Annotated in this window: 43 protein-coding genes, 1 pseudogene, 2 CRISPR repeat arrays and 1 riboswitch (2 of these 47 only partly in view); of the genes and pseudogenes, 8 read left to right on the forward strand and 36 right to left on the reverse strand. The window is 72.4% G+C overall.

The window, feature by feature from the left end; genetic code table 11:
- Window positions 1-141, reverse strand: the beginning of a protein-coding gene (locus tag SCWH03_RS08540) for a GNAT family N-acetyltransferase (RefSeq protein ID WP_173263556.1). The gene continues 423 nt to the left of window position 1, outside the view; the window shows 141 of its 564 coding nt (coding positions 1-141); it begins with the start codon at window positions 139-141; the stop codon falls past the left edge of the window.
- Between the two features lie 148 nt (window positions 142-289).
- On the reverse strand, window positions 290-2611 hold the full coding sequence (locus SCWH03_RS08545; protein ID WP_173263557.1) for an MMPL family transporter: 2322 nt from the start codon (window positions 2609-2611) through the stop codon (window positions 290-292).
- 407 nt (window positions 2612-3018) lie between these two features.
- Here SCWH03_RS08545 and SCWH03_RS08550 point away from each other — a divergent pair, with 407 nt between their 5' ends.
- Complete coding sequence (locus tag SCWH03_RS08550; protein ID WP_173263558.1) at window positions 3019-3930, forward strand: hypothetical protein; 912 nt, start codon at window positions 3019-3021, stop codon at window positions 3928-3930.
- A 128-nt stretch (window positions 3931-4058) separates the two neighbouring features.
- Here SCWH03_RS08550 and gatB read toward each other — a convergent pair whose 3' ends face one another.
- The 9 genes from gatB to mnmA all read right to left on the reverse strand — a co-directional run bounded on the left by gatB (window position 4059) and on the right by mnmA (window position 15722).
- Window positions 4059-5573 carry an Asp-tRNA(Asn)/Glu-tRNA(Gln) amidotransferase subunit GatB gene (gene gatB, locus SCWH03_RS08555; protein WP_371872629.1) on the reverse strand — a complete coding sequence of 505 codons (1515 nt, stop codon included), beginning with the start codon at window positions 5571-5573 and terminating at the stop codon, window positions 4059-4061.
- Window positions 5574-5589: 16 nt separating this feature from the next.
- Window positions 5590-5829 (reverse strand): hypothetical protein, encoded by a 240-nt coding sequence (locus tag SCWH03_RS08560; protein ID WP_167450267.1) that lies wholly within the window; start codon window positions 5827-5829, stop codon window positions 5590-5592.
- The gene (gene gatA, locus SCWH03_RS08565) at window positions 5826-7325 is read right to left on the reverse strand and encodes an Asp-tRNA(Asn)/Glu-tRNA(Gln) amidotransferase subunit GatA (RefSeq protein ID WP_173263559.1); all 1500 of its coding nucleotides are present in this window, start codon (window positions 7323-7325) and stop codon (window positions 5826-5828) included. The genes SCWH03_RS08560 and gatA overlap by 4 nt, the downstream gene beginning before the upstream one ends.
- Before the next feature lie 6 nt (window positions 7326-7331).
- Entirely contained in the window at window positions 7332-7628 is a 297-nt protein-coding gene (gatC, locus tag SCWH03_RS08570; protein WP_017946771.1) for an Asp-tRNA(Asn)/Glu-tRNA(Gln) amidotransferase subunit GatC, read from the reverse strand.
- 383 nt (window positions 7629-8011) lie between these two features.
- Window positions 8012-10138 carry a putative bifunctional diguanylate cyclase/phosphodiesterase gene (locus SCWH03_RS08575; RefSeq protein ID WP_173263560.1) on the reverse strand — a complete coding sequence of 709 codons (2127 nt, stop codon included), beginning with the start codon at window positions 10136-10138 and terminating at the stop codon, window positions 8012-8014.
- Between the two features lie 239 nt (window positions 10139-10377).
- Entirely contained in the window at window positions 10378-12561 is a 2184-nt protein-coding gene (gene ligA, locus SCWH03_RS08580; protein ID WP_173263561.1) for an NAD-dependent DNA ligase LigA, read from the reverse strand.
- Between the two features lie 35 nt (window positions 12562-12596).
- The gene (locus tag SCWH03_RS08585) at window positions 12597-13592 is read right to left on the reverse strand and encodes a methionine synthase (protein WP_173263562.1); all 996 of its coding nucleotides are present in this window, start codon (window positions 13590-13592) and stop codon (window positions 12597-12599) included.
- Window positions 13589-14287, reverse strand: a complete 699-nt coding sequence (locus tag SCWH03_RS08590) for an SDR family oxidoreductase (protein ID WP_173263563.1) — start codon at window positions 14285-14287, stop codon at window positions 13589-13591. The genes SCWH03_RS08585 and SCWH03_RS08590 overlap by 4 nt, the downstream gene beginning before the upstream one ends.
- Before the next feature lie 307 nt (window positions 14288-14594).
- On the reverse strand, window positions 14595-15722 hold the full coding sequence (gene mnmA, locus SCWH03_RS08595) for a tRNA 2-thiouridine(34) synthase MnmA (RefSeq protein WP_173263564.1): 1128 nt from the start codon (window positions 15720-15722) through the stop codon (window positions 14595-14597).
- 83 nt (window positions 15723-15805) lie between these two features.
- On the opposite strand from mnmA, the gene SCWH03_RS08600 reads away from it, so the two are divergent.
- Complete coding sequence (locus SCWH03_RS08600) at window positions 15806-16477, forward strand: N-acetylmuramoyl-L-alanine amidase (RefSeq protein WP_173263565.1); 672 nt, start codon at window positions 15806-15808, stop codon at window positions 16475-16477.
- Window positions 16478-16575: 98 nt separating this feature from the next.
- On the opposite strand, the gene SCWH03_RS08605 is transcribed toward SCWH03_RS08600, so the two are convergent.
- From SCWH03_RS08605 to SCWH03_RS08665, 13 genes are all read right to left on the reverse strand, one after another.
- Window positions 16576-17739: a cysteine desulfurase family protein gene (locus SCWH03_RS08605; protein WP_173263566.1), complete on the reverse strand. Its 1164-nt coding sequence runs from the start codon at window positions 17737-17739 to the stop codon at window positions 16576-16578.
- Between the two features lie 62 nt (window positions 17740-17801).
- Window positions 17802-18074 (reverse strand): DUF4190 domain-containing protein, encoded by a 273-nt coding sequence (locus SCWH03_RS08610; RefSeq protein ID WP_173263567.1) that lies wholly within the window; start codon window positions 18072-18074, stop codon window positions 17802-17804.
- A 17-nt stretch (window positions 18075-18091) separates the two neighbouring features.
- Window positions 18092-18250 carry a hypothetical protein gene (locus SCWH03_RS08615; protein WP_173263568.1) on the reverse strand — a complete coding sequence of 53 codons (159 nt, stop codon included), beginning with the start codon at window positions 18248-18250 and terminating at the stop codon, window positions 18092-18094.
- 483 nt (window positions 18251-18733) lie between these two features.
- On the reverse strand, window positions 18734-19597 hold the full coding sequence (locus SCWH03_RS08620; RefSeq protein WP_173263569.1) for a thioesterase family protein: 864 nt from the start codon (window positions 19595-19597) through the stop codon (window positions 18734-18736).
- 25 nt (window positions 19598-19622) lie between these two features.
- Entirely contained in the window at window positions 19623-20309 is a 687-nt protein-coding gene (locus SCWH03_RS08625; RefSeq protein ID WP_173263570.1) for a trimeric intracellular cation channel family protein, read from the reverse strand.
- A gap of 222 nt (window positions 20310-20531) precedes the next feature.
- Window positions 20532-21692, reverse strand: a complete 1161-nt coding sequence (locus tag SCWH03_RS08630; RefSeq protein WP_254076627.1) for an ABC transporter ATP-binding protein — start codon at window positions 21690-21692, stop codon at window positions 20532-20534.
- Entirely contained in the window at window positions 21689-22846 is a 1158-nt protein-coding gene (locus SCWH03_RS08635; RefSeq protein ID WP_173263571.1) for an ABC transporter ATP-binding protein, read from the reverse strand. The genes SCWH03_RS08630 and SCWH03_RS08635 overlap by 4 nt, the downstream gene beginning before the upstream one ends.
- A gap of 4 nt (window positions 22847-22850) precedes the next feature.
- Window positions 22851-23813, reverse strand: coding sequence for an ABC transporter permease (locus SCWH03_RS08640; RefSeq protein WP_173263572.1), 963 nt, complete (start codon window positions 23811-23813; stop codon window positions 22851-22853).
- A complete protein-coding gene (locus SCWH03_RS08645; RefSeq protein ID WP_173263770.1) occupies window positions 23813-24817 on the reverse strand; it encodes an ABC transporter permease in 1005 nt (334 codons plus the stop codon). The genes SCWH03_RS08640 and SCWH03_RS08645 overlap by 1 nt, the downstream gene beginning before the upstream one ends.
- A gap of 120 nt (window positions 24818-24937) precedes the next feature.
- Window positions 24938-26608 (reverse strand): ABC transporter substrate-binding protein, encoded by a 1671-nt coding sequence (locus SCWH03_RS08650; RefSeq protein WP_173263573.1) that lies wholly within the window; start codon window positions 26606-26608, stop codon window positions 24938-24940.
- Window positions 26609-27130: 522 nt separating this feature from the next.
- Window positions 27131-27910 (reverse strand): enhanced serine sensitivity protein SseB C-terminal domain-containing protein, encoded by a 780-nt coding sequence (locus SCWH03_RS08655; protein ID WP_173263574.1) that lies wholly within the window; start codon window positions 27908-27910, stop codon window positions 27131-27133.
- Between the two features lie 114 nt (window positions 27911-28024).
- Window positions 28025-28795, reverse strand: a complete 771-nt coding sequence (locus tag SCWH03_RS08660) for an enhanced serine sensitivity protein SseB (protein WP_173263575.1) — start codon at window positions 28793-28795, stop codon at window positions 28025-28027.
- Between the two features lie 505 nt (window positions 28796-29300).
- Complete coding sequence (locus SCWH03_RS08665; protein WP_173263576.1) at window positions 29301-30011, reverse strand: AAA family ATPase; 711 nt, start codon at window positions 30009-30011, stop codon at window positions 29301-29303.
- Between the two features lie 131 nt (window positions 30012-30142).
- A riboswitch (glycine riboswitch) is annotated at window positions 30143-30240 on the forward strand.
- Window positions 30241-30410: 170 nt separating this feature from the next.
- On the opposite strand from SCWH03_RS08665, the gene gcvT reads away from it, so the two are divergent.
- The 4 genes from gcvT to SCWH03_RS08685 all read left to right on the forward strand — a co-directional run bounded on the left by gcvT (window position 30411) and on the right by SCWH03_RS08685 (window position 34838).
- Entirely contained in the window at window positions 30411-31526 is a 1116-nt protein-coding gene (gcvT, locus tag SCWH03_RS08670) for a glycine cleavage system aminomethyltransferase GcvT (RefSeq protein ID WP_173263577.1), read from the forward strand.
- A gap of 86 nt (window positions 31527-31612) precedes the next feature.
- Window positions 31613-31987 carry a glycine cleavage system protein GcvH gene (gene gcvH, locus SCWH03_RS08675; RefSeq protein WP_109295770.1) on the forward strand — a complete coding sequence of 125 codons (375 nt, stop codon included), beginning with the start codon at window positions 31613-31615 and terminating at the stop codon, window positions 31985-31987.
- A gap of 27 nt (window positions 31988-32014) precedes the next feature.
- Window positions 32015-33274, forward strand: a complete 1260-nt coding sequence (gene glyA / locus SCWH03_RS08680) for a serine hydroxymethyltransferase (RefSeq protein ID WP_173263771.1) — start codon at window positions 32015-32017, stop codon at window positions 33272-33274.
- A gap of 193 nt (window positions 33275-33467) precedes the next feature.
- Complete coding sequence (locus tag SCWH03_RS08685) at window positions 33468-34838, forward strand: L-serine ammonia-lyase (RefSeq protein WP_173263578.1); 1371 nt, start codon at window positions 33468-33470, stop codon at window positions 34836-34838.
- Window positions 34839-34904: 66 nt separating this feature from the next.
- Window positions 34905-38315: a CRISPR direct-repeat array (repeat unit 29 nt; unit sequence GGGACCATCCCCGCGGGTGCGGGGAGCAG).
- A gap of 93 nt (window positions 38316-38408) precedes the next feature.
- Here the strand turns inward: SCWH03_RS08685 and cas2e are convergent.
- The 8 genes and pseudogenes from cas2e to cas3 all read right to left on the reverse strand — a co-directional run bounded on the left by cas2e (window position 38409) and on the right by cas3 (window position 47881).
- On the reverse strand, window positions 38409-38771 hold the full coding sequence (gene cas2e, locus SCWH03_RS08690) for a type I-E CRISPR-associated endoribonuclease Cas2e (RefSeq protein WP_173263579.1): 363 nt from the start codon (window positions 38769-38771) through the stop codon (window positions 38409-38411).
- Window positions 38768-39596 (reverse strand): annotated as a pseudogene (locus SCWH03_RS08695) (CRISPR-associated endonuclease Cas1). Before SCWH03_RS08695 ends, cas2e begins: the two are co-directional and overlap by 4 nt.
- Window positions 39593-40381 (reverse strand): type I-E CRISPR-associated protein Cas6/Cse3/CasE, encoded by a 789-nt coding sequence (cas6e, locus tag SCWH03_RS08700; RefSeq protein WP_173263580.1) that lies wholly within the window; start codon window positions 40379-40381, stop codon window positions 39593-39595. The pseudogene SCWH03_RS08695 and the gene cas6e overlap by 4 nt, the downstream one beginning before the upstream one ends.
- Window positions 40381-41115: a type I-E CRISPR-associated protein Cas5/CasD gene (gene cas5e, locus SCWH03_RS08705; RefSeq protein ID WP_173263581.1), complete on the reverse strand. Its 735-nt coding sequence runs from the start codon at window positions 41113-41115 to the stop codon at window positions 40381-40383. Before cas5e ends, cas6e begins: the two co-directional genes overlap by 1 nt.
- Complete coding sequence (gene cas7e, locus SCWH03_RS08710; protein ID WP_173263582.1) at window positions 41112-42308, reverse strand: type I-E CRISPR-associated protein Cas7/Cse4/CasC; 1197 nt, start codon at window positions 42306-42308, stop codon at window positions 41112-41114. Before cas7e ends, cas5e begins: the two co-directional genes overlap by 4 nt.
- Complete coding sequence (gene casB / locus SCWH03_RS08715) at window positions 42305-43045, reverse strand: type I-E CRISPR-associated protein Cse2/CasB (protein WP_173263583.1); 741 nt, start codon at window positions 43043-43045, stop codon at window positions 42305-42307. The genes cas7e and casB overlap by 4 nt, the downstream gene beginning before the upstream one ends.
- Window positions 43042-44934, reverse strand: coding sequence for a type I-E CRISPR-associated protein Cse1/CasA (casA, locus tag SCWH03_RS08720; RefSeq protein ID WP_173263584.1), 1893 nt, complete (start codon window positions 44932-44934; stop codon window positions 43042-43044). The genes casB and casA overlap by 4 nt, the downstream gene beginning before the upstream one ends.
- Window positions 44915-47881, reverse strand: coding sequence for a CRISPR-associated helicase Cas3' (gene cas3, locus SCWH03_RS08725; protein ID WP_173263585.1), 2967 nt, complete (start codon window positions 47879-47881; stop codon window positions 44915-44917). Before cas3 ends, casA begins: the two co-directional genes overlap by 20 nt.
- Before the next feature lie 210 nt (window positions 47882-48091).
- Window positions 48092-50379: a CRISPR direct-repeat array (repeat unit 29 nt; unit sequence CTGCTCCCCGCACCCGCGGGGATGGTCCC).
- A gap of 68 nt (window positions 50380-50447) precedes the next feature.
- Here cas3 and SCWH03_RS08730 point away from each other — a divergent pair.
- On the forward strand, window positions 50448-51086 hold the full coding sequence (locus SCWH03_RS08730) for an N-acetyltransferase (RefSeq protein ID WP_173263586.1): 639 nt from the start codon (window positions 50448-50450) through the stop codon (window positions 51084-51086).
- Window positions 51087-51688: 602 nt separating this feature from the next.
- Here the strand turns inward: SCWH03_RS08730 and SCWH03_RS08735 are convergent.
- From SCWH03_RS08735 to SCWH03_RS08750, 4 genes are all read right to left on the reverse strand, one after another.
- Window positions 51689-52192 carry an ATP-binding protein gene (locus SCWH03_RS08735; protein WP_173263587.1) on the reverse strand — a complete coding sequence of 168 codons (504 nt, stop codon included), beginning with the start codon at window positions 52190-52192 and terminating at the stop codon, window positions 51689-51691.
- Window positions 52193-52471: 279 nt separating this feature from the next.
- A complete protein-coding gene (locus SCWH03_RS08740) occupies window positions 52472-53239 on the reverse strand; it encodes an enoyl-CoA hydratase/isomerase family protein (RefSeq protein ID WP_173263588.1) in 768 nt (255 codons plus the stop codon).
- Between the two features lie 170 nt (window positions 53240-53409).
- Window positions 53410-54651, reverse strand: a complete 1242-nt coding sequence (locus SCWH03_RS08745) for a L,D-transpeptidase (RefSeq protein WP_173263589.1) — start codon at window positions 54649-54651, stop codon at window positions 53410-53412.
- Window positions 54652-54840: 189 nt separating this feature from the next.
- The gene (locus SCWH03_RS08750) at window positions 54841-56085 is read right to left on the reverse strand and encodes a L,D-transpeptidase (protein WP_173263590.1); all 1245 of its coding nucleotides are present in this window, start codon (window positions 56083-56085) and stop codon (window positions 54841-54843) included.
- A 517-nt stretch (window positions 56086-56602) separates the two neighbouring features.
- On the opposite strand from SCWH03_RS08750, the gene glgX reads away from it, so the two are divergent.
- On the forward strand, window positions 56603-57671 hold the 5' end (the start) of the coding sequence (gene glgX, locus SCWH03_RS08755) for a glycogen debranching protein GlgX (protein ID WP_173263591.1). The gene runs 1235 nt beyond the window's last position; 1069 of the gene's 2304 nt are visible here — the first part of the coding sequence; it begins with the start codon at window positions 56603-56605; its stop codon lies beyond the right edge, outside the window.

A 57671-nucleotide genomic window follows, 5' to 3' on the forward strand; every position in this document is an offset into this window, starting at 1 on the left:
GACGTCCCTCACCCTCAGCATCAGCGGCACCCAGGGGCCGGCGTACTCCCGGGCGCGTTCGACGTGTTCCAGGAACTCCGTTGCCTGCCAGGGTTCGACGGGCCGCAGTTCGGCGCCGTCGCCAAGAGGTATCGCGAACATCCCGCTCCTCACGCCCCGTGGCGCGCCATGCGTGACGGGGCCGCTCTGTGGTCGTGGTGCCGGGCCGCCGGTTCCCGTACCGGCCTGCCGGTCCGTACCCGCATGCCGGCGGTTCCCGTACCGGCCTGCCGGTCGTCCTCGTGCCGGGCTACCGCACGAGCGGGCCGTCCTCGCCCACCCGCACTCCGGTGATCCTTGCATGCGGGGGCGGCGGACGGTCGGGACTTTCGATGCTGATGCGCGGAAGCCGGCGGTCCAGCCAGTGCGGCAGCCACCAGTTGGCGGTGCCCAGCATGTGCATGAGCGCCGGGACCAGCAGGGTGCGCAGGACGAAGGCATCCAGGGCGACCGCGGTGGCGAGGCCGATGCCGAACATCGCGATGACCCGGTCACCGCCGAGGACGAACGCGAGGAAGACGGAGATCATGATGACGGCCGCCGAGTTGATCACTCTGCTGGTCTCGGCCAGGCCCACCCGCACGGCGCGCCGGTTGTCCCGCGTCTCCAGCCACTCCTCGTACATCCGGCTCACCAGGAACACCTGGTAGTCCATCGAGAGCCCGAAGAGCACCGAGACCATGATCACGGGGAGGAAGGGCTCGATCGGCCCCGCGCCGCCGAGCCCCAGCGGTTCGGCGCCCCAGCCCCACTGGAAGACCGCGACGACGACGCCGAACGCGGAGGCGACCGCGGCGACGTTCATCAGCGCGGCCTTGAGCGGTATGCCGACCGAGCGGAACGCGAGGAGCAGCAGCACGCAGCCCAGCGTGACGACGACACCGACGAACAGCGGCAGCTTCCCGACGATCACGTCCGCGAAGTCGTCGTAGCCGGCGGTCACTCCGCCGACGAGGACCTCGGGGGATGTTCCGTTACCGGCGTCGGGCAGCACATCGGCACGCAGCAGTTCGACGAGTTCGCTGGTCCGCTCCGACTGCGGCGCCGACTCCGGGACGACGACGACCAGGGCCGTGTCGGAGCGGCCGTTGAACGTCACGGGGCTGACGGAGGCGACGCCCTCGGTGTCCCGCAGGGTCGCGGGCAACTGCTGCATCGCCAGCCGGTCGTCCGCATCGTCGAGGGCGGCGACGAGCGTGAGCGGCCCGTTGGTGCCCGGCCCGAAGCCCTCGGCGATCAGGTCGTACGCCTTGCGGGTGGTGCTGGAGGCGGGGGCGTTGCCCTGGTCGGAGGTGCCGAGGTGGAGTGAGAACGCGGGCAGCGCGAGAACGGCCATCACCACGGTGGCGACCAGCCCGAGCAGTTTCGGGCGGCGCTCGACGAAGGCGGACCAGCGGGCGGCGAAGCCGGTCGGAAGCTCAGGCCCGGGTCCCTGCCGGGCCAGCCGCACACGTTCCGAGCGGCTCAGCGCGCGCATACCGATCAGGGACAGCAGCGCCGGCAGCAGGGTCACGGAGGCGGCGACGGTCAGCAGTACGGTCAGACAGGCGGCGATCGCCACTCCGTTGAGGAAGGAGAGCCGCAGCACCAGCATCCCCAGCAGTGCGATGCAGACGGTGAGGCCGGCGAAGACGACCGTGCGGCCGGTCGTCGCCACGGCCTTCTCGGCGGCCTCGGCCACCGGGAGCCCGCGCCGCAGGCCCCCCCGGTGCCGGGTGACGATGAACAAGGCGTAGTCGATCCCGACGCCGAGCCCGATCAGCAGCCCCAGCACGGGCGCGAAGTCCGCCACGTCCATGGCATGGCCGAGGAGCACGATGCCCGCGTAGGCGGTGCCGACGCTGATGAGCGCGGTGGCGACGGGCAGCAGGCTGGCGGCCGGTGACCCGAAGGCGAGAAAGAGCACCACAGCAGCCACGGCCACTCCGACGATCTCCGCGAGGTGGGAGGTGGGCGTCTCGGTGAGCGCGGTGGCGGGGCCGCCGAGTTCGACCTGGAGACCGTCGCCGGCGGCAGCCTTGGCCGTGTCGACGACGGCTCGCGCATGGGCCTCGGGGACGTTGCCGGTCCCTCCCTCGAAGACGACGGTCGCATAGGCCGTGCGGCCGTCGTCGCTGATCTGCGTGCTCCCCGCGCTGGTCTCCGCGCTGGGCTGCGCACTGGGCTCCGCGCTGGGCTCCGCGCCACCGCCCGGTGTGCTGCCGGAGGACCCGCCCGGCCAGGTCCCGGACCGGGGTTCCGGGGACGCGCCGTACGGGCCGGTGACCGAGGCGACGCCGTCCAGCCGCTCGACCTCCTCCAGCACCGCGGTCATCCGCTGCTCGACGGCGGCCGCCAGGACACTCCCCCGGGCACTGTGCCAGACGATGGTGTCCCCGCCGTCGAAGCCGCCCCGGAAGCCCTCCCGGAGGAGGTCGGCGGCCCGCCCCGACTCGGTGGCGGGTACGTCGTAGTCGTTCGAGTACGCCGTACCCGCGAACGCCGCGGCCGCCGACGCGCCGCAGAGGGCCGACAGCCAGAGCAGAACGGCGACGAGTCGGTGCCTGATGCACCACCGGGCGACGGCGGACACGGACGAGCTCCCTGGTGGTTCGTGGATCTTCACCGGGAACTGCCCGTAAAGAACACATGAGCTACAGCTGCACACTCTCGCAGGAGAGGGTGATCGTTAGGCCCCCTTCGCCCGTTTCGTGGTCATCCTCACAGGGGCGAGGCGAGGCGGGCGCGGGCAGTCCCTCCCCTGCCCTGCCGTGCCGTGCCGTGCCAGGCGTCGGGTTGGCACGGCGGCGGACCGTGCGGGCTCCAACGGGCTCCGCCGACCCCCACGGCCTCGGCTGCCCCGGGTGCCCCCGCAGGGCCCCGGAGAGAAGGTCCGGAAAGACCCTGACCCGGGTCCGCCGGGCGCGATCCCGCCAGTGGCCGACGGGCCGCGGGTACCGATTCGGTGGCGATGCCGGAGCGGACTGTCACCATGGGCTCATGACCATGAGGGGGGAATCACCGACCATCATCACCACCACCACGGCCAACACGGCCGCTGAGATCGCTCAGCACCTGCACCGGTGGCCCCGGGATCATCTCGGTGGGCCGCCCGTCGCGATCGTGCGCCACCCACCCGGGGCGACGCGGATGGAGCGGCGCGAGGCGTTCCGGGAGGTCTACGGGCCGATCGTCGCCGCGATCGGGGAGCCGACGCTGTACGGCGGCTCCGCTTGGGGGCCCAGTGTCCGCTGGCGGGACGCGGACCGACTGGTGCTGCTGTCGGGGGACCGGTTCCACGTCACGCTGTCGGTCCACCGGCCAGAGGAACTGGAGCACGGCGAGTACCGCTGCTTCACCTGGGGCGGCGCCCGGTCGACCGGCGAACCGCATGACTTCGACCTGCTGCCCTACAGCTGGCAGCTGTACCGCGGCGGGCCGGGGGAATCGCCGGGGCAGCGCCCCGACCACCGGCTCGCGGGTGACTGGGGGCAGTTGGAGAGCGCCCTGGAACTCCTGCTCGCCGCTTGGGCGGAGCAGCTTCCCGTGCAGGTGCCGGGCGACTGGGCCGGGTTCACGGTGGTGGCCGATCAGGATCCCGGCCGCGATCTCGTCGTGTCGTACAGCCCGGGCGAGGGACTGGGGGTCGCGATCGACGACCGGGACGCGCAGCAGTGCCCGGAACGGGACTGGCTGATGCGGGAATGCGGCTGGCACGGCCACGACCGGGGCTGGTGGCATTCGGCGTTTCCGGAGGCCGCGGAGAACTCCCCGACCGCGGCGGCGCGGCTGGCCGTGGCGGAACTGCGCTCGCGCGGCGCGGTCGGCCCGCAGGAGCTGTCCGCCCGGGAGGCCGTGGTCGACGGCCGCGGCGAGCTGTGGCTGCCGGGCCTCGGGATACGGACCCGCTGAGGTCTACGCCCCGGTCCGGGCCGGCGGACCGGGACGTAGCAGACTGCGGACACAGCCTGCGGGAACAGACGAGGGGTGGGGCACCGTGCCGGTGTCCCACCCCTCGCGCCGAAGTGCCGTGCCGGGGATCAGCCCTCGGTCACGCCGAGCTTCCGCAGGATCAGCTCCTTGACCCGGGCCGCGTCGGCCTGACCGCGGGTGGCCTTCATGACGGCGCCGACCAGCGCGCCGACCGCGGCGACCTTGCCGCCCCGGATCTTGTCGGCGATGGCGGCGTTGCCGGCGATCGCCTCGTCGACCGCCGCGCCCAGCGCGCCCTCGTCGGAGACGACCTTCAGGCCCCGCTTCTCGACGACCGCGTCCGGGTCGCCCTCGCCGGCCAGCACGCCCTCGATGACCTGGCGTGCCAGCTTGTCGTTGAGCGAACCGTCCGCGACCAGGGCCGCCACCCTGGCCACCTGTTCCGGTGTGATCGGCAGCCCCTCGAGCGAGCGTCCGGACTCGTTGGCGCTGCGGGCGAGCTCCCCCATCCACCACTTCCGGGCGGAGAGGGGGTCGGCGCCGGCCTCGATGGTGGCGACGATCGGGTCGATCGCGCCCGCGTTCAGGATCGACTGCATGTCGTGCCCGGAGACGCCCCACTCCTCGCGGAGGCGGTTGCGGCGCACCCGCGGCAGCTCGGGCAGCCCCGCGCGCAGTTCCTCGACCCACTCGCGGGACGGGGCGACCGGGACGAGGTCGGGCTCCGGGAAGTAGCGGTAGTCTTCCGCCTCCTCCTTGACCCGGCCGGACGTCGTGCTGCCGTCGTCCTCGTGGAAGTGGCGCGTCTCCTGCACGATCGTGCCGCCGCCGCCCAGCACCGCGGCGTGGCGGCGGACCTCGAAGCGGACCGCGCGCTCCACGCTGCGCAGCGAGTTGACGTTCTTGGTCTCGCTGCGGGTGCCGAACGTCTCCGAGCCCTTCGGCATCAGCGAGAGGTTGACGTCGCAGCGCATCTGGCCCATCTCCATCCGGGCCTCGGACACGCCGAGGGCGCGGATCAGCTCGCGCAGTTCGGCGACGTACGCCTTGGCGATCTCCGGGGCGCGGTCACCGGCGCCCACGACGGGCTTGGTGACGATCTCGATCAGCGGGATACCGGCCCTGTTGTAGTCGAGCAGGGAGTGCGACGCACCGTGGATACGGCCGGTGGCGCCGCCGACATGCGTCGACTTGCCCGTGTCCTCCTCCATGTGGGCGCGCTCGATCTCCACGCGGAAGACCTCGCCGTCCTCGAGCTGGACGTCCAGATAGCCGTTGAAGGCGATCGGCTCGTCGTACTGCGAGGTCTGGAAGTTCTTCGGCATATCCGGATAGAAGTAGTTCTTCCGGGCGAAGCGGCACCATTCGGCGATCTCGCAGTGCAGCGCGAGACCGATCCTCACGGCGGACTCGACGCCGACCGCGTTGACCACCGGCAGCGAGCCGGGCAGGCCCAGGCAGGTGGGACAGGTCTGCGAGTTGGGCTCGGCGCCCAGCCCGGTCGAGCAGCCGCAGAACATCTTGGTCCTGGTGCCGAGTTCGACATGGACCTCCAGGCCCATGACGGGGTCGTACGACGCGAGTGCGTCCTCGTACGACACCAGGTCAGTCGTGACGGTCACGATGAAACTTTCCCTCTCAGCCCAGCAGGACGTCGTCGTCGCCCAGGCGCTTCAGCTCCCGGTAGAGGATCGCGAGTCCGGTGACGATGGCGGCGGCGGACACGGCGGCGTCGACCAGCCGGAGCGTGTCGTGCTCCAGGCGGGCCTTCCTGGCCTGCTTGGCGACGCCGATGGCTCCGAACGCGGTGGCGGCCATGGACACATATGTGCCGGTACGGGACTTCGTGAAGCCCTTGGCCTTCTGCAAGCTACTCACAGTGACGGTGCCTCCTCCAGCAGCGGGTGGCCCCAGCGTGCCACGAAGGCCGCCTCGACGGCCGCACCCACCTGGTAGAGCCGCTCGTCCTTCATGGCGGGGGCGATGATCTGCAGACCGACCGGGAGGCCGTCCTCCGGCGCCAGTCCGCAGGGCAGCGACATGGCGGCGTTGCCGGCCAGGTTGGTCGGGATGGTGCACAGGTCGGCCAGGTACATCGCCATCGGGTCGTCGGCGCGCTCGCCGATCGGGAAGGCGGTGGTCGGGGTCGTCGGGGAGACGATCACGTCGACCTGCTCGAAGGCCTTCTCGAAGTCCTCCTTGATCAGGGTGCGCACCTTCTGGGCACTGCCGTAGTACGCGTCGTAGTAGCCCGAGGACAGGGCGTATGTGCCGAGCATGATCCGGCGCTTGACCTCGTCGCCGAAGCCCTCCTCGCGGGTCAGCGAGGTGACCTCCTCGGCCGAGCGGGTGCCGTCGTCGCCGGCGCGCAGGCCGTAGCGCAGACCGTCGAACCGGGCGAGATTCGAGGAGCACTCGGACGGCGCGATCAGGTAGTAGGCGGAGAGAGCCAGGTCGAACGAGGGGCAGTCGAGCTCGACGATCTCCGCGCCCAGCTCCTTCAGCAGCTGCACGGACTCGTCGAACCGCTGCACCACACCGGCCTGGTAGCCCTCGCCGCGGAACTGCCTGACGACACCGACCCGCATGCCCTCGACCGAGCCGTTGCGCGCGGCCTCGACGACCGGCGGGACCGGGGCGTCGATGGAGGTCGAGTCGAGCGGGTCGTGGCCGGCGATCACCTCGTGCAGCAGTGCCGCGTCCAGGACCGTGCGGGCACAGGGCCCGCCCTGGTCGAGGGACGAGGAGAAGGCGACCATGCCGTAGCGGGAGACGGCGCCGTAGGTGGGCTTCACACCGACCGTGCCGGTGACGGCGGCGGGCTGGCGGATGGAGCCGCCGGTGTCCGTGCCGATGGCGAGCGGAGCCTCGTACGAGGCCAGTGCGGCGGACGAGCCGCCCCCGGAGCCGCCGGGGATGCGGGTCAGGTCCCAGGGGTTGCCGGTCGGGCCGTAGGCGCTGTTCTCGGTGGAGGACCCCATGGCGAACTCGTCCATGTTGGTCTTGCCGAGGATGACGACATCGGCCTCCTTCAGCCTGCGCGTCAGGGTGGCGTCGTACGGCGGGATCCAGCCTTCGAGGATCTTCGAGCCGACCGTGGTCGGGATGCCCGCGGTGGTGAAGATGTCCTTCAGCGCCAGCGGCACACCCGCCAGTGGGCCGAGCTTCTCGCCGCGCTCGCGCTTCTCGTCGACGGCGCGGGCCCGGGCGAGGGCGCCGTCACGGTCGATGTGCAGAAACGCGTGGACCTTCTCGTCCACGGCCTCGATCCGGGCGAGGTGCGCCTCGGTGACCTCGACGGCGGTCAGCGCGCCGGAGGCGACCTTCGCGGCGATCTCCGCCGCGGTGAGCTTGATGATGGGGCTGTCCGTCATCGCTGGTCAGTCCTCCCCCAGGATCTGCGGCACCTTGAAACGCTGCTGCTCCTGTGCCGGGGCGCAGGAGAGCGCCTGCTCGGGGGTGAGCGACGGACGGACCTCGTCCGCGCGCATGACGTTGGTCAGCGGCAGCGGATGGGAGGTCGGCGGTACGTCTCGGTCGGCGACCTCGGCGACGCGGGCGACCGCGCCGATGATGTCGTCGAGCTGTCCGGCGAAGTGGTCGAGCTCTTCGGCCTTCAGCTCCAGACGTGCCAGCCGGGCGAGGTGGGCGACCTCCTCGCGCGTGATGCCAGGCATGCAGCGATCCTCAGGGGTGAGTGTGATGGTTGTGGCCCAATCCTATGGGCCAGGTCGGGGTGCCCGCGAAACCCTTTGCCGCGGGACCCGGCCGGTACCCTCGGCGGCGGGCGCCTCGGGCCGCAGGGCGGAGCCCCCTGCCCGGGCGGGAGGCGCCCCGGGAGGACGGCGTCACGGGACCGCCGGACCGCGAAGCCGCGAAGCCGCGAGGCCGCCGGACCGTCAGAGCGTCAGACCGCCGGCCATCGGACCGTCAGACCGCCAGGCCCGGCAAGACCGCCAAGCCACCGGCGGCACCCAGCGCCCGCACCGCCGGACCATAGGACCGCCGGAGCGCCACACCGCCAGGTCGGAGGATCAGCAGCCGGCCTCGGCGCGACCGCTCAGTTCACCAGGCCCGACGGGCGGTCCACCTCGGACGGGGCGGCGGGGAGGTCGCCCACCGGGCGGTGCGAGCCGTGCTCGCCCCGGGCCCGCAGCCATGCCGTGGTCTCCTGGGGCGGCATCGCCGCCGCGACCAGCCAGCCCTGCACCGCGTCGCATCCCAGGTCGCGCAGTCGCTCCCAGGTCTCGTCGTCCTCCACGCCCTCGGCGACCACCAGCAGTCCGAGGGAGTGGGCGAGGTCGACGGTGCAGCGAACGATCTCGGCGTCCTCGGTGTCGACCGCCAGCCGGGCGACGAACGATCTGTCGATCTTGAGTTCGCTGACCGGGAGCCGACGCAGATGGACCAGGGAGGAGTAGCCCGTGCCGAAGTCGTCCAGCGACATCTTCACTCCGTGGCCGGTGAGGGCCGCGAGGGTGTCCCCGGCCCGCTGCGGGTCCTCGAGCAGCACATGCTCGGTGATCTCCAGCTGCAGCGCGCCCGCCGGGACGCCGTGCCGGGCGAGCCGTGCCGCGACGGAGCCGGCGAAGCCCGGGGAGTGGACGTCACGCGGCGACACATTGACGGCGACGGGCACCTCGAGGCCCTGGGAGCGCCACTCGGCGACCTGGCCCAGCGCGGACTCCAGCACGTACTCGGTCAGATGGGGCATCAGCCCCGAGGACTCCGCGATGGCGATGAACTCGTCGGGGGGAACCCGGCCGCGGTCCGGGTGCACCCAGCGCACCAGTGCCTCGAGCCCCGCGACATGGCCGTCGAAGCGGACCTTCGGCTGGTAGTGGAGCTCCACCTCGCCCGCGTCCAGTGCCCGGCGCAGATCGCCGAGCAGTCCGAGCCGGTCCGGGGTGTTCGAGTCGCGCTTGGACTCGTACACCTCGACGCCCGTGCGGTCGCGCTTCGCCTGGTACATCGCCACATCCGCCCGCCTGAGCAGCCCTTCGGCGTCCAGGGCGTGGTCGGGGAAGACGGCGAGGCCGGCGCTGGCCTCCAGGACCAGGGTGAGCCCGTCGAGGTCGAGGGGTGAGGAGAGCTGGCCCACCAGGTGCCGGGCGACCCGCTGGGCGCTGGTGGTGGAGTCGGTCGTGGGGAGCAGCACGGCGAACTCGTCGCCGCCCAGCCGCGCCGCCTCCGCTCCGCGCGGCAGCGCGAGCTTCAGCCGCTCGGCGATCTGGAGCAGCAGCCGGTCCCCAGCGAGATGACCGAGCGTGTCGTTGACCGAGCGGAACCGGTCGAGGTCGATCAGGACGAGGGCGGAGCGCACTCCGGTCCCCTCGGCCTCCTCCAGCGCCGTCCAGGTGCGCTCCAGCAGGCACTGGCGGTTGGGGAGTTTGGTGAGCGGGTCGCGCAGCTGCTCCTCGGCCCGGACGCGGGCGATCCACAGGGTGGAGTCGAGGGCGATCAGCGGCACCGCGAACAGCGGGAGCACCGCCGGCAGGGTGGTCGCGACGACGCAGATCAGCGGGGCGATGCCGAGCAGGGCGACGGCCACGAGCCCCTGCCGCAGCAGCGCGGTGCGGGCGACGGTGGGCAGTCCGCTGCCCTGCGGCACCAGGGCGTACCAGAGCAGCATCCGGGTGACGGCGATGTACGCGGCGGCGGCCAGCACCACCTCGGGGATCGCTTCCGGTCCCCAGTGCAGGGGCTGCCAGGGTTCCTCGACGGTCGGTGCCTCGCCGAAGGCGGCGAGGACGAGTGCGGCCGCGCCGATGCCCAGCACGTCCACCGCGCCGTGCAGGGCGCCCTGCCGCCAGCGGTGCCGCCGGGCGGCGCCGACCGGCACCACCACGGCGAGGCTGACCAGGGCGGCCGGGACCCAGCCGTACAGCAGCAGCACCGCGAGGGTCAGGGCGGCGCCGGAGCCGGTGCCGCCCCACCAGCGGTCCCGCCCGAGGGCGACCAGATGGCCGACGATGACGGCGGTCAGCGCGGCGAGGGACCAGCCCTCGGCGCCCGTGGGGAAGAGCGCCCGCCCCTCGCGCAGGGCGCCGAAGAGCCCGGTGGCCAGGGCGAGTGCGGCGATGCCCGCGACGACGAGCGGCAGCCTGGGCGCGATGCCCGCGACGAACGCGAGTCCCGCGAGACCACGCGGCCGTGAGACCGGGGCGGCGCTCTCGGTCGGTTCCATTCCCGTCCCTCTCACAGCCGGCGGTGCCGATGCCACATGGTGGCTTCCGTGTCATGCGGCCACGGCCGAAACCTCACCACGCGGCCGTGCACAACAGGCGCATGCCTCAACAGTAGGCCGCGGTGGGCTTCGACGGGCAGCGCTCTACAGCTCTTGCCCGAATGCGCCCCGGCCACCCTTATCCCTCTGATATGCGCCGAACGAGTGATCCTGACGGGGGGTCGGTTCGTACGGTCGTCCTACTCCCCGATCGGTGCGGCCACCTCTCGGGCCGCGTCGGGGCCTTGTTCGAGCAGCACCGCGAAGCCGCCCTCGTCCAGTACGGGCACCTTCAGCTGAAGGGCCTTGTCGTATTTCGACCCAGGACTGTCACCCACAACAACGAATGAGGTCTTCTTCGAAACAGAACCCGTCACTTTCGCTCCGCGACTCTGGAGCGCGTCCTTGGCGCCATCCCTGGTGTACCTCTCCAGCGTGCCGGTGACGACGACCGTGAGACCCTCGAGCGGGCGCGGCCCCTCGTCCTCGCCGGAGCCCTCCTCCTCCATCCGGACACCCGCGGCACGCCACTTGCGGAGGATCTCGCGGTGCCAGTCCTCCTCGAACCACTGCTTCAACGAGGCGGCGATCGTCGGCCCGACACCCTCGACCGCCGCGAGCTCCTCCTGGGACGCCTGTTCGATGCGCTCGATCGACCGGAACTCGCGGGCCAGCTCCTCGGCGGCCACGGGCCCCACATGGCGGATGGACAGACCGGTGAGGATGCGGGCCAGTGGCCGCTCCCTGGCGGCCGCGAGGTTCTCCAGCATCGCCAGCGTGTTCTTCTTGGGCTCGCCCTGCTGGTTGGCGAAGACGGTGACGATCTTCTCCTCGCCGGTCCTGGGATCGCGCTTGGGCAGTCCGCTGTCCTGGTCGAGCACATACGCCTTGATCGGCAACAGCTGATCGACCGTCAGATCGAAGAGGTCGCCCTCGTCGGCCAGCGGCGGCTCGGCGGGCTCCAGCGGCTTCGTCAGAGCCGCAGCGGCCACATAGCCGAACGCCTCCACATCCAGGGATTTGCGACCCACCAGGTAGAACAGCCGCTCCCGCAACTGGGCCGGGCAGCTGCGGGCGTTGGGGCAGCGCAGATCGACATCGCCCTCCTTCATCGGCCGCAGGGCCGTACCGCACTCGGGGCACTCGGCCGGCATGACGAACTCCCGCTCGCCGCCGTCCCGCAGGTCGGCCACCGGGCCGAGGATCTCCGGGATGACGTCGCCCGCCTTGCGCAGCACCACGGTGTCGCCGATCAGGACGCCCTTGGCCCTCACCACGTCCTGGTTGTGCAGGGTCGCGAACTCGACCTCGGAACCCGCCACCGTCACCGGCTCCACCTGCGCATAGGGCGTGACCCGGCCGGTACGGCCCACCCCGACGCGGATGTCCACCAGCTTGGTGTTGACCTCCTCCGGCGGGTACTTCCAGGCGATCGCCCAGCGCGGCGCCCGCGATGTCGAACCCAGCCGGCCCTGGAGCGGGATCTCGTCCAGCTTGACGACCACCCCGTCGATCTCGTGCTCCACGGAGTGCCGGTGCTCGCCGTAGTACGCGATGAACGCCCGCACCTCCTCCAGGGAGTCCACCACCTTGCAGTGCCGGGCGGTCGGCAGGCCCCACTCGTGGAGGAGCTCGTACGCCTCCGAGAGCCGGGCGATCTCCAGGCCGTCGCGCGCGCCGATTCCGTGCACCACCATGTGCAGCGGCAGGGTGGCGGTGACCCTGGGGTCCTTCTGCCGCAGCGAGCCCGACGCCGAGTTCCGGGGGTTGGCGTAGGGCTGCTCGCCGGCCGCGACCCGGCGGGCGTTGAGCTCCTCGAAGGCCTCCATGGGGAAGTAGACCTCGCCCCGGATCTCCACCAGATCGGGTACCCGGTCGCCCCGCAGGCGGACCGGGATGTCCGCGATCGTCCGCACGTTGGGGGTGATGTCCTCGCCGGTACGGCCGTCGCCCCTGGTCGCGGCCCGGGTGAGCCGGCCCTTCTCATAGGTGAGGTTGACCGCAAGGCCGTCGACCTTCAGCTCGCACAGGAAGCGGTGCGCGGAGCTGCCGACCTCCTTGGCGACCCGGTCCACCCAGGCGGCGAGCTCCGCCTCGTCGAAGGCGTTGTCGAGGGAGAGCATCCGCTCGCGGTGCTCGACCGCCGTGAACTCCGTCTCGTAGGCGGCCGAGACCCGCTGGGTCGGCGACTCGGGCGTGCGCAGCTCCGGGTACTCCTCCTCGAGCGCCTCCAGGGACCGCATCAGCCGGTCGAACTCGGCGTCGCTGACGACCGGCTGGTCCTTCACGTAGTACCGGAAGCGGTGCTCCTCGACCTGCTCGGCCACCCGGGCATGCTCGTCCCGCACCTCCGCCGGCACCGGCCCCCGCTGTTCGACAGCCACCGTCACGTCCTCCCGCTACCTCGGCCCTCGGTCCATCACTCAGGGTTGTCCACAAGCGATCGCGCCGCCCGGACGCAGTGCGCGAGTGCCGCACGGGCGTAGCCGGGCGAAGCGCCCGCGAGCCCGCATGACGGGGTGATCACGACCGACTCCGCGAGAGTCCCCGGATCCAGCCCCAGCCTGCGCCACAGCGTCCTGACACCCATGACGCTACTAGCAGGGTCGGACAACGGGCCGTCGGTGGCGGACACGACCCCCGCAAGAAGCCTCGTACCGCCCTCGACCGCCTCACCGACCGACTCTTCGTCACGCTCGGTGAGCAGTGCGAAATCGAACGAGATCCCGGCGACGCCCGCCCGGCGCAACAGGGCGAACGGCACCTGAGGAGCACAGGAGTGCACGGCCACCGGCACACCGGCGGCGGAGACGACCTCCCGCAGCGCGCTCTCGGCGAGCTGCCGGTCCACGGCGCGGTGCGTCCGGTACCCGCTGGCGGTCCGCACCCGGCCGCCCAGCACCTCCGCCAGGGAGGGCTCGTCCAGTTGCAGCACGGGCCGCGCACCCGGCACCCGGCGCCGCACCTCGGCGAGGTGGCCGCGCAGTCCTTCGGCCAGCGATCCCGCGAGGTCCCGGCAGGCGCCGGGGTCGGCGAGGGCCGCCTCGCCGTTCCTGAGTTCCAGGGCCGCCGCGAGCGTCCACGGCCCGACCGCCTGGACCTTGAGCGGGCCCTCGTAGCCCTGGGCGAACTCCTCCAGCGCGTCCAGGTCCTCACCGAGCCAGGACCTGGCCCGCCGGGTGTCCCGGCCCGGCCGGTCACCGATCCGCCAGCCACTCGGCTCGACGCGCGCGTACAACTCCGCCAGCAGCCCCGCGGTCCGGCCGACCATGTCGGCGCCGGGGCCACGGGCGGGCAGCTCGGGCAGGTGGGGGAAGTCCTCGAAGGACCCGGTGACGGTCTTCGCGGCCTCACGCGCGTCCCCGCCGGGCAGCGAGCCGACTCCGGTCGCTGCGCCCCACACGGCGCCGCTCACCGCCCCGGCCGGACGGTGAGGTCGTGGATGTCGGCGTCGCGCGGCAGGTCGAGGGCCGTGAGGATGGCCGTCGCCACCGACTCGGGGTCGATCCACCGCGACGGGTCGTACTCCCTGCCCTCCTGCCGGTGCACCTTCTCCTGCATCGGACTCGCGGTGCGGCCGGGGTACACCGAGGTGACCCGTACACCGTGCTCCCGCTCCTCCTGCCGAAGGACGTCGGCCAGTGCCTTGAGGCCGTGCTTGGAGGCGGCGTAGGCGCCCCACTCGGCATGGGCGTTGAGCCCCGAACCGGAGTTGACGAACACCACCGCGCCCCGGGACACCCGCAGCTGGGGCAGCAGCAGCCGGGTGAGCTCCGCCGGGCTCACCAGGTTCACGTTGAGCTGCGCCTGCCAGGTCTTCGGCGTGAGGTCGGCGACCCGGCCGAGGTCCACGACGCCCGCGATGTGCAGCAGCGAGTCGACCCGCTCGGGCAGCGTCTGGTGCGAGAACGCCCAGGACAGCCGGTCCGGCGTGCCGAGGTCGCCGACGAGGGTGCGCGAGCCCGGGTAGGCCCGGGCCAGCTCCCGGGCGCGGCCGGCGTCCCTGGCCAGCAGCACGAGGGCGTCGCCGCGCGCGTGCAGCCGGCGCGCGACGGCCGCGCCGATGCCGGAGCCCGCTCCGGTGATCAGATGTGTAGCCATACCGGCCATGCTCGCATCACCGCAGCCCCGCGCTCACCACGAGGGGGACGAGGGCGGTCCCACCGGGTCCCCGGCGAAGAAGACCAGGCCGGTGAGGGGCGCAGACAGGAGGCCCCCGGCGTCCGGTGCGCCGGAACCGCCCCCGGTCTTCGCCTGGCCACGGTCGGGCGACCGTTCGCACGGCGGAGGTCCCGGGCGGCACCGCGTCCCGTGGCGTGAAGACGAGCCGCGCCGTTCGCGGAGGGGATTCGCCGTCGCGGATTCGCGGTCCCGGACGAGCCGGACGACAGCCTCGACCCGGCGCGCGGACACGGTCTCAGGCCGTGACCGTACCCGGCCGGCGCGTCGTCGCCGCGATCGTCGCCGAGCCGACCACCCGGGTGCCGTCGTACAGCACGATCGCCTGGCCGGGGGCGACCCCGCGGACGGGCTCGGTGAACGCCACCCGCAGTTCGCCGCCCACCAGCTCGGCCGAGACCTCCGTCTCGCCGCCGTGGGCGCGCAGCTGCGCCGTGTACGTGCCCGGGCCGGAGGGGGCCGTGCCGCACCAGCGGGGCCTCACCGCGGTGAGCGCGGAGACCTCCAGGGCCTCGGCCGGTCCGACGGTGACGGTGTTGTCCACCGGTGAGATGTCCAGGACGTAGCGCGGCTTGCCGTCGGGCGCGGGGTGGCCGATGCGCAGTCCCTTGCGCTGGCCGATGGTGAAGCCGTACGCACCGTCGTGGGTGCCCAGCCTCGCGCCGGACTCGTCGACGATGTCGCCCTCCGCCCTGCCGAGGCGCTTCGCGAGGAACCCCTGGGTGTCGCCGTCGGCGATGAAGCAGATGTCGTGGCTGTCGGGCTTCTTCGCCACGGCCAGTCCGCGCCGCTCGGCCTCCGCACGGATCTCGTCCTTGGTGGTGAGGGTGTCGCCGAGCGGGAACAGGGCGTGGGCGAGCTGCCGCGCATCGAGCACGCCGAGTACATAGGACTGGTCCTTGGCCTCGTCGCTCGCGCGGTGCAGCTCGCGCCGGCCGTCCTCGCGCACGACCACGGTGGCGTAGTGGCCGGTGCACACGGCGTCGAACCCCAGGGCCAGCGCCTTGTCGAGCAGCGCCGCGAACTTGATCTTCTCGTTGCAGCGCAGGCAGGGATTGGGGGTGCGGCCCGCCTCGTACTCCGCGACGAAGTCCTCGACCACGTCCTCGCGGAACCGCTCGGCGAGGTCCCAGACGTAGAAGGGGATGCCGATGACGTCCGCGGCGCGGCGGGCGTCGCGGGAGTCCTCCACGGTGCAGCAGCCGCGCGCGCCGGTGCGGAACGACTGCGGGTTCGCCGAGAGCGCCAGATGCACCCCGGTCACGTCGTGTCCCGCTTCGGCGGCCCGGGCGGCGGCGACGGCGGAGTCCACCCCGCCGGACATGGCGGCGAGGACGCGGAGCGGGCGCTGGCGTGTGTCAGTCATAGCCCTACCAGGGTACGGGGCGCCGGGAACCGGATGCCCACGTGTGGTCGTTCGGGAGGTGACGGGGTGCGAAGAGGGGTGGCATGGGCGACGGGAAGGCACAGCGCGGCGTCGGCAGGCGGGCCGTGCTCATCGGCGGTGGCGCGGCGCTCGTGGGTGCGGGCGTGGTGGCCCAGGACGAGCTGAGGCGGCTGTGGTGGAAGCTGCCGGGCATGGAGAAGCCGCGCGTGGGGGGTGAGCTGGACCACGCGGGCGCGGTGTGGACGGCGGCCTCCTCGGCGAACTGGCGCCGGGCCGACCGGCCCGACGACTACACGATCGACCGGGTGGTGATCCATGTCGTCCAGGGCAGCTACCGCACGGCGCTGAAGGTGTTCAAGGACCCGGCCCACGGCGCCGCCACGCACTACGTGGTGGGCGGTGACGGGCGGATCGCCCAGATGATCCGCGAGCTCGACGTCGCCTTCCACGCGGGGAACCGGGAGGTCAACGAGCGGAGCATCGGCATCGAGCACGAGGGCTTCGTCGACCGTCCCGAGGACTTCACCGACGCGATGTACGCCTCGTCGGCCCGCCTGACCGCCGGCATCTGCGCGCGCTACGGGATCCCGGTCGACCGGGAGCACATCATCGGCCATGTCGAGGTGCCCGGGACCGACCACACCGACCCGGGCCCGCACTGGGACTGGGACCGGTACATACCGATGGTGCGGCGGGCGGCGGCCCCGCCGTCGCCCACCGCGACGCGGCTCTAGCCGTTCCGTGCCGGCACGGCGGGTCCGGCTGGGCCGGGCAGGCCGGGCAGGCCGGGCAGGCCGGGCGTCACGACGAGCGAACACCGCCTGACACGGTGCTAGCTGAGGCCCGCGGCGCGAGCCCGCTCCACGGCGGGCCCGATCGCCCCGGCGACGGCCTCGACGTCCTCCGCGGTGGACGTGTGGCCGAGGCTGAAGCGGAGCGTGCCGCGGGCCAGGTCCGGGGCGGTGCCGGTGGCGAGGAGGACATGGCTGGGCTGGGCGACACCCGCCGTGCAGGCCGAGCCGGTGGAGCACTCGATGCCCCGGGCGTCCAGGAGCAGCAGCAGCGAGTCGCCCTCGCAGCCGGGGAACGTGAAGTGGGCATTGGCCGGGAGCCGGTCCTCCGGGTCTCCGCCGAGGATCGCGTCGGGCACGGCGTCGAGGACGGCGGCGACGAGCCGGTCGCGCAGGGCGCCGATATCGCGGGCGAAGTCCTCGCGGCGCTCGGCGGCGGTCCGGGCGGCGACGGCGAAGGCCGCGACGGCCGGCACGTCCAGCGTCCCGGAGCGCACATGGCGTTCCTGACCGCCGCCGTGCAGCACGGGCACGGGGCTGTGCTCGCGGCCCAGCAGCAGCGCGCCGACGCCGTACGGGCCGCCGATCTTATGGCTGCTGACGGTCATGGCGGCCAGCCCGGACGCAGCGAAGCCGACGTCGAGCTGCCCGAAGGCCTGGACCGCGTCGGAGTGCAGCGGAACAGCGAACTCGGCCGCGACATCGGCGAGTTCACGGACGGGCATGACGGTGCCGATCTCGTTGTTGGCCCACATGACAGTGGCCAGCGCCACATCGGAGGGGTCCCTCTCGAGGGCCTCCCGCAACGTCTCCGGGTGCACCCGGCCGAGGGCGTCGACGGGCAGGTACTCGACGTTCGCGCCCTCGTGCCCGGCGAGCCAGTGCACGGCGTCGAGGACGGCATGGTGCTCGACGGGGCTGGCGAGTACGCGGGTGCGGCGCGGGTCGGCGGCTCGCCGGGCCCAGTAGAGCCCCTTGACGGCGAGATTGTCCGCCTCGGTGCCGCCGGAGGTGAGGACGACCTCGCTGGGGCGCGCCCCGAGCGCCTCGGCGAGGGCCTCGCGGGCCTCCTCGACGGTACGGCGGGCCCTGCGGCCCGCTGCGTGCAACGAGGAGGCGTTGCCGGTGGCGGCGAGCTGGGCGGTCATCGCCTCGATCGCCTCCGGGAGCATCGGAGTGGTCGCGGCGTGGTCGAGGTAGGCCATGGTGGACACGATTCTACGAGCCGCCCGGAGTCCGGTACCCGCCCCGGGGGGGGCGGGACCGGTCAGCCGAGGGGACTCCAGACGACCATGCCGTCGCCCACGACGAGCGCGGCGAGTACGGCGAGGTCCGCGACGCCGAGCAGCAGACCGAGAAGGGCCCGCCCGCGCCGGGCGGTGCCGCGCCAGAGCGCGAGACCGGCGAGGACCACGGCGACGGGTCCGAGCACGATGTTCATCACGAGCAGCCCGACGAGTCCGAGGACGAACGAGGCGACCGCCATGCCGTCGGCGTCGCGCGTTCCGGTGAACCGGTGTGCGGGTGCGGCGAGTTGCACGGGAATTCCTCCTCGGATCAGCGAACGGACCGCCGTGCGCGGCGCTCCCGCACGGCGAACACGAGCAGCCAGCCGGCGATGGCGGCGGCGGCTGCGGCGGACAGCGGCGGCGGGACATGGGCCACGGCACCCAGGAGGATGCCCAGCAAGGCGACGGCGGCGACGAGGGCGATCATCTTCCTCGGCCTTCCTTTCGCGGGGAACTGCGGGAGCCGGCCGGCTGCCGGACCCCGGAGACTTCAGAGCACGACTGTTGGCCGGCTACCCGGTCGAGGGTTCCGCATACGAGCGGGCGGATGTCTACCGCATGTCATGAGTCACAGCGCCGGCGTCCGCCAGGCACGGAGGTTGAGGACCCGGGCGCTGACGGCACCGATCCCGATACCCGGGGCCCGCGAGCCCGGCACCCCCGGGGCGCCCGGCGAGGAGCGGGTCGCCCGCACGGCACGCACCCCGCGCCCCTCCCGGTCGGCCGGACGCTCTTCTGCCACCGGCCCGGCAACCCCCTCCAGCCGGCCCGGCGCTCCCCTGTCTCCGCCCCGGCCTTCCCGGCGGGAGTCCCGGGCGGACCCTGCCCGGCCGGCGCCCGGCCGGGCAGTCCGGCCGGCGCCCGGCACGTGAAGCCCGCGAGCCGACGGATCAGCCCGCGACCCGACCGATCAGCCGCGCGTGAGCGGCGCCTTGGCCAGCTGGCGTGACTGGGCGACGAGGCGGCCCGCGCTGTCCCAGACCTCGGCGTCCTCCTCCAGGAAGCCGCCCGCGAGATTCCGGGTGGTGATGGAGACGCGCAGCAGACCCGGCGCCGGCCGGCAGCGGATGTGGACGGTGAGCTCGACGGTCGGCGTCCAGCCCTTCAGTCCCAGTTCGAACGCGGTCGGCGGGAGTGCGTCGACGGTGAGCAGCAGGGAGAGCGGGTCGGCGTCGCGGCCGTCGGCGAGTCCGAACCAGCCCCGCACCTCGCCCTTGCCGGAGGGGGCCCCGACGGCCCAGCCGACGGTCGCGGGATCGAGTTTGATGTCCAGCCGGTCGGTGATGTCGGACGAGCCGGGGATCGCGGGCGCCGGGCCGTCGGACGGGCCGAGGCAGTCCTGGGGGGCCGGGATGGCAGGCGGCAGGGCGGTCGTCTGGACGTCGCCGGGCAGTGCGTCCAGGTCGCCGTAGGCGGCGAGGACGCGGATGCGCTCCACCTCGGTGCCGTCCTCCGCGTACTGCAGAAGCGAGGCCTGGCCGGTGGAGAGGGTGCCGCCGGTACGGATCGTCTCGGTGCGGATCACCGCAGGGCCGGGCGCGGAGGGGGTGAGGTAGTACGCCGAGACCGTGATCGGGTCGGGGTGCGGGAGGGCGTCCCCGAGGGCGCGCCCGAGCAGCGCCAGCAGATAGCCGCCGTTGACGGCGTTGAGGATCGTCCAGCCCGCGGAGAGCTCCGCGTCGTAGACGCCGGGTACGCCGGGATCCCGGAGGGTGACAGCGGTGTCGCGGTCGAACTCGCTGCTGCCATTGGTTACCTGTGCCACCTGTGCCATGGCCGAATCGTACAATAGCAAAATACTAAGCGGTAGCTTTGCCGAAGCCCTTGTTACCCGGTTCGGTCGCGGTGGACCGGCGGTTCCAGGCACGCGGAGCCCGCCAGTGGAACCGCATCGCGAGCAGGCGCACGGAGAAGGCGGTCAGTGCGGCGATGCCGCTGGTCAGCCCGTTGAGCGCGTCGAAGCGGAGGAACAGCGCCACCATGGTGGCGCCGACGATCGCGGGAACGGCGTACAGGTCGCGGTCCCAGCGCAGCAGCGAGGGCACCTCGTTCGCGAGGACGTCACGCAGCACACCCCCGCCGACCGCCGTCGCGAGCCCGAGCGTCGCGGAGGCGGTCAGACCGAGGCCGTACTCATACGCCTTGGTCGTGCCGGTGACCGCGAACAGCCCCAGACCGGCCGCATCGAACACGTTGACCGAGCCCTGGATCCGCTCGACCTCGGGATGGAGGAAGAAGACCAGCGCCGCCGCGACCAGCGGCATCACGAAGTAGCCGAGGTCGGTGAACGCGGCGGGCGGGACGGCGCCGATGACCAGATCGCGGAACAGCCCGCCGCCCAGCCCGGTGACCTCGGCCAGCACCGCGATACCGAAGACGTCGAAGTTCTTCCGCACGGCGAGCAGAGCGCCGGAGATGGCGAAGACGAAGATACCGGCGAGGTCCAGAGCGTGCTGGACGGAGGGGGTGAACAGTTCCTGGAGCACCGGACAATTGTGCCGCCTGCCCACCGGGGACCCGCCCGCCCCGAGCGGAACGGGACGGCGGGTACGCACCAGCACTGACACTGACGCGGACACGGACACGGACACGGACGCGGGCATGGGCACGGGCCGTGGTTGAAGGCACCGGACGTTCCGCTCGGGGGCAGGGAGGAGCCGGGACGCGGACCCGGTGGGCCCGTGCCCGTGTCCCGGTGCGCGTAACCGCTAAGTCCCCGCGGGAGCCTCCGAGGCCCTCTCCCCCGAGCTCGAGCCCTTCGCCGCCCCGCCGCCCGAAGCCCCCGAAGCCCGCGGAGCCCCGGAAGCCTCAGAGCCCCCAGAGCCCCCAGAGCCCTCGTGGGCGGCCGGAACGACTTCGCCCGAGGTGCGGGTGATCTCGCCCGACGCGATCTCCGCGGCGAAGTGGCAGGCCACCCGGTGGCCGCCCCCCAGGTCCCGCAGCTCGGGGCGCTCCGTGGCGCACCGGGTGTCCTGCTTCCACGGGCAGCGCGTATGGAAGCGGCAGCCCGCCGGCGGGTTCGCGGGCGACGGCAGGTCACCCAGCAGCAGAATGCGCTCCCGGCGGTCCTCCACCTCCGGGTCCGGCACCGGCACCGCCGACATCAGGGCCCTGGTGTACGGGTGCCTGGGCTCCTCGTACAGCGCGTCGCTCGGCGCCTCCTCCACCAGGGAGCCGAGGTACATGACCCCGATCACATCGGAGATGTGCCGGACGACGGCGAGGTCGTGGGCGATGACGAGATACGTCAGCCCCATGGACTTCTGGAGCTCCTCCAGCAGGTTGACGACCTGCGCCTGGATGGAGACGTCCAGCGCCGAGACCGGCTCGTCGCAGATGATCAGGTCCGGTTCGAGCACCAGCGCCCGCGCGATGCCGATGCGCTGGCGCTGGCCGCCGGAGAACTCGTGGGGGTAGCGGGAAAGGGCGTTCCCGGGAAGGCCCACCTTCGCCAGGATCTCCTTGATCTTCTCCCGGCGCTCCTCCCGGTTCCCGCCGATGCCGTGTGCCGCCATGCCCTCGGACAGGATCGACTCGATGTTCTGCCGGGGGTTGAGGCTGCCCAGGGGGTCCTGGAAGACCATCTGGAGCCGCCGCCGGAACGACCGCATCTCCTTCTCGGGGAGCTGCGCCACGTCCGTGCCGTCGAGGACGACCCGGCCGTCCGTCACGTCGACCAGCCGCAGCACCGCCCGTCCGAGCGTGGTCTTGCCGCAGCCGGACTCCCCGACGAGCCCGTACGTCTGGCCGGCCTCGACGGACAGCGAGATACCGTCGACGGCGTAGACGTGTCCCACCGTGCGGTCGAAGAGGATGCCCTTCTTGACGGGGAAGTGGACCTTCACTCCGTCGAGTTCGAGCAGGCTCATGCCGGGACCTCCGTCGTGGCCAGGACCGGGTTGACGCAGCGGGCCTGGTGCCCGGCCTCGCGGGGTTCGGTCAGTTCGGGCGTACCGGTCAGGCAGCCCATCTCGTAGCGGTCGCAGCGGGGCGCGAAGGCGCAGCCGTCGGCCCAGGCGATCTGGTCGTTGATGGACCCGCGAATGGGGTTGAGCGGCTCACCGCGCGGCGCGTCGAGCCTCGGGATGGAACCGAGCAGCCCGTGGGTGTACGGGTGGGTCGGGTGCGCGAACAGCTCCCGCCGTCCGGAGGACTCCACGACCTTGCCCGCATACAGCACATTGACCTGGTCGCAGAGCCCGGCGACGACCCCCAGGTCATGGGTGATCATCAGCAGGGCGGTGCCCTCCTGGTCCACGAGTTCCTTGAGCAGTTCGAGGATCTGGGCCTGGATGGTGACGTCCAGCGCGGTGGTCGGCTCGTCGGCGATGAGCAGGCGGGGCGCGCAGGCCACGGCCATGGCTATCAGCGCGCGCTGCCGCATTCCGCCGGAGAGCTGGTGCGGGTACTCCCTGAGCCGCCGGTCCGGGTCGGGGATGCCGACCCGGTCCAGCAGCTGCGCGGCCTCCTTGCGGGCGGCCTCGCCCTTCATACCGCGGTGGCGCTTCAGGATCTCGGTCACCTGGACGCCGATCGGAACGACCGGGTTCAGGGAGGACAGCGGATCCTGGAAGATCATCGCCAGCTTGCTGCCGCGTAGGTCCCTGATCCGGCGGGGACCCATCGCCAGCAGGTCGGCGCCCTCGAAGTCCGCCCGTCCGCCGAGGGTCGCGCCCTTGCGCGGGAGCAGTCCCATCAGGGCGAGTGAGGTGACGGACTTTCCGCAGCCCGACTCGCCGACGAGTCCGACGACCTGGCCCTCGTCCACGGAGAAGGAGACTCCGTTGACGGCCCTGACGGCGTTGCCCCCGGCGGGCCCGGCGGGTCCGGCGGCCCTGACGGACGTGTCCTCGGCGGGCCCTGCGGGTCCGGCGGCCCTGACGGACGTGTCCTCGGCGGGCCCTGCGGCCTCGGTCGGCCCTGCGGCCTCGGTCGGCTTGCGGTCGCGGTCGCGGCCTCGGTCGGCCCTGCGACCGCGACCGCCGAAGGTGACGGTGAGTTCGTCCACATCGAGCAGTGGCATGACGTCAACCTCGCAGCTTCGGATCGAGAGCTTCCCGCATGGCCTCGCCGAGCAGGGTGAAGCCCAGGGCTGTGATGATGATGGCGACCGCCGGGTACATCGACATCATCGGCGCGTTGTCGAAGAAGCGCTGCGCCTGCGAGAGCATGACGCCCCACTCCGGGATGGCCGGGTCGGGGTTGCCGAGACCGAGGTAGGACAGTGCCGCGGCCTCGATGATCGCGGTGGCGAGGCTGAGGGTGGCCTGGACGATCACCGGGCTCAGCGAGTTGGGCATGATCTGGGTGAGGACGATGCGCCGTTTGCGGATGCCGAGGGAGCGGGCGGCCAGCACATAGTCCTTGCCTCCCTGGGCGAGCATCGAACCGCGCAGCAGCCGGGCGAAGATGGGGATCTGCACCACGCCCACGGCGATCATGACCGTGGTCAGCGACTGCCCCAGCACCGCGGCGATGGAGACGGCGAGCAGCAGCGACGGCAGCGCCAGCATGATGTCGGTGACCCGCATGACGACGTCGTCCAGGCGCTGTCCCGCGCGTCCGCCGAGGGTGGCCGCCGCGCCGGAGACCGCGCCCACCAGCGCCCCGAGGACCAGGCCGATGAGCATCGACACCACGCCGACCAGCAGCGTCTGCCGGGCTCCCACGAGCATGCGGGAGAACATGTCGCGGCCCAGATGGTCCAGACCGAACCAGTTCTCGCCGCGGGCGCCGACGAACTCGCCCTGGTTGGCGAGGACCTCGCCGCGCCACGTCTGCGCCGTAGGGGAGTAGGGGGCCAGCCAGGGGCCCACGATCGCGACCACGACGAACGCGGCGATGACGACCGCGCCGATGATCGCCATCTTGCTGCCGCGCAGCCGGCGGAAGGCCTCCCGCCAGAGGCTGGCGCCGCTAGACGTCTCCTTCTTCGCGGTGAGCTCCGCGAGCCGGTCGATCTTCGATGTCTTGGTGGTGGCCAGGCTCATCAGTGCACCCGCACCCTCGGATCGATGACGCTGTACGCGAGATCCACCAGCAGGTTGATCAGGACGTACACCATCGCGATGAACATGATGAAGCCCACCAGCACCGGGTAGTCGCGGGCGTCGATCGCCGTCCGGATGAAGGAGCCGATGCCGCCGAAGGAGAAGACCGACTCGGTCAGCACCGCCCCCGACAGCAGGCTGCCGGTGAGCAGGCCGACCGCGGTGACCACGGGCAGCAGCGCGTTGCGCAGGATGTGGCGGCCCCGGACGGTCCTCCGCTCCAGGCCCTTGGACTCGGCGGTGCGGACGTAGTCCTCGCCGAGGACCTCCAGCACGCTGGCGCGGGTCATGCGCACGATCACGGCGAGCGGGATGGAGGAGAGCGCGAGCGCGGGCAGCACCAGATGCATGACCGCGTCCCAGGAGGCGTCGAACTCGCCGGTGAGGACGCCGTCGAGGACGGCGAAACCGGTGACGCTGGTGGCGTCGACCCCGGTGGTGAGACGGCCGAAGGTCGGGAAGAGGCCGAGGTTGACGGCGAAGACGCCCTTGAGGATCAGGGCGAGGAAGAAGACCGGGATGCAGATCCCGACGAGCGATCCGGAGACCGCGGCCACGTCCAGCCAGCCGCCGCGCCTGCGGGCGGCGAGATAGCCGAGCGGAATGCCCACCGCCACGGCGATCAGAATGGCGGCGAGGCTCAGCTCGACCGTGGCGGGGAACCGGAGGACGAACTCGTCCCACACCGGCTGTCCCGTCTGGGTGGAGGTGCCGAGGTCGAGTTCGACGATGCGCTTGAGGAAGCGTCCGTACTGGACGTGCAGCGGCTGGTCGAGTCCGAGCGCCCGGTTGATGCGCGCCACTTCGGCTTCGGTCGCCCGCTCGCCCAGGATCGCCGAGGCGGGTCCGCCGGGCAGCCGGTTCAGCCAGAGGAACAGCAGAACCGACAGGCCGAGCAGGGTGGGTATCAGCTGTAGCAGTCGTCGTACGACGAGTCGCAACACCCCGCGTGCCCCTTTCTTGCGTGTGTTGTACGAGTACGGGTGGTACGGGTGGTACGGGATTCGGATGCGGGTCCGCCCGGCCACGGGTGCTCCGTGACCGGGCGGACCTGGTGCGGTGTGCTACTTGAAGGAGACCTCGGCGAAGTTCTCCTGTGTCAGCGGGGAGACGTTCGGCGGGTTGACGTTCTTGCCGAAGGCGATGGCCGGCGGCGAGGACGAGATCGGCAGCCCCGGCAGGTACTCCATGATGGCCTCGTTGGCCTTCTTGTAGAACTCCGTGCGCTTGGCCGGGTCGGCCTCGACGGAACCGGCCTTCACCGCGGCGAAGACCTTCGGGTCCTTGAAGCCCCACTGCTTGTCGTACCCGGCGAACCAGGTGCCGATGAAGTTGTAGCCGTCGTTGAAGTCACCGGTCCAGCCCAGCATGTGCAGGGAGCAGGAGCCCGCCTCGGTGGCGTCCAGGTAGTCCGGGGCCCACTTCATCGGCTTCGGGGTGACCTGGATACCGGCCTTCTCCAGGTCGGCCTTCATCAGCTCGAAGATGTCCTGCGGGGCGGGCATGTACGGGCGGGTGACCTCGGTCGGGTAGCAGAAGTCGAGGGAGAGGCCCTCTTCCTCGGCACCGGCCAGCAGCGACTTGGCCTTGGCCGTGTCGAAGGGGTACTGCCGCACGTCCTCCGAGAAGCCGTCGACCGTCTCGGGCATGAACTGGGTCGCGACCTTGCCGCCCTCGGGCAGCTGGGTCTTGACGATGTTCTCCCGGTCGACGGCGTGCGCGATCGCCTGGCGCACCTCGGACTTCTTCAGCGCCGGGTTCGCCTCCTGGCTCATACCGAGGTAGAAGAGGTTGAAGACATCACGGGTCGGCACCGTGAAGCCGGCGCTCTCCAGGGTCTTGATGTCGGCGGGCGCGACCAGGTCGTAGCCGTCGATGTCGCCGGCCTGAAGCGCCTGGCGGCGGCCCTCCTCGGTGTCGATGGTGCGGAAGACCAGGTTCTTCACCTTGGCCTTGTCGCCCCAGTAGTCGTCGAAGCGCTCCAGGGAGACTTCCTTGTTGCCCTTGTTCCACTTCGTGATCCGGTACGGGCCGGTGCCGGCGACCGTGCCGGCCTTCTGGCTGTACTCGGGGTAGGTGATGGCGTCGCCCTTGGCGGTCGCGTCCTGCTTCGCGTACGCCTCGAGCGACTTCGGCGAGTGGATGGCCAGGGCCTGCAGCGAGAAGCCGCCGGGCAGGTTGGCGGAAGGCTCGTTGACCTCGATGACCGCGGTGTTCTCGTCCTTGGCGGTGCAGGACTTGTAGTTCGCCTTCGGCGTCTCCTCGTCCTCGTTCGCCTTGAAGCCGCCCATGATGGTCTGCCAGTAGTAGGAGACCGCGTACGTCTGGTACGTGCCCGTCCAGTTGAACCAGTGGTCGTAGTTGGCGCACACCGCGGCGGCGTTGAACGCCTCACCGTCGTGGAACTTCACGCCCTGGCGCAGGTTGAACGTCCAGACCGTGCCCTCGGGGTTGCTGGACCACTTCTCCGCAAGCCCCCCGACGAGTTCGCTGCCGCCTGACTCGTGCTCGAGCAGCGCCTCGAACGCCTGGCGGGTGATGCGGAAGGTCTCGCCGTCATTCGCGAGGGCCGGGTCCAGGGAGCCCGGGTCGCCCGGTGCACCGAAGACGAAGGTGTCCTTGTCGCCGCCCTTGTCCCCGTCCTTGTCGCGCTCACTCGCACAGCCGGTGGCGACGAGGCCGACCGCGACGGCCGCCGTGATCACCCTCACGGCTCTGGACTTCGATATTGGCATGGTCCACCCCTGGAATCCGCCTGTGGAGGAGGTCTTGACGGCCGAACACTACAGACGAGTCCCGAACGGGAGAACAGTCCGCATAGCGGTGATGCACAGTCGAGACCCGGACAGCAGCCAAAACGGACCGATCCGGGACATCAGACCTCGCACGGCGGTCCCCCCTCGCAGGACCGGGGCCGTGCACCGGGTGCGGTATTCAGCGGGAGGAGCGCAACCGCGCCGGCCCAGGCGGGACTTCGCGGGACCCCGCCGGACGGGTGGCTCATCCGCGCGGGTGCCCACCGCACGGAGCGGAGCCGGCCGCACGGAGCCGGGCGACCACGAAGGCCCGGTCAACCGCACGGCCAGGGGCCAACCGCACGACCCGGGGGCAACCGCACGGAGCGGAGCCGGCCGCACGGAGTCGGGCGACCACGAAGGCCCGGTCAACCGCACGGCCAGGGGCCAACCGCACGACCCGGGGGCAACCGCACGGAGCGGAGCCGGCTGCACGGAGCCGGGCGACCACGAAGGCCCGTGTCAGCCGGACGGGATGGGCGGGTATCCGTAGCCGGGCTGCCGGGGAGGGCCGGCGTGGGCCTCCCGGTCGTAGAACGGCCGGGTGCTGGCCCTCAGCCACATGCCCACAGGGTCGTAGTCGTCGGACATCGAGACGGTGGACACCGGAAGACCGTCCGGGACGGCGGCGATCGACTGCTGCATCATGGCGCGCACGGACTCGACGGACTGCCGGCCCGTGTCGTAGAGATCGAGGCCGATGGCCAGGTACGGAGCGCCGAGCGACGGCTGCACCCAGGCCCTGCGCAGTGACCGGACGACCGGGGTGCGGTGCGCGTTCTGCGTGAGCAGGGCGTAGAACTGGGGGATCTCCACGGCCGGTTCGGACAGCCGCAGGGGCCCGGCGGGCATCCGGTGAAGGCCGGTGGCGATCCGGCGGAGATCGGGCCAGGGGATGCCGACGCCCCCACCCGGCACGTGCGGGTTGAGCCAGATGCCCCAGCGGTCGGGGAAGAGGGCACGGGCGACGTCGGTGCCGGCGACCACCTCGTGGGCCCTGGTCCAGCCGGACGCCGAGAGCTCCTCGGCAGAGGTGACGCACGGGGCGTACCCGAGGCCGTCCACCTCCATGTTGCCGTACTGGGCATCGGGGGATCCGGGCTGACCGTGCCAGAGGAGCATCCACACCCGGCCGTCGGTGAGGGCCTGGAGCAGCGCCTCGTAGGCGTCGTAGCGCCCGGGCGTCACCTGGCGCAGCATGTGCTCGACCTGCCCGGCCGCCGCGGTGCCTGACGCGCTCACTCTGGGTCCCGCCCCTCTTCGATCCGCCGTTCCCTCGGGCCGCCCTGGGCACGCGAGTGCGGCGGCCACGTCATCAAACCAGCTTAAGCGGCCGTACCGGCACCAACGCGACCTCTACGCGTACTGCCGGGTGTAGAACGGCCGGACCCTGTTCAGCATCCAGTCGCCGACGGGGTCCTGGGCGATATCGAGCAGCACCAGGTTGACCGGCCACTTCACCGCGACCCGGCCCAGCGCGCGACCGAGGGCGTCCATCGGGGCGGCGCGGTCGGCGTCGTCGAAGGCGGAGAGCTGGACGCCGACGAACAGGACCGGCGGGTCGCCCTCGACACTGGCCAGGATCCTGCGGGCGGTCTGCACGACCCGGGTCGACTCGAACTCGCCCGCCGCGGCGGCGAGGAAGTCGACCGGCTCCTCCTGCCAGTCGGGTTCGAAGAGCCGGACCCGGCCGCCGCTCGCCCCGCCGTGCCGGGGACCCCCGGCGGCGGAGGTGCCGCCCGGCGGCGAGGGATCCGTCCGGCACAGCTCGGCCACGGCGGGCGGCGGCAGCGGCACGCCGACCGCGCCGCCGGGGTTCACCGCGATGCCGAGCTGCGGGGGCAGCCCGCGGGCGAACTCGACGGCGGGAGCGACCGTGCCGGACATGTGATCACCCGCACCGAGGCGGAACTGCTCCTGGGAGCTGAAGACCGGGACGTAGGGGGCGCCGTCGATCTCGACCGTCGGGAGGTCGAGGCCGGCGCTGTCGGGTCCGCCGCCGTTGGGCAGCGGTACCCATACGGCGCTGCGTCCCAGCACCTCCACGAGCCGCCCCCCGGCGGAGGGGTTCCCGACCGATGCGGCCAGCACCTCTTCGAGCTCATTGGCGGGCCATGTCGTGTCCACTGCGATCCCTGCTTCCCCCGCCGACCCGGACAGGCCGGCCGCGACGTCCTGCGAAGCAGGGTAGCGGCCGGCGCGGGGGTGACGCGGGCCCGGGAACGGCCCCGTACCGCCGGGACCCCCGCCCGGACCCGTCCGGACCGCCGGGAGCCGCCCGTCCCGTGGTCCCGGGGTCCCGTGGTCCCGGGGTCCCGTGGTCCCGGGGTCCCGGGGTCCCGTCGGAAGCCTGCGGGAGCGGCGGGACGCCCCGGCGCGAAGCCCCGGCGGGGCCCCATGGGTGCCCGGCGGGGACTCAGCGGGGACTCAGCGGGACCCGGGGGAGGGCCGGGGGCGCAGGGCGGTACGGCGCGAGCCCGGCGGAGCGGCAACGGCGTGAAGCCCCCCGGGCGGGCGGCATGCGACGCCGCAGGGGCAGGGGGCCGCCCGGGCGGCCCCCTGCCGTGCCCGGACCGCCCCGCCCTGGCCCTCCCCCGGCCCTCCCCCGGCCCTCCTCCTGCCCTCCCCCGGCTCAGACCTGCTCGGCGAAGCCGATCCGGGTCAGCGCGGAAGCCGCGGCGCGGTCGAGGAGGGTCGCGGAGGCGCAGCCCGCCGGGAGGCGGCCGCGTTCGACGGCCCGCAGGATGCGGGAGACCGCTCGGCGGTGCCGTGCGAAGGCGTAGCCCGAGACACCGCGGCCGCGCTCCCGCTGCCCCGCACGGGCGGTCTCGGGAGTGACGTCCAGCAGCAGCAGATGGAGGCCGGCGCCCCGCCTGCGGGCCTCGCGGGCCAGCCAGCGCCGGACCCACGACTGGGTGCCGCAGTCGTGCACGATCACGCTCTCCCCGGAGCGCAACGCCCGCCTCAGCCCCGCGTAGTGGGCGAGGCGGACGAGCGGGCGGTAGACGGCGTACGGCACGGCGCGGGGCATCCGTCCGTCCCAGCGGTCCCGGCTGTCCTGGGAGTCGATTCCGCCGCCCTCGGCGGCCCGCCGGATGAGCGTGGACTTGCCGCTGCCCGGCAGCCCGGAGATCACCACCAGGTCGCCGCCGCGGAAGACCAGGGTGCGTGCGCCGTGCCCCTGCCGTTCCCGCAGGTCGCGTACGAGGGGCTGGGGCGCGGTGCGGCCTGCCGGCAGGCCGCGCCCGGCGGCCCCGGCGGCCCCGGCGGCTCGCGCCGGGAATCGGGGCCGGGCGGGCACCCCTGCGGTCACCGGATACGCACCGGACTGCTGCAACGTCATCAGCTCACTCTCCCCCTGTCGGGTCTCGGGACCCTGCCCGTAAAGCTTAAAGAAAAGGTAATGGCCACCAAGTGATTTGCCGACGGGAGCGCGCGTGCAATGATGTCGGCGCAAACTGCATACCGGCCGTTTGAATCCGCGCGGGAGAGTCCCGGCCACTGTGTGGGCCGGGCGCCGAAGGAGCAAGTCCCTCCCTTGAATCTCTCAGGCCCCGTACCGCGCGCGACGAGGCAGATCTGAAAAGCGGACCGCAGCTGCTGCGGTTCCACCCAAGGTGCAAGTCACGCCCTCCGCGTACGTCTGGTACGTCTGGTACGTGTGGTCGTGACGAACCTCTCAGGTTTTGATGACAGATGGGGAGGAATCGTCCTCGCCCGTCATGCCCTGGGAGCCCCCTCCATGAGCAACGCCCCCCGTCTCACCGCACTCGACGCCCTGCACCGCTCGCTGGGCGCCACCATGACCGATTTCGCGGGCTGGGACATGCCGCTGCGGTATACGAGCGAGCGCGACGAGCACCACGCCGTCCGGACCAGGGCCGGCCTCTTCGACCTCTCCCACATGGGCGAGATCACCGTCACCGGGCCGCAGGCCGCGGCACTGCTGGACTACGCGCTGGTGGGCAACATCGGCGGCGTCGCCACCGGCCGCGCCCGCTACACGATGATCTGCCGGGAGGACGGCGGCATCCTCGACGACCTGATCGTCTACCGCCTCGCCGACACGGAGTACATGGTCGTCGCCAACGCCTCCAACGCGCAGACCGTCCTCGACGCCCTCACCGACCGTGCGGCGGACTTCGACGCCGCCGTACGCGACGACCGCGACGCCTATGCGCTCATCGCCGTACAGGGCCCCGAGTCGCCGGGCATCCTCGGCTCGCTCACCGACGCCGACCTGGAGGGACTGAAGTACTACGCCGGCCTTCCCGGCACCGTCGCCGGCGTGCCCGCGCTGATCGCCCGCACCGGCTACACCGGCGAGGACGGCTTCGAGCTGTTCGTCGAGCCGCGGCACGCACAGGCGCTGTGGCGGGCGCTCACCGAGGCGGGCGCCCCGGCCGGCCTGGTGCCCTGCGGCCTGTCCTGCCGCGACACGCTGCGCCTGGAGGCGGGCATGCCGCTGTACGGGCACGAGCTCACCACGTCGCTCACCCCCTTCGACGCCGGTCTCGGCCGGGTCGTGAAGTTCGAGAAGGAGGGCGACTTCGTCGGCCGCAAGGCGCTGGAGGCCGCCGCCGAGCGCGCCGGCGCGAACCCGCCGCGCAGGCTGGTCGGCCTCGTCGCCCGGGGCCGCCGGGTGCCCCGGGCCGGGATGACCGTGGTCGCCGGTGGCGAGGCCGTCGGCGAGGTCACCTCCGGCGCTCCTTCGCCGACCCTCGGCAAGCCGCTCGCCATGGCCTATGTGGACACCGCGCACGCCGAGCCCGGCACCGAGGGCGTCGGCGTGGACATCCGCGGTACCCATGAGCCGTACGAGGTCGTGGCGCTCCCCTTCTACAGGCGCCGGAAGTAGTCCCCCGGGTCCCTCCGGCGCCGGGAGCACCCACTCCGGCATCCCCCCATCAGCAGCACGTCCCCGCGTACAGGAGAATTCAGGTCATGAGCAACCCCCAGCAGCTGCGGTACAGCAAGGAGCACGAGTGGCTGTCGGCCGCCGAGGACGGCGTCTCGACGGTCGGTATCACGGAGCACGCGGCGAACGCCCTGGGCGACGTCGTGTACGTCCAGCTCCCGGAGGTCGGCGACACGGTGACCGCGGGCGAGACCTGCGGCGAACTGGAGTCGACCAAGTCGGTCAGCGATCTGTACTCCCCGGTGACGGGCGAGATCGTCGAGGCCAACCAGGACGTCGTGGACGACCCGTCGCTGGTGAACTCCGCCCCCTTCGAGGGCGGCTGGCTGTTCAAGGTGCGGGTCGCGCAGGAGCCGGAGGACCTGCTCTCCGCCGCCGAGTACACCGATTTCGCCAGCTGAGCAGGACCCGACCCTAGGGAACGCATGATGTCGCTTCTCCACACCCCGCTCCACGAGCTCGACCCGGATGTCGCCGCCGCCGTCGACGCCGAGCTCCACCGCCAGCAGTCCACCCTGGAAATGATCGCCTCGGAGAACTTCGCCCCGGTCGCGGTCATGGAGGCGCAGGGCTCCGTCCTGACCAACAAGTACGCCGAGGGCTACCCCGGCCGCCGCTACTACGGCGGCTGCGAGCACGTCGACGTCGTCGAGCAGATCGCGATCGACCGCATCAAGGAGCTGTTCGGCGCCGAGCACGCGAACGTCCAGCCGCACTCGGGCGCCCAGGCCAACGCGGCGGCGATGTTCGCCCTGCTGAAGCCGGGCGACACCATCATGGGCCTGAACCTCGCGCACGGCGGGCACCTGACCCACGGCATGAAGATCAACTTCTCCGGGAAGCTCTACAACGTGGTCGCCTACCACGTCGACGACGCCACCGGCCAGGTCGACATGGCCGAGGTGGAGCGGCTGGCCAAGGAGTCCAGGCCGAAGCTGATCGTCGCCGGCTGGTCGGCGTATCCGCGCCAGCTGGACTTCGCCGCGTTCCGCCGGATCGCGGACGAGGTCGGCGCGTACCTGATGGTCGACATGGCCCACTTCGCGGGCCTGGTGGCCGCAGGCCTGCACCCGAACCCGGTGCCGCACGCCCATGTCGTGACCACGACCACCCACAAGACGCTGGGCGGCCCGCGCGGCGGGGTGATCCTCTGCACGGCCGAACTCGCCAAGAAGATCAACTCCGCGGTCTTCCCCGGCCAGCAGGGCGGCCCGCTGGAGCATGTGATCGCCGCCAAGGCGGTGTCCTTCAAGGTCGCGGCCTCGGAGGAGTTCAGGGAGCGCCAGCAGCGCACCCTGGAGGGCGCGAAGATCATCGCCGAGCGCCTGGTGCAGGACGACGTCAGCGGGGCCGGGGTCTCCGTCCTGTCCGGCGGCACGGACGTGCACCTGGTGCTGGTGGACCTGCGGCACTCGGAGCTGGACGGCCAGCAGGCCGAGGACCGCCTCCACGAGGTCGGCATCACCGTCAACCGCAACGCCGTCCCGAACGACCCGCGCCCCCCGATGGTCACCTCCGGCCTGCGGATCGGCACCCCGGCACTCGCCACCCGCGGCTTCCGTGCCGAGGACTTCCGCGAGGTCGCCGACGTCATCGCCGAGGTGCTCAAGCCCGCGTACGATGCCCAGGCCCTGAAGGGACGCGTCTCGGCTCTCGCCGCGAAGCACCCCCTCTACCCTGGTCTGTAACCGGACCCGAGCACGACCGGCGGGGCACCGCGCACACCGCGGACGGTGGGTGCGGTGCCCCGCACCGTGCACCGGGCGCACAGCCCGCGCCCTCCCGCCCCGGCCCCACCGCCGGGGATCCGGCCCGCGGCCCCGCCGCACCGGGACACCGCGTCCCCCGGAGAAGCACAGCCATCCACAAGGAGTACCACCCGTGGCCATCTCGGTCTTCGACCTGTTCTCGATCGGCATCGGGCCGTCCAGCTCCCACACCGTCGGCCCGATGAGGGCGGCGGCCATCTTCGCCCGCCGGCTCAAGAACGAGGGCGTGCTGGCCCACACCGCGGCGATACGCGCGGAGCTGTACGGCTCCCTCGGCGCGACGGGACACGGCCACGGCACCCCCAAGGCCGTCCTGCTGGGCCTGGAGGGCAACTCGCCCCGGACGGTCGACGTCGAGACCGCCGACGACGAGGTCGAGCGGATCAGGCACAGCGGGCGGATCCGGCTCCTCGGAGCACACGAGATCGCCTTCGACCTCGACCGGGACCTCGTGCTGCACCGCCGCAAGGCACTCCCGTACCACGCGAACGGCATGACCCTCCAGGCGTACGACGCCCGGGGCGGGGCGCTGCTGAAGAAGACGTACTACTCGGTGGGCGGCGGCTTCGTCGTCGACGAGGACGCGGTGGCCGGCCAGAACCCCATCGTGCCGGACGACACCGTACTGAGGCACCCCTTCCGCACCGGTGACGAACTGCTGCGGCTGTCCCGCGAGACGGGACTGTCGATCTCCTCGCTGATGCTGGAGAACGAGAAGGCCTGGCGGACCGAGGACGAGATCCGCGCGGGGCTGCTGGACATCTGGCGGGTGATGCAGGCCTGCGTCTCGCGCGGCATGTCCCGCGAGGGCATCCTCCCCGGCGGGCTCAAGGTCCGCCGCCGCGCCGCCAACACCGCGCGCAAGCTGCGCTCCGAGGGCGACCCGAAGGCACTGGCGATGGAGTGGATCACGCTCTACGCGATGGCCGTGAACGAGGAGAACGCGGCGGGCGGCCGTGTCGTGACCGCCCCCACGAACGGCGCGGCGGGCATCATCCCGGCAGTCCTCCACTACTACACGAACTTCGTGCCGGGAGCCGACGAGGACGGAGTGATCCGCTTCCTGCTCGCAGCCGGCGCGATCGGCATGCTCTTCAAGGAGAACGCCTCGATCTCCGGCGCCGAGGTCGGCTGCCAGGGCGAGGTCGGCTCGGCCTGCTCGATGGCCGCGGGCGCGCTCGCCGAGGTGATGGGCGGCTCCCCGGAACAGGTCGAGAACGCCGCGGAGATCGGCATGGAGCACAACCTCGGCCTCACCTGCGACCCGGTCGGCGGACTCGTCCAGATCCCGTGCATCGAGCGCAACGGCATGGCCGCGGTGAAGGCGGTCACCGCCGCGCGGATGGCGCTGCGCGGCGACGGCAGCCACAAGGTCTCCCTCGACAAGGTCATCAAGACCATGAGGGACACCGGCGCGGACATGTCCGTCAAGTACAAGGAGACGGCGCGGGGCGGGCTGGCGGTGAACATCATCGAGTGCTGACACGGGCCCTCCGGGCACGGGAGCCGGGGAGCCCGGGAGCGGGGCAGGCACGGAGCCGGCAGGGCTGAGATCATCCCCGCGGGCGCGGGGAGCAGGTCGCCTTCGAGGCGCAGACCGGTCACGACGACGGACCATCCCCGCGGGTGCGGGGAGCAGTTGAAGGAGTCCCGGTCGCCGCGGCCGGCATGAGGACCATCCCCGCGGGTGCTGGGAGCAGAGAGCACGGAAGGAACTGCAGAGAGTTTGCGGGGGACCATCCCCGCGGGTGCGGGGAGCAGCGCATGGGCACCAACGCGAGTTCGGGTGGCGCGGGACCATCCCCGCGGGTGCGGGGAGCAGCGCATGCCCAACGTGCGGGACCTGGCCGAGGAGGGACCATCCCCGCGGGTGCGGGGAGCAGCCGAATAAGGTTTACCGCGGCTCGTCTTTTTGGGGACCATCCCCCGCGGGTGCGGGGAGCAGAGCGCGGCGGTGACGATGCGGTCCTCGTTCGGGGGACCATCCCCGCGGGTGCGGGGAGCAGATCGCGTACCCGGCCCGGACCGGGCGCCCGAGGGGACCATCCCCGCGGGTGCGGGGAGCAGTCCGGGCGTGGGTCAGCTCGGCGGGCTCGGTGAGGACCATCCCCGCGGGTGCGGGGAACAGCACGGTGGCCTCGGCCTGCTCGGCTCGTCGCCGGGACCATCCCCGCGGGTGCGGGGAGCAGCTTCGGGGGTGGCGGTGTTCCAGGTGGGCCGTGGGACCATCCCCGCGGGTGCGGGGAGCAGACCCCGGACGGCGAGATCAGGAGGTGGTCGACGGGACCATCCCCGCGGGTGCGGGGAGCAGTCATCGCGCTCGATCCGCTGCCACCGGTACTTGGGACCATCCCCGCGGGTGCGGGGAGCAGTGGCCATGGGGGTCTCCTTGGGTGTCGTGGTGGGGACCATCCCCGCGGGTGCGGGGAGCAGCGACCGGCCTGCCGATGCCCGCCCGCCCGGCCGGGACCATCCCCGCGGGTGCGGGGAGCAGGTGATCTCCCCAACTCGGGTCCGCTGTACGGAAGGACCATCCCCGCGGGTGCGGGGAGCAGGTAGTCCCACACCTCATCCAAGAACTCACGGCGGGACCATCCCCGCGGGTGCGGGGAGCAGACCGCCCCCGGACGGGGCGAGCACGGTGACATGGGACCATCCCCGCGGGTGCGGGGAGCAGGACTTGGCCTTGATCTCCATGACGCGGTGCCGGGGACCATCCCCGCGGGTGCGGGGAGCAGATCCGTCCGTGTCGCTCGATTACGGACGTGTGGGGACCATCCCCGCGGGTGCGGGGAGCAGCAGTCGACCAGCGCGGCCGCATTGCTGGTGCGGGGACCATCCCCGCGGGTGCGGGGAGCAGCGCCACCTCCTCGCCGGCGCCGGCGCCCGGCCGGGACCATCCCCGCGGGTGCGGGGAGCAGCCGTGGGTCAGCTCATCGGTGTTGATCCCGATGGGACCATCCCCGCGGGTGCGGGGAGCAGCCTTCGCGGATGCTGCTTCACGCAGCGCAGTGAGGACCATCCCCGCGGGTGCGGGGAGCAGGTCGCCTGGCCCATCGTCGCGTCGGCCCCCTCCGGACCATCCCCGCGGGTGCGGGGAGCAGCCGGGACTCGAATGGCTCCCGTGCGCAGGGTGAGGACCATCCCCGCGGGTGCGGGGAGCAGTTCACGCTTTCAACAGCATCAGGGTCGAACAAGGGACCATCCCCGCGGGTGCGGGGAGCAGGTCGCCTGGCCCATCGTCGCGTCGGCCCCCTCCGGACCATCCCCGCGGGTGCGGGGAGCAGGGTAGGCCCAGGTTGTCCCACGGCTGGTACCCGGGACCATCCCCGCGGGTGCGGGGAGCAGCACCTGACGTAACGCTCCGTGTCGTCATTGTCAGGACCATCCCCGCGGGTGCGGGGAGCAGCTCGAGCGGCTGCGCGGCGAGGTGGTCGCCGGAGGACCATCCCCGCGGGTGCGGGGAGCAGTCCCCCGACCGGTCTCCCTCCGCGGAGGGGGTGGGACCATCCCCGCGGGTGCGGGGAGCAGCATCTGCTGCTCCTACTGGTCGTCGGTCAGCGGGGACCATCCCCGCGGGTGCGGGGAGCAGGAGGACGCGTGGCGGATGTAGTCGCTCAGCGGGGGACCATCCCCGCGGGTGCGGGGAGCAGAACACACCCAGGGGGATCAGCTCGGCGGCGCCGGGACCATCCCCGCGGGTGCGGGGAGCAGAAGCGGCCCTCACGCCCGAGGCCGCCTCGTTCGGGACCATCCCCGCGGGTGCGGGGAGCAGCCCCCGGCCACCCGGGAACCCCGCCTGATCACGGGACCATCCCCGCGGGTGCGGGGAGCAGACCATCCCCGCGGGTGCGGGGAGCAGCAGTAGCTCAGCCGGTCGTCGCGCAGGAGGTGGGGACCATCCCCGCGGGTGCGGGGAGCAGACAGCTTTTTCACTCTGCGTAGTCGGGCTGGTGGGACCATCCCCGCGGGTGCGGGGAGCAGTACTGCCCAGAACACGGGCGGGACGCCGGGGAGGGACCATCCCCGCGGGTGCGGGGAGCAGAACCCCTTCCGGGCCCCCTTCTCGGGCGTGTTGGGACCATCCCCGCGGGTGCGGGGAGCAGCGCCGCTCGTCCTCTTCGGTGACCTTCTCTTCGGGACCATCCCCGCGGGTGCGGGGAGCAGGGAGCCAGGGGCGGCCACGGGGGCAGGCGCGGGGGACCATCCCCACGGGTGCGGGGAGCAGCTGGAGCGCGAGCTGGGCAAGGAGGGCATCGAGGGACCATCCCCGCGGGTGCGGGGAGCAGGTCTCTGCGCCCCTCCCCGGAGGAGATGCAGAAGGACCATCCCCGCGGGTGCGGGGAGCAGCCGACGCTCCGCCCGGCCGCGCCCCCTGCGGTGGGACCATCCCCGCGGGTGCGGGGAGCAGGACTCCTCAGCGGCGAGTCACAGCCTGACCTGAGGACCATCCCCGCGGGTGCGGGGAGCAGTACAGGTCGGGGAGGTCCTTGATGCGGCAGATGGGACCATCCCCGCGGGTGCGGGAAGCAGCTGAGCTGGGCCGAGTACGACGAAGTGGCGGAGGGACCATCCCCGCGGGTGCGGGGAGCAGCCGACGCCGACCTGTCGCGGGCGGCACGGTTCGGGACCATCCCCGCGGGTGCGGGGAGCAGGACTCCTCAGCGGCGAGTCACAGCCTGACCTGAGGACCATCCCCGCGGGTGCGGGGAGCAGTACAGGTCGGGGAGGTCCTTGATGCGGCAGATGGGACCATCCCCGCGGGTGCGGGGAGCAGCTGAGCTGGGCCGAGTACGACGAAGTGGCGGAGGGACCATCCCCGCGGGTGCGGGGAGCAGCGCTTCAAGCGGCCCCGCAGGGCCCGCGACTCGGGACCATCCCCGCGGGTGCGGGGAGCAGGGAGTGGCCTTGCGGCCCTTGCCCCGGGCGGTGGGACCATCCCCGCGGGTGCGGGGAGCAGACTGGTTGAGCTGGGGGTTTAGCGGCGACGGGGGCGGTTTCCGGGGACTTTCACAGTTTCCGGCGAATCCGACATGTGGGCCATAATGCGGCGTCAGCTCCTGCCGAAGCGGCGGCGTTTGGCGGCCCTGCTCCAGCCCGATGGCGGTTCGCTGCGGGGAGTCGCCGCCGGGGGCGGTGTGGTCGGGTCGGGGCGGCGGATCAGTGTGACGCCTTCGAGATCGGTCGGATGCCAGGCATGGTCGTGTGTGCGGAAGGCGAAGCCCTGCTCGTTGTTCGTGGTGTGGGCCAGCAGGGCCCGGCCCTGGCCCGCGTACTGCCGGACCTCTTCCCAGAGCAGGTCGCGGATTCTGGCCGAGGGGTTGCCCACGAAGACGCCCGCGGAGATCTCCAGGAGCCAGCGGGTCAGGAAGCCGCGGAGACCGGCGGGGCAGTTGGTGAGGACGATGACGGTCACCAGAGGGAGTCCCCGTAGTCGTCCCCTCCGCCGTAGTTGACGCCGGAGGGGACCTGACGGCCGCCGTCGCTGTGGAGTGTGACCACGTCGGATGTCTCGCCCGGGGTCGTGTCCTGGTGGTCGCCGGCGGCGGGTCCGGCCGGTTCCGGGAGCAGCAGACGCTTGATGTCGTCGACGCACCGGTTCAGCAGCGATGTCTCGTTGATGCGGTCCCGCAGGGCTCGGCGGGTGCGCGAACCGACGTCCTCCTCGTCCTGTGCGGCCACGTCGAAGGCGAGGGGGATGCCGATCTCCGTCTTGTAGAGATCGGCGATGTCCATGACGAAGGACAGTTCGTGGCCGGAGTGGACGAAGCCGAGAGCAGGGCTGCAGCCGAGCGAGGTGACGACGGCGTGGGCTATCCCGTACATGCACTGGGCGGCGGCGGTGACGGCCTGGTTTCAGCCGGTACATCTCCCGTGCGACGGCGAGGCGGCTTCGGGGATTGGCCCATTGCCGGGCCTGCGCCTCGGCGAGGGCGGAGGTGCGGCTGAGGGCCCGGCCTGACGCGTAGTAGCGCACGCCGTGTTCACCGACCCAGCAGACCGACGCGCCGGTCTCGCCCAGAACACTCATGGCCTGGTGGGTGATCCGGGTGCCGGGGCCGAGGAGCAGGGTGCCGATGGTCGCGGAGGGGATGTGGGTGGTGCCCTCCGCGTCCTGGGCCGTGATGGCGTTCGCGTCGCGGTGGACCGTGCAGCGTTCCAGGTAGACGAAGGAGAGGCGTTCACCGGTGCGGGTGAGATGTCTCGGGGTGAGTGCCGGACGTCCGGAGACCGGGCTCATGGCGTCCGTGGGGTGGGGCGGGCGAGGGGGGCCAGGGTGAGCAGACCGCAGCCGTACGCTCGGGCCCGCCCGATGCCCTGGGTGAGGGCGCGGCGCAGGGCGTCCGGGTCGGTGATCTCCAGTCGTCCCTCGAAGGTGGCGGTGGCGACGGTGACCGGCCCGCTCTGACGGTTCTCGGGACCGCGGGACTTGGTGAAGGAGAGCGAACGCGTGTCCCCCACGGTCAGCTCGTACCGGTCGCCCGGATGGGGGTGCTTGCGGTGCGTGGTGCCCTCGGGCAGGAGCCTGCGCTCGGCGGGCTTCTCGCAGACGCGGAAGCCGAGTCGCTGCTGGCGTCGCTCGTCGAGCAGCCAGCCCATCTGGTGCGTGGGTGTCAGATGGGCGGTGATCTTGCGGGGTTCGCCCTCCTTGCGGCGGACGGTGTGCACGGGGTTCGCGGTCAGGCGGAACGCCCAGCGGTCGCCCGCCGCCAGCCGGTCGAGGAAGGGCGCATAGGGCCGGGTCTGCCAGCCGGGGTTCGCGGGGCCGGCGGCGGCGGGCCAGCCGGCCTGTTCGACCAGGTGCGTCAGGTCGGGACGGTCGGGACCGACAATGTAGAGCAGTACCTCGGCGCGGCTCCGGTGGTCCAGGCGCCACAGCACGCGGGGCGCGTCGGGCGCCGCGCGGTCGGAGGGCAGGATGCCAGGGAACGACGACATGACGGCCGCGTGGAGGGTCTGGGGCGAGGACAGGAGGCGGCGGGCGCCGGAGCGCGCCGTGTTGACGCGGAAGCGGGAGATGAACATCAGGCGCACTCCTCCTCAAGGGCGTCGAGGGCGGTGAACGGGTCGTGCGCGTACCGCTGATCGCCGGCCGCGGGGATCGGGACGGGCACGGGTTCGGTGACGACGGTGCGCGGCGCGTGCCGCCGGTGGCCGGGGTCGAAGCTGACCGGCTGGTCGCGCAGCAGGTCTGCCGTCCCGGGGGGCTCGCCGCCGGATGCCTCGCGCAGCACGGTCAGGCGGTCCGGTGGCCGGTGGCGCCTGCGGTACCAGTCCGCGGCCTGCCACGGCGTGGTCCTGAGCACGTCCTCGATACCGTCTGCGTGCTCGTGCAGTTGCAGGACGAGCGGCTCGGCGGGCGGACACGAGCGGCGGCCGAGGTAGGGCGGGTACACCGGCGCGTGCAGCGCGGCGTGCAGCGCGCGGAGCAGGGTGTCGTCGCCCGCGACGGCGGCGACGAAGACGGCATCCGCGAGGTAGAACCGCTCCGACAGCGGCATGGACGCGTCGGTGACGCCGTGGTGGGCGGTGTGGAAGTCCCGGATACGGGTGCCCGGCTGGTCGATGCGCACCCCGAACCGGAGTGCCGCCAGCGGAGCGAGGCGCCCGTCGTCGCCGCGCTCGATGCCGGCCGCCGCGGCGAGCAGACCGACCACGCCGCTCTTGGTCGGGGCCGATTCGGTGGTGCGGCGGGTGAACCGGGAGGAGGCCCCCCAGGACTGCAGGGGGCCCGCCAGGCGGAGGACGAGCACGCTCATGCGGGCTTCTCCAGACGCTCGGCGACGGCCCCGGCGACGGCGGCGGCGAGCTCCCGCAGCGTATCGGTCTCCGTGCCGAGCCCGGCCAGCTTCTGCGTGGCGGGGCCGACGCGCAGCACCCAGGTACGGGTACCGTCCGGGTCGCCGTATGCGCGCTCGACATCGGCGGCGTAGGCGGCGAGCCGGTCGGACGCCTCGCGGAGGTGGCCGCCGCCGTCGCTGCGGACCGGGTCCTCGAACGCGGCGACGTAGCTGATGGGCCGGCTGGTGCGGAGCCTGACGACGACGGCGTCGGGCTGCGTGTGGTGACCGAAGGTGTTGACCTTCCCGGTGGGCAGGGACGAGGTGAAGGCGTGCACGAACGCCTCGATCGCACGCCGGACGGGCTCGCTGTGGTGTTCGTCGTCGCGCAGGCCCGCGCCGAGGTTGGCGGCGAGCTGGTGCACTCCGAGTGAGGCGTACCGGTAGAGCGTGGCGGAGTTGAAGTCGACGGTGCCGATCATTCCGGCGCCGGTCTCCTCGTCGGTGTTCTCGTCGTCGACGGCGGTGTAGTAGTCCGACTCGTTGTCGACCCGGTGGACGCTGAGTGCGTGTGCGACCTGCACGGCGGCGTCGACGTTGATGTCGGCGACATCGGCGACCATACGGCCGAAGAGTGCGATGTCGACGGAGTGCCGGGTGTCCGCGAGCTCCCTGGCGCGTGCCTTGTTCTCCTTGGTCTTCAGGAAGGCCGTGATGTCGGAGGCGCCGTCGAGAGCGAGGCGCGCCAGGCCGTCGAGCTGCCGGGAGCTGAGGAAGACCAGGTACTTGCTCTCGGGTGCGGGGGTGCGGCCGCCGTCCTTCTTCGCCTGGTCGGCCTTGCGCTTGGGCACCTCGGTCTTGAAGCCCGCCGCCCTGACGGTCTCGTCGGCCAGCTTCAGCGCCGTCTCGCGCTCGGCGGACGGGTCGAGCGCCGCGATCCGGTCGGCGAGGAGTTCCACGATCTTCTTCGTCCGTACACCGAGCTCGGCGGGGTCGAGCAGCTGCTCGTCCTTGAAGGAGGTGCGGATGGCCCGCTTCCACGCCTGGCTGGAGACGCGGGCGCGCGGGACTCCCCCGTAGACGCCGGTCTTGGGCGCGCCGGTGTCGTCGCGGTTGAGGTTGCTGGGCGGAACGGTCTGGAGGGCGTGCACGTCGAGGAAGATGCGGTTCACGAGGCGTCCTTGTCGGTGTGGCTGTCCTTGCTGGTGTTCTCGTCCGAGGCCGCAGCGGCCCGCGCCCGCTCGTGGAAGGAGCGGCCCCAGCTGCGGCGGACGGCGGCGGGCCCGTCGGGCCACTGCCAGGTGTAGAGCTGGCCGGCGAGGAGTGCGTAGTCGAGCGGGATGTCGTCACGGCGCAGCAGGGCGACGAGGTCGCGCAGCCGCTGGGTGAGGGTGACGAGGTCGGGAGCGGTCCCCGCGCGGACCAGGCGCTTGCGGACGGGTTCGTCCACGCCGTCGGCCGGCATCAGGTGCCGGACCGCCGCACCCAGACCGCGCGGCCGGTCACGGGTGTGCCGGCAGTGCATGGGGGTGCCGCGGGACTGCTGATGGAACGCCCACAGCGTGAGGGCCGCGTGCAGGGCGTTCTCGGCGCGGGTCAGTTCGCGCTCGCTCAGCTCCCGTGACCCGTCCGTACGGGTGTGGAGCGGGCCGGTGTCGACCAGGTTCCACAGGTCGGGCAGCTCGCCCGCTTCGCGGCCCGCGCCGCGGCGCAGCCGGGCGAGGGCGGCGACGGCCGGGGACCGGTCCGAGAGATAGCCCTGCTGGAGGGGGCCGATCGTCGCCGCGGTCAGTTCGGCGAGCCTCTGGTGGACCGGGGCTGCGGTGGAGGGGGGCGAGGCAGGAGGGTATGCGGCGGACGGGGGTGAGGCGGGAGGGGGTGAAGCGGGAGGGGATGAAGCGGTGGTCATACGGGCACCTCCGGGGTGGTCGCGGCGTGGTAGGAGCCGGGTGTGCCGGCCGGTTCCGGAGCGCTCGGCCCACCGCCGTCCGGGGCGGGTGGTGGCCTACCACTGTCGGGGGCTGGCGGCCCACCGCCGTCCTCGGCGCTGGCGTGTGCGCCGCCTCCAGCCGGGCTCGGGGATTCGGGATCGCCGGGGGCTCCCAGCGCCCTGGCCAGCCGCCCGCGGAACCACACGTCGGCGAGGCCCGCGTTCAGCCAGTAGGAGCTGCCCTTGGTGCCCGTACTGGTGCTGGCGCCGGTGCCAGTGCCGGTGCTGCTGGTGCGGGTGCCGGTGCAGATGCGCCCCTCCCATGCCGCGTCGCCCGCGGCGGCGATGAGGCGGTCTCCGAGACGGCCGACGTCCTTCCGCAGCCGACGCCGCCATGCGTCCCGGTGGGCGAAGGGGTCGGGAGCCTCCGCCAGGGCTGACAGCCAGTCCCGGTACGGCTGCTCCAGCGCGTCGAACCCCTCGGCGAGGCTCGCGGCCCTCGGCCGCTCCTGGCCGACTCCGGCCGCTCGGGCCAGGTCGGCCGCGAGGTCCCCCAGGGCCCGTACCGCGCGGTCGGCGTCGTCCGACGCGGCGACGGCCTGCACCGCGTACGTGGGGTCCTGCCGGTGCAGCAGGACGACCGGCATCTGCAGTCGGTCGTCGACGGCCTCCTCGACGACCGACTGCTGGGTCCCGTAGCTGACGCCCACCAGCCGGGCGCGGACGAGGTATCGGGGACGCAGATGCCCCTCGCTCACCAGTCGGGCGATCCACTCAAGGATCCTCGGCCGCAGACGTGCGGCAGGCTCCCCGCCACCGCCACCGCCACCGCCACCGCCACCACCGTCGTCCGGCCGGTCGGCGACGAGCGCGGCGATGCCCCGCCAGGCCGAGCGGGCCGGATCGTGTTCGAGCGGCAGATACACCGGCGACTGCCCCAGCTTCTTCTCCTGCGCCTTGCTGCGGCGCCAGGCGGTCATCGGCTCGCGCCGGTGCATGTTCCGGGGGGTGTGCTGGTCTCCGTAGCCGAGGACGACACCGTGGACGCCGTCGGCGTCGTAGTGCAGTCGCAGGCGCCGCGACTGCCAGCTGTACAGGTCGCGAAGACCGGTCGCGGGACGGCCGGTGGAGCCCGGTCCACTGGAGTCGCGCCGCCACGCCGGCCGGTCGTCGGCCGGGAACTCCAGCTCGGCGGTGTCCGCCGCCACCAGGTTGAGCAGCAGGGTCTCGCGGAGGGTGTCGCCCTCGACGAAGACGCCGCCGAGTCCGCCGCACCAGCCGGTGCCGAGCGGATAGACCCTGCCGCCCTTGACCCGGTCATCGCCGGCCATGCCGGTCTTGATGCCGGAGGTGTCGTAGGCGTGGACGTGGACGACCCACCGGGCGGCCTCGGCGAACGACAGCCGCTCCACTTCCGGCAGCCGTGCGCTGAAGAAGGGCTCGCCGGCGGGCACGTCCGCCACGATCCGGTTGAGGGAGAACACCTCGTCCTTCAGCGTGCGCAGTCCGGCCGACTGCAGGAAGGGCGTCTGCGGATGGAGCAGGTCGAACCGGTGGGCGTGCCGCGTCAGATACTCCTGGACGGGCGCGAGGCTCTCCCGGTCCTCCCACAGCTCCGCCCACTCCTCGATGTCGCGCGGACCGTCCAGGGCGTCGTGCGCGACGGCCAGGAGCAGCCGGATCAGGGCGAACTCCTGGGTGGCCAGACCGTCGACGACGCAGCGCAGGTCGTCGGCCTGCGCAAACACCTGACGGAGCGACAGTTCGTCGGGTGAGCCGTCGCTCCGCACCACGCCGATCCAGGAGCTGCTGGTCAGATCGAAGGACGGCACCTCACGGGCCTCCGGGTCATCGGTCGTCTGCGTCACGGGTCACCTCAAGGCCGTCACTCGGGCTGTACCGGAGTACGAAGCCTGCCAGCCGGGTCTGACAGTCCTCGTCGAGAGCGAGAATCAACTGGTCGGAGAGCCAGGGGCTGTCCTTGCCCTGCCAGTGAGGGAGATACAGCCGCTCCAGCTCCTCGATGGCCCGGTCCAGCGTCTCGCCGGAGAACCGCGGGGGAAGCCGAAGACCGCAACTCGCCGCGGTGCGGGCAGCGAACCGTGAGGGGGTCGCGCCCTGGGGCAGCTCCATACCGGCGCGACGCTCCCGCTTCGCGTCCGGCTTCAACCACGGCAGGGTGGCAAGGCTTCCGTCACCGCGCCGCTGCACGACGACGACGTCCAGGCCGTCCCGGCTGTCACGCACCTGGGCGCGACCGGCGGCCGTGTCGTCCGTGTCCCCCACACCGGCGGCGACCCACCCGAACAAGGGCCGCCCCGGCTTTCCGACGTCCCCCAGACGGAACACGGCCGCCCGCTCGGCCTGGTCGACGCGGTGCCGCCCCAACTGCTCACACGCCTCCGCCAAGGCGCCCTGCCAGTGGTCGGGACCGACCGGTCCCTCCCCGTAAGCGCCCTGCACCAGCGGGTCGATGTCCGTGGGGAGTTCGACCGGCCGCCGGGCCGGGTCGTCGAGGTGGGGGAGGAAGACCGCGGCCGACCTCAGCAGCGCGTACCGCCCGTACACGGCGACCGACCCCCGCACCGGAACGGGTACCTCCGCCGCCCAGTCGGTCCCGGTCACCAGGCAGCGCGCGGTACGCAGGCGGCTGGGCCGATCCTGCTGGTCAGGCCCGCGCCGGTGGCGGTGGAGACGTCCCATGCGCTGCAGGAGCAGGTCGGCCGGACAGAGATCGCTGACCAGCAGATCGAAGTCGACGTCCAGCGACTGCTCGGCCACCTGGCTCGCCACCACGATATGCCGGCCCGCCGGCCGGTCGCCCGTCTTCTCCGGAGGGCCGAACAGCCGCAGCAGCGTGCGGTCCTTGTCGGCCCGATCGAGGTCGACGAAGCACGAGTGGGCGACCGTGACGTTCTCCGCGCCGAACCTGGCACGCAGCGCCGCGGCCGTCTCCAGGACCCGGCTGACCGTGTTCCGGATCACCAGGACGCAGCCGCCGTCGACGAGTTCGTCCTCCAGCCGCCCCGCGAGGACGTCCAGGCCTTCGGCAAGGCGCTCCACCCGCACCTTGGCCGTCCGGGCCGATGCGCGTGGACAGCGGACCTGCGGCAGTCCGCCCGGGGCGACAGCGGTCAGCAGCGGGTACACGGCCTGCGAAGCGCTGGCCTGCGACGCGGTGGCCTGCGACGCGCTGGAGGCCGCCTCCACTTCGGTCGCGCCGTTCCGGCCGGCGTACGCGTCGAGGAGCGCCCTCCTGCGCGCGGCCGGCAGCGTCGCGGACAGCACCACCACGGGCACCCGGTACGCACCCAGCCACGACAGCACCCGGTCCAGGTACACACTCATGTACGTGTCATAAGCGTGCGCCTCGTCGATCACGACGACCTTGCCTGCCACCGCGAAATGACGCAGCATCAGGTGACGGCTCTTCAGCCCGGCGAACAGCAACTGGTCGACGGTGCCCGCGACGAACGAGGCGAGCATGGCCTTCTTGCGCCCCCGCAGCCAGGCGTGCGCCACCAGTTCACCGCTCGCGCGACGCCGGCCCTCCGCCTGCCTCCGGGGCGGCATCGCCACCGCCTCGTCGACGCCGATGGCCGCGACCGGTCCGGCGCGTGCCATCAGGTCGGCGAAGTCCTCGTTGAGGGCGGCCTTGGAATGGGCCAGGTGCACCGAGCGACGCGTCCCCGACACCCCCGGCACCCGCTCAAGCCAGTCGAGCAGACGAGGGAACATCGCGTTGCCTGTCGCCATGGTGGGCAACGCGAGGAACACCCCTCCCGCACCCGAGCGCGCCGCGAAGACCTCGGCCACGGCGAGCGCCGCCTCCGTCTTGCCCTCCCCCATCGGGGCCTCGACGATCATCAGGCCCGGCTTCTCCATCTCACGGGCCAGCTCCACGGCCGCCTCCTGGACCGGGCGCACCTTCGCCCCCGCCGGCAGGGCGAACCGGGAGGCGAACAACTCCTGCACGCTCTCGACCGGCTCTTCCGCTCGCCAGGGCTCCGGCAGGTCCAGTCCACGCCAGGCCGCGTCGAGGCGTTCCCGACCACTGCGGGACGCCCCATCGGGGAAGTACGGGAAAAGGTCCGGCGAACTGGCGATCCAGTCGGCGAGGATGACCAGCGCCGTCAGCAGCACCTGCACCGGCTGCGGAAGCCTCACCGTCCGCCAGTCCCCCAGCCGACCGCTCACACCGAAGCACTCGGCGCACGCGTCGAGCAACTCGGTCTGCACCTGCCGCCAGACGGGTCCGCTCGCACCGGGGGTGCGTAACAACTCCTCACGGTCGTACAGCGCTTTGATCTGCCCGTACTCGGGCGGCACACCGTGGTGCCCGCCGACAACGACCGTGAGCTGCCCGGTCCGCGCGGGCACCCACCCATGCCGCTCCGCAAGCCACTCGCCCAGCAGCACCTGCCCGGCCAGACCATGCGGCGCGATCCGACGGTCCGGCCCCATCGCCTTCGCCGAGCGCATCTCAAGTCCCCGGCCACGCATGGCGTCGGCGAGCGTGTCGACCTGACAGGCGAACGCCGGGGTGGCCTTGCCGATGTCGTGCACACCGGCGAGCCAGCCCGCGAGGGCGCGCGCGTCCGAATCACCGCGCGGCAACGCCTCGGCGATCAACCCCCTCACGCCCGCGGGCAGCCACCGGTCCCACAACAGGCGAGCCACCTCGGCGCTGTCCTCCATGTGCCGCCACAGCGGCAACCAACCGTCGGTGTCGCGGTCATGCTTGGCCCACACCGACCGCGCCGGGCCCCCGAGCCGGGGCAGCATGCCGAGACGGGTACCCTCCCCGTTGCTCATGGAGAGATTGATACACGCGCGGCCGGGCTCCGCGCACGGAAATGGAGAATCGCATCCATCCAGGTGATATCAGCTGGTAGACCGATCCCCTGACGCCCGGTCCACCGAATCAGCCGAGACAGGGGAATGCACAGAATGACCAATATGCCCGACTCTGCAGAAGTAGGTGGAACGAGGCCTGCGCCGCGGTGAACTACCAGGTCAACGAGGCTGCTCCCCGCACCCGCGGGGATGGTCCCCTGTACCGCGGTCGGGCGGACTCGCAGACCTACTGCTCCCCGCACCCGCGGGGATGGTCCCGGCGTGCAGAACGCCGGGCGCCGCCACGGCGACTGCTCCCCGCACCCGCGGGGATGGTCCCACCGCGTTCGGCGTGGGCTGGGATCTCGTTGGCTGCTCCCCGCACCCGCGGGGATGGTCCCCCCAGCCCCCACCGGACCCGGTGCCCGAGGAACTGCTCCCCGCACCCGCGGGGATGGTCCCGGCCGAGTCGCCTGGGTGGCGGAACACCTGGACTGCTCCCCGCACCCGCGGGGATGATCCCATCTCGTAGGGCTGCGTTTCGACCGGGGCCGGCTGCTCCCCGCACCCGCGGGGATGGTCCCTACGTGTGCGGGACGTGCGCGGGACACGGCGACTGCTCCCCGCACCCGCGGGGATGGTCCCACCGGCAGCAAGGTGTACGCCGACAGCCCCGGCTGCTCCCCGCACCCGCGGGGATGGTCCCGTCTGCCGACCTGGTGGCGGCTGCGAGCTTGACTGCTCCCCGCACCCGCGGGGATGGTCCCAACCCGAGGCAGCTGCGGGCCAAGTCGTGCGGCTGCTCCCCGCACCCGCGGGGATGGTCCTGGCGATTGAATCGGGTCTCGGGTGGACCGCGTCTGCTCCCCGCACCCGCGGGGATGGTCCATAAGTGCCCGAGGGGACGGTGCGATTCCCAGTCTGCTCCCCGCACCCGCGGGGATGGTCCCGACTGCGGGTATGCCGTCGGCGTGGGCTGGCACTGCTCCCCGCACCCGCGGGGATGGTCCCCCGCTGAGCGACTACATCCGCCACGCGTCCTCCTGCTCCCCGCACCCGCGGGGATGGTCCCGGCGTCGACTACAGCGGCAACCCCGACGAGGACTGCTCCCCGCACCCGCGGGGATGGTCCCACCCAGCTCAAGCCCACGTTCGAGCCGGTGCTCTGCTCCCCGCACCCGCGGGGATGGTCCCGTCGGATACGGCTCGGTGTGGACCGGGCTCGGCTGCTCCCCGCACCCGCGGGGATGGTCCCGGTCCCCATAAGGGACGTCGAACCCCCGGAACTGCTCCCCGCACCCGCGGGGATGGTCCAGAGGCCCGAGTCAGCTCATTGACGCTGGAGTACTGCTCCCCGCACCCGCGGGGATGGTCCCATGCCGTCGAGCAGCCCGTCCTGCATGATGGCCTGCTCCCCGCACCCGCGGGGATGGTCCCGCCCTGGTGCCGATCCTGCTCGGCCTGGCGCTCTGCTCCCCGCACCCGCGGGGATGGTCCCATCATTGTTGTAGTAGATCTGCACGGGGTCCGCTGCTCCCCGCACCCGCGGGGATGGTCCCGCCGACGGCGGCCCCGAGGCCAAGCTCGGCTCCTGCTCCCCGCACCCGCGGGGATGGTCCCGCCCTGGTGCCGATCCTGCTCGGCCTGGCGCTCTGCTCCCCGCACCCGCGGGGATGGTCCCTGTCGAGGTCGATCAGGGGGACGGGCCGCAGTCTGCTCCCCGCACCCGCGGGGATGGTCCCGGCAGGCCGCGGCCGGCCCGAGCCCAGCACACCTGCTCCCCGCACCCGCGGGGATGGTCCCCACGAATCGACGAAGGCCCCGGACGGCAGTCCCTGCTCCCCGCACCCGCGGGGATGGTCCCGGCAGCGTGGGGGACATCGTGAAGGTCCGGATCTGCTCCCCGCACCCGCGGGGATGGTCCCAGCTCGTCGACCTCCGCCGGGGTCATCTCGGGCTGCTCCCCGCACCCACGGGGATGGTCCCCGTGCCTTGCGCGCGAGGGTGGTCAGCCGGAACCTGCTCCCCGCACCCGCGGGGATGGTCCCACCGGAGCCCGGCGGTGCGGGCCCCGGAGGGGCTGCTCCCCGCACCCGCGGGGATGGTCCCTTACCGGCGCTCTACGGCCGCCCCGCCCCGTGCTGCTCCCCGCACCCGCGGGGATGGTCCCGCCATGCAGGGCTCCCTGAGCTCAGCGGGTCTCTGCTCCCCGCACCCGCGGGGATGGTCCCGAACCCGCCGACTCGATCACCACGTCGAACTACCTGCTCCCCGCACCCGCGGGGATGGTCCCGCACGCCGCGGATCCGTCGGCACACTCCTGGACTGCTCCCCGCACCCGCGGGGATGGTCCCCGGGTGGCCCGAGTATCGGTGGTGATGAGGCCGCTGCTCCCCGCACCCGCGGGGATGGTCCCCCGGCGTGGCCGTTCATCTGCCCCGGACCTGACTGCTCCCCGCACCCGCGGGGATGCTCCCTGCTCCGGGCCGGACTGCGAGGGCGGGGTGCCTTCGGGGAGCACGGGGCCGTCGGGGAGGATGGAGGGATGAGCGACGCGGTGGCACGGATACTGGAGGCGGCGGCACGGGACGAGTTCCCGCCGCCGGACGGGGGTACGACGGTGGTGCCGCAGCCCAGCCCGCGGGACGCGGGGGTACTCGCCTTCACCGCCCACTCGGTGGTGTTCACGGATGAGGATCCGGTGTGGGTGCGGAAGGCCCTGGCCGCGGCGGGGAGCGATCCGCTCTCCGCGAGCATGACGCCCGGTTTCCTGAGCGCGCTGACGGCGAGGACCGGCCGTTCGGTGAACACCGTCGACCTGCTCACGGTCGCCGCGGCCCGGACCGGGGACCCAGGCCTGGAGCTGAGGGAGATCACCGACCCGGACCATCCCCGGGTCGCGCGGGCGCTGAAGTTCCGGGACGAGGTACGGGTGTGGGCCGCGGACGGCGGTGTCCTGGTGCTGGGCCGGGGCGTGGCCGGCCGGTGGGAGGCCGCGATCGAGGTGGACCCGGAGGCGCGGGGCGCCGGGCTGGGGGTGCGGCTCGCCGTCGCGGCGCGCCATCTGGTGCCCGGCACCCACATCTGGTCCCAGCAGTCGCCCGGCAACGCCCGCAGCGTACGGACGTTCCAGCGGGCGGGGTACCGACCGGTCGGCTCGGAAGCCCTGCTCGTAGCCGGTTAGCCGGGTCGGGACCGGCAGGCTCCGCGGTCGGCCTGCGCCGGGGTACGTGGGCCGCCGGCCGGGCCCTACCGGCGGACGGGCAGCCGTCGGTGCCGCGGGGTCGAGGTGCGCGCGGCGGGGGTGATGCCACCCGAGGGCGCCGGAGAGAGCCGGAGAGCATCGAGATGCAGGGCCTTCGGCCGTCGCACGGTACCCAGGGGGCCCTCGGGGCGAGGATTGACCGAGTCGATCCAGCCTTTACTCGTTGTTTGGTAGACAACCGACTAGATCTACCTTTGATCCAGTTTCACATTGTCAGGTTGTATTCACTTATGGGCGAAATGTGCCATTTACGCGTGGCCGAATGTCTGCCATAGTCTCGCTTGAGCGACCCCCATCGACCCGGGCCAGGTCGTCCAGAAGAGCGGCAGCGCGGATACACCCCACCCCGTCCGCGCCCGCCCACACGAAGCCCCCTCGGCGCCGCGCGGGTCCCTGAACCCAGGCGCCGGAGGGGGTTTTCGCGCACCCCCGGCCCGCGCCGTGCGCACCCCGGGCCCGCGCCTCGCACGCTCTCCGGCCGACGAGCCCGCGCGCCCGTCTCAGGGGGGCGCGCCCCCCTGTCAGCGGTCGTCCGTCCGCATCTCGAACCAGGTGGTCTTCCCGCGCGGCAGCAGATCGACGCCCCACCGGTCGGACAGCGTCTCGACCAGGAAGAGACCCCGGCCGCTGGTGTCGAGTTCGCGGACCGGCATCAGGCAGGGCAGCCCCCGCGACGGGTCGCGCACCTCGACGCGGATCCAGCCGCGCCTGCGGAGCATCCGGAGCCCGAACACCCGCGCCCCGGTGTGCCGGACGGCGTTGCCCACCAGCTCGGAGACCAGCAGGACCGCGTGCTCGGCGGTCTGCGGCGAGAGCGCCCAGTGACGGAGCACCACACACTGGGTCAGCCGGCGCGCGACGGCGGCGGATGGGGGACGCGACGGGAGTTCGACCTCTCCGTCGGACGGGTCACCGAACAGCTCGACCGCCTCGAGGGCCCGCCCGTCATCGACGGCCGGCGCCCACCGCGCGGCGGTCGCGCTGCTCCGCGCCCGCGGTTGCTCCATACCTTCCAGCCCCGCCATGCCCCCATCATGGCCGCCCAGATGCCCTCCCGTGACCGTTCCGGAGGAATCGGCACCCCCCTGAGCCGTGCCCGGGGGCGCCGATTCGGCATATGCCCCTGGCATCCGGGGCGCTCACACCCTGATCGACCTGCGATGACGCAGTGCGCACACACGATCGCCAGGAGCGCCGGACGAGGCCGCCCGAGGTTTCTTCAAGCTTCGATTATTTCGACCACGTGGGGCGTCATGTTGACGAAGCAGCGATACGTGTCCAATTCCCGCCGCTCTCACCCCGGTTCACAGGAACCGGGCCTTCCCCGGACCCTCCTCGACGAAGCTCCGCATGCCCCGCTCGCGGTCCTCCGTCGCGAACAGGCCGGCGAACCAGTTCCGTTCGATCGCGAGTCCGGTGTCGATGTCCGTCTCGAGACCGGCGTCGACGGACTCCTTGGCCGCGCGCAGCGCCAGCGCCGGCCCCTGGGCCAGCCTCGCGGCCCAGGCGTGCGCCTGCCCGTGCACCTCGGCGGCCGGTACGACACGGTCGACCAGCCCGATGGCCAGAGCCTCGTCCGCCTTCACATGGCGGCCGGTGAAGATCAGGTCCTTGGCCCTCGACGGGCCCACCAGCCGGGCCAGCCGCTGGGTGCCGCCGGCGCCCGGGATCAGCCCCAGCAGGATCTCCGGCTGGCCGAGCCTGGCGTTGTCCGCCGCGATCCGGTAGTCGGCGCACAGCGCCAGTTCGCAGCCGCCGCCCAGGGCGTAGCCGGTCACGGCGGCGACGACGGGCTTGGGGATGCGGGCGACGGCGGTGAAGGAGTCCTGCAGGGCCTTCGACCGCTTCACCATCGCCGTATGGTCCATCACCTGCATCTCCTTGATGTCCGCTCCGGCCGCGAACACCTTCTCCCCGCCGTAGAGGACGACGGCGCGCACGTCGTCCCGGTCGGCCGCCTCGACGGCCAGCTCGCGCAACCGGTCCTGGGTCGCGATGTCCAGGGCGTTCATCGGGGGGCGGTCCAGGCGGATGGTGCCGACGCCTTCGGAGACTTCGAGAGTGACTGTCATACGGGGAGGTTAGCGCCCGTTCACTCCGAGGGGCACGGTGTGGTCCGGCGTCGAGGGACAAGAGCCGCCGGGGCACCGGGCCCCTCGTCCGTGCCGTCCCGGGACCCCCGGGACCACCCGCGGCTACCGGGACCACGCGGGACCACCGGGACCACCGGGACCACCCACGGCTACCCGGTCCACTCCGCCCAGGACATGTTCCAGCCGTTCAGGCCGTTGTCGGGGGCGATCTGCTTGTCCTTGGAGTTCTTCACGACCACCACGTCGCCGATGATCGAGTTGTCGTACATCCACGCGGCCGGTGTACCGCCGTCGTAGGCGCCGCGCACATCGCGCAGACCGACGCAGCCGTGGCTGACGTTCGCCGAGCCGAAGGTACCGCGGGAGGCCCAGTAGTTGCCGTGGATGAAGGTGCCGGACGTCGACAGGCGCATCGCGTGCGGTACGTCCTTGATGTCGTACTCGCCGCTGAAGCCCACGGTGGCGCCGTTCATCCGCGTCACCTCGTACTTCTCACTGATCACCATCTGGCCGTTGTACGTCGTGGTCGACGGGGCGCCCGCGGTGATCGGTATGGTCTTGAGGAGTTCGCCGTCGCGCACCACCTTCATGGTGTGGGCCTCGGCGTCGACCGTGGAGACCTGGCGGCGGCCGATGGTGAAGGAGACCGTCTTGGCCTGCTTGCCGTACACACCGGGGCGGCCCTCGACGCCGTCCAGGTCGAGCCGGACCGTCACCTCGGTGCCGGCGGCCCAGTACTTCTCGGGGCGGAAGTCCAGGCGGTCGTTGCCGAACCAGTGCCCCTCGATCGGCACCGACGGCTCGGCGGTGACCTCGATGGCCTTCTCGACGGCCTCGGGGTCGGTGATGCCGCGGCTGAAGTTGAGGGAGACGGGCATGCCGACGCCGACCGTGGAGCCGTTCTCGGGGGTGTAGCGGCCGATGAAGGTGTGCTCGGGGACGAGCGTGCTGAAGGAGGTGTCCTTCACCGACGCGCGCCCCTCGTCGTCCTCGGCCACGGCGCGCACCCGGTACCCGGTGGCGGACGCGAGGTGCCGCAGCGGCTCCCAGCTGGCGCCCCCGGGCGCGATCCTGCCCTCGACCGCGTTGCCCTTGTCGTCCTTGACGGTGACCTCGGTCAGCCTGCCCCGGTCGGCCGTCACCTTCAGCGCGCCGCTGGTGTCGACGGCCTTCGCCCCGTCCTCGGGCGCGACGGTCACGACCGCACGGGACACCGCGGAGGCGACCCTGCCGGAGTCCCGGGCTCCTTTGTCGCCGTCGGCCGGGCGGTCCGGGCCGCCGCCGCAGGCGGACACCAGCAGCAGCACTCCCGCGGCGAGGGCCGGCAGCGCGGCGCGCCCGCGCCGCCGGCCCGTCCCGGCCGATGTCCCCGATATCGGATGCCCGTTCACGATGAGCTGTCTCCCCTCGCACGGCCCGGCCCCGCCGTGGCCCACGCCCCCGCGCGCTCGAACGCACGCATGGCGACAGACAATCACACCGGGGGGCGCCGCGGCTGCTCCCCGATGGCACTGTTCGGTAGCACATCTGCCCGGCGGGGGCGCCTCCCATGCGGGAGGGCGGGAGGGCGGGAGGGCGGCTCACCGCAGCGCGGAACCGGCCTTCCACGCCTCCCAGCCCATGTTCCAGCCGCTCAGCCCGTTCCACGGGTCGACCACCCGGTCCGGGGAGTTGACCACTTCCACCACGTCGCCGACGAGCGTCCGGTCGAAGAACCAGCCCGCCGGGGAGTCCTGGCTGCCGCCCTTGTCGTCGCGCAGCCCGATACAGCCGTGGCTGACGTTGCGCATGCCGAAGACCGCCGGGTCGGCCCAGTAGTTGCCGTGCAGGAAGGTGCCCGACGTGGTGAGCCGCATCGCGTGCGGCACGTCCTTGATGTCGTACTCGCTCTTGCCGTCGTCGTCGGTGAAGCCGACCGTGGCACCGTTCATGCGGGTGACGTCGTGCATCTCGCTGACGACCATCCTGCCGTTGTACGTCCGGGTCTTCTTTCCGCCCGTGGTGACCGGCAGCGTCGTCAGCACCCTGCCGTCGCGGCGCACCTCCATGGTCCGCTCACGGGCGTCGACCACGGAGATCTGGGACCGTCCGACGGTGAACCGGACGGTCTTGCGCTGCACGCCGTACACCCCGGCCGCCCCCTCGACGTCGCGCAGCGCCATGTCGACGGTGACCTCGGTGCCCGGCTTCCAGTACTCGCGCGGGCGGAAGTCGAGCCGCTCCGCGTCGAACCAGTGGCCCACGACCTCCACCGGCGGCACGGAAGTGACGCGGATGGCCCGCTCGACGGCGGCACGGTTCCTGATGCCTCGGCTGAAGTCGAACGAGACGATCATTCCGACGCCCACCGTGGAGCGGTTCTCGGGGGTGAAGTAGCCGATGAACCGGTGGTCGGGGACGACGGTGGTGAAGGTCGTGTGCCGGGCGGACCGGCGGCCTGCGGCGTCCAGCGCCACCGCGTCGACGCTGTACTTGGCCGCCAGCGCGAGCCGGGTGTCCGGCTTCGGACGCCAGGTCAGGCCGTTCGGGGAGAGATCACCCGGCACCTCGGCCGGCTGCGCGTCCTCGATCCGGGTGACTTTGACGCGCTCCAGCCGCCCGCTCGCCAGGGCTACTTCGAGCCTGCCGTCCGCCGGCACGGCCTTGGCCCCGTCCGCCGGAGTGATCCGGATGGTGTCGCCGGGCTCCCGGGGTTTGTCGCCCTCGACGGCCGGGCCACCGGCACCTGCCGCTCCGCCGGTGCAGCCGGCCACACCGGCGAGCAGTACCGTCCACAGCGCGGCGACGGCCAGCGTGGCCCTCGTCCGCCTCACCGCGTTGCTCACAGAGTCCACCTCGTGGGGTCGCAGAGACACAGCACGTCCCCCCAACGACGGCCACCCTCGTGGGGAAACGTCGGCGCGGGGCACGCGGGGAACGGCAGCGCCGGGCGCAGTCGAGCCACGGGCGGGGCGGGTGGGGAGCGGCTCGCCTCGCAGACCCGTCAGATGAGGAGCAGCGGCTCGCCTCACGGGCGGGTCACGTCGCGGGGCGGGTCATGTCGGGCGCAGGTCGCGGGGCGGGTCACGTCGCGGGGCGGGGCATGTCGGGCGCAGGTGGCGTCGCGGGCGGGGCGCGTCGGGCACAGGTCGCGTCGCGGGGCGCGGGTCACGTCGCGGGGCGGGGCGGGTCGCGTCGCGTCGGGCACGGGTCGCGTACGCGATGGGTCGCGTCGGGCACGGGTCATGTTGGGAGCGGCACGGCGTAGGGCAGAGATGGTGGGAGGACCACACGCGGGAAGCCGCGGCCGGGACGCCGTGGGCGGGAGCCGCGCGGGCCCGATGAGCCGCGGGAGGCCGACAGGTGTCGAGCGCAGCCGAGCAGGAGGCGGTACGGGAAGAACGGCAAGAACGGCAAGAACGGGAAGAAGAAGAGCGGCCTCTTCCCGTCAGGGGACCGCATCCGGTCCCGCACGGACGGCCGGGCAGGGCGGACGGCTCCGGGCCGCCGGCCTGGCCGGGGGCCCCGACACCGCTGGGCGCCCGGTACCGGGTCGGTCCCGACGGGGTCGCGGGCACCAACTTCGCCCTGTGGGCGGGCGGCGCCGAGGCCGTGGAGCTCTGCCTCTTCGACGAGTCGGGCACGGAGGCCCGGCTGCCGCTGACCGAGCTCACCCACGAGATCTGGCACGGCTTCGTGCCGGGCGTCCGGCCCGGGCAGCGCTACGGATTCCGGGTGCACGGCCGCTGGGACCCGTGGACCGGTGCCCGCTGGAACCCGGCGAAGCTGCTGCTCGACCCGTACGCCCGGGCGGTGGACGGTGAGTACGCGCTGCCGCCGGAGGTGTACGGGCACGTCCGCGACTGGCCGGATCAGCACGTCGCGGACACCGTGCGCGACGACCGGGACTCGGCCCCGTACGTCCCCAAGGGCGTGGTCGTGCACGACGACGCCCCGGACGACGAGTGGGCGGACGACCGGCGGCCCAAGACCCCCTGGGCGGACTCCGTCATCTACGAACTGCATGTGCGCGGCTTCACCCGGCTGCACCCCGACGTCCCCCCGGAGCTGCGCGGCACCTATGCGGGCCTCGCCCACCCGGCCGCGATCGGCCATCTCGTACGGCTCGGGGTGACGGCGGTCGAACTGCTCCCGGTCCACCAGTTCGCGCACGAGGACCACCTGCTGCGGCGGGGCCTCAGGAACTACTGGGGCTACAACTCGATCGGCTATTTCGCGCCGCACGCCGGCTACAGCGCCTCCGGGACCGCGGGGCAGCAGGTCGGCGAGTTCAAGCGGATGGTGCGGGCCCTGCACGAGGCGGGCATCGAGGTCGTCCTCGACGTGGTCTACAACCACACCGCGGAAGCGGGAGAGCTGGGGCCGACGCTGAGCCTGAAGGGCGTCGACAACCGCGGCTACTACCGCCTGC

The sequence above is a fragment of the Streptomyces pacificus genome (assembly GCF_011766325.1).
Taxonomy (GTDB): Bacteria; Actinomycetota; Actinomycetes; order Streptomycetales; family Streptomycetaceae; genus Streptomyces; species Streptomyces pacificus.

Coding starts and splice junctions, on each gene's coding strand:
- SCWH03_RS08550 (WP_173263558.1), top strand. CDS start 3,019: ATGACCATGAGGGGGGAATCACCGACCATCATCACCACCACCACGGCC.
- gatA (WP_173263559.1), bottom strand. CDS start 7,325: ATGACGGACAGCCCCATCATCAAGCTCACCGCGGCGGAGATCGCCGCG.
- gatC (WP_017946771.1), bottom strand. CDS start 7,628: ATGCCTGGCATCACGCGCGAGGAGGTCGCCCACCTCGCCCGGCTGGCA.
- SCWH03_RS08575 (WP_173263560.1), bottom strand. CDS start 10,138: ATGGAACCGACCGAGAGCGCCGCCCCGGTCTCACGGCCGCGTGGTCTC.
- SCWH03_RS08590 (WP_173263563.1), bottom strand. CDS start 14,287: ATGGCCGGTATGGCTACACATCTGATCACCGGAGCGGGCTCCGGCATC.
- mnmA (WP_173263564.1), bottom strand. CDS start 15,722: ATGACTGACACACGCCAGCGCCCGCTCCGCGTCCTCGCCGCCATGTCC.
- SCWH03_RS08600 (WP_173263565.1), top strand. CDS start 15,806: ATGGGCGACGGGAAGGCACAGCGCGGCGTCGGCAGGCGGGCCGTGCTC.
- SCWH03_RS08605 (WP_173263566.1), bottom strand. CDS start 17,739: ATGGCCTACCTCGACCACGCCGCGACCACTCCGATGCTCCCGGAGGCG.
- SCWH03_RS08615 (WP_173263568.1), bottom strand. CDS start 18,250: ATGATCGCCCTCGTCGCCGCCGTCGCCTTGCTGGGCATCCTCCTGGGT.
- SCWH03_RS08620 (WP_173263569.1), bottom strand. CDS start 19,597: ATGGCACAGGTGGCACAGGTAACCAATGGCAGCAGCGAGTTCGACCGC.
- SCWH03_RS08630 (WP_254076627.1), bottom strand. CDS start 21,692: ATGAGCCTGCTCGAACTCGACGGAGTGAAGGTCCACTTCCCCGTCAAG.
- SCWH03_RS08635 (WP_173263571.1), bottom strand. CDS start 22,846: ATGCCACTGCTCGATGTGGACGAACTCACCGTCACCTTCGGCGGTCGC.
- SCWH03_RS08640 (WP_173263572.1), bottom strand. CDS start 23,813: ATGAGCCTGGCCACCACCAAGACATCGAAGATCGACCGGCTCGCGGAG.
- SCWH03_RS08650 (WP_173263573.1), bottom strand. CDS start 26,608: ATGCCAATATCGAAGTCCAGAGCCGTGAGGGTGATCACGGCGGCCGTC.
- SCWH03_RS08665 (WP_173263576.1), bottom strand. CDS start 30,011: ATGACGTTGCAGCAGTCCGGTGCGTATCCGGTGACCGCAGGGGTGCCC.
- gcvT (WP_173263577.1), top strand. CDS start 30,411: ATGAGCAACGCCCCCCGTCTCACCGCACTCGACGCCCTGCACCGCTCG.
- gcvH (WP_109295770.1), top strand. CDS start 31,613: ATGAGCAACCCCCAGCAGCTGCGGTACAGCAAGGAGCACGAGTGGCTG.
- glyA (WP_173263771.1), top strand. CDS start 32,015: ATGTCGCTTCTCCACACCCCGCTCCACGAGCTCGACCCGGATGTCGCC.
- cas6e (WP_173263580.1), bottom strand. CDS start 40,381: ATGTTCATCTCCCGCTTCCGCGTCAACACGGCGCGCTCCGGCGCCCGC.
- cas5e (WP_173263581.1), bottom strand. CDS start 41,115: ATGAGCGTGCTCGTCCTCCGCCTGGCGGGCCCCCTGCAGTCCTGGGGG.
- casB (WP_173263583.1), bottom strand. CDS start 43,045: ATGACCACCGCTTCATCCCCTCCCGCTTCACCCCCTCCCGCCTCACCC.
- cas3 (WP_173263585.1), bottom strand. CDS start 47,881: ATGAGCAACGGGGAGGGTACCCGTCTCGGCATGCTGCCCCGGCTCGGG.
- SCWH03_RS08730 (WP_173263586.1), top strand. CDS start 50,448: ATGAGCGACGCGGTGGCACGGATACTGGAGGCGGCGGCACGGGACGAG.
- SCWH03_RS08735 (WP_173263587.1), bottom strand. CDS start 52,192: ATGGCGGGGCTGGAAGGTATGGAGCAACCGCGGGCGCGGAGCAGCGCG.
- SCWH03_RS08740 (WP_173263588.1), bottom strand. CDS start 53,239: ATGACAGTCACTCTCGAAGTCTCCGAAGGCGTCGGCACCATCCGCCTG.